This is a genomic window from Tullyiplasma multilocale ATCC 49900, assembly GCF_000483165.1.
GTDB lineage: Bacteria > Bacillota_I > Bacilli_A > Mycoplasmatales > Mycoplasmataceae > Tullyiplasma > Tullyiplasma multilocale.
Genome location: NZ_KI519557.1, coordinates 1 through 57,671 on the forward strand (window position 1 = coordinate 1; position 57,671 = coordinate 57,671).

51 protein-coding genes, 11 tRNA genes, 1 rRNA gene and 1 riboswitch (1 of these 64 running past the window's edge) are annotated in these 57,671 nt (G+C 31.5%); of the genes, 60 read left to right on the plus strand and 3 right to left on the minus strand.

What is annotated here, in order from left to right; genetic code table 4:
• Positions 1 to 85: 85 nt before the first annotated feature.
• The 3 genes from rrf to trxA all read left to right on the plus strand — a co-directional run bounded on the left by rrf (position 86) and on the right by trxA (position 1,461).
• A 5S ribosomal RNA gene (gene rrf / locus G319_RS0102880) occupies positions 86 to 194 on the plus strand.
• Between the two features lie 108 nt (positions 195 to 302).
• Positions 303 to 1,139 (plus strand): Cof-type HAD-IIB family hydrolase, encoded by an 837-nt coding sequence (locus G319_RS09620; RefSeq protein ID WP_026389594.1) that lies wholly within the window; start codon positions 303 to 305, stop codon positions 1,137 to 1,139.
• Positions 1,140 to 1,152: 13 nt separating this feature from the next.
• Complete coding sequence (gene trxA, locus G319_RS0102890) at positions 1,153 to 1,461, plus strand: thioredoxin (RefSeq protein WP_026389595.1); 309 nt, start codon at positions 1,153 to 1,155, stop codon at positions 1,459 to 1,461.
• 1,331 nt (positions 1,462 to 2,792) lie between these two features.
• Here trxA and G319_RS09625 read toward each other — a convergent pair.
• Positions 2,793 to 3,158, minus strand: a complete 366-nt coding sequence (locus G319_RS09625; RefSeq protein ID WP_026389596.1) for a hypothetical protein — start codon at positions 3,156 to 3,158, stop codon at positions 2,793 to 2,795.
• 110 nt (positions 3,159 to 3,268) lie between these two features.
• Here G319_RS09625 and G319_RS09630 point away from each other — a divergent pair, with 110 nt between their 5' ends.
• The 4 genes from G319_RS09630 to G319_RS0102915 all read left to right on the plus strand — a co-directional run bounded on the left by G319_RS09630 (position 3,269) and on the right by G319_RS0102915 (position 6,125).
• Entirely contained in the window at positions 3,269 to 4,093 is an 825-nt protein-coding gene (locus G319_RS09630; RefSeq protein WP_026389597.1) for a Cof-type HAD-IIB family hydrolase, read from the plus strand.
• Positions 4,094 to 4,149: 56 nt separating this feature from the next.
• Positions 4,150 to 4,377, plus strand: a complete 228-nt coding sequence (locus tag G319_RS0102905) for a hypothetical protein (RefSeq protein ID WP_026389598.1) — start codon at positions 4,150 to 4,152, stop codon at positions 4,375 to 4,377.
• 110 nt (positions 4,378 to 4,487) lie between these two features.
• Entirely contained in the window at positions 4,488 to 5,129 is a 642-nt protein-coding gene (locus tag G319_RS0102910; protein WP_026389599.1) for an NAD(P)H-binding protein, read from the plus strand.
• Positions 5,130 to 5,138: 9 nt separating this feature from the next.
• The gene (locus G319_RS0102915) at positions 5,139 to 6,125 is read left to right on the plus strand and encodes an aldo/keto reductase (protein ID WP_026389600.1); all 987 of its coding nucleotides are present in this window, start codon (positions 5,139 to 5,141) and stop codon (positions 6,123 to 6,125) included.
• Between the two features lie 20 nt (positions 6,126 to 6,145).
• Here G319_RS0102915 and G319_RS04720 read toward each other — a convergent pair whose 3' ends face one another.
• On the minus strand, positions 6,146 to 6,520 hold the full coding sequence (locus tag G319_RS04720) for a MerR family transcriptional regulator (protein ID WP_051350874.1): 375 nt from the start codon (positions 6,518 to 6,520) through the stop codon (positions 6,146 to 6,148).
• A gap of 150 nt (positions 6,521 to 6,670) precedes the next feature.
• Between G319_RS04720 and G319_RS09635 the strand changes: the two genes are divergently transcribed.
• From G319_RS09635 to G319_RS09715, 49 genes are all read left to right on the plus strand, one after another.
• Positions 6,671 to 7,504 (plus strand): SDR family oxidoreductase, encoded by an 834-nt coding sequence (locus tag G319_RS09635; protein ID WP_026389601.1) that lies wholly within the window; start codon positions 6,671 to 6,673, stop codon positions 7,502 to 7,504.
• Positions 7,505 to 7,608: 104 nt separating this feature from the next.
• A complete protein-coding gene (locus tag G319_RS09640) occupies positions 7,609 to 7,743 on the plus strand; it encodes a hypothetical protein (protein ID WP_280123370.1) in 135 nt (44 codons plus the stop codon).
• A gap of 90 nt (positions 7,744 to 7,833) precedes the next feature.
• On the plus strand, positions 7,834 to 8,892 hold the full coding sequence (gene potA, locus G319_RS0102935) for a spermidine/putrescine ABC transporter ATP-binding protein (protein WP_026389602.1): 1,059 nt from the start codon (positions 7,834 to 7,836) through the stop codon (positions 8,890 to 8,892).
• A gap of 38 nt (positions 8,893 to 8,930) precedes the next feature.
• Positions 8,931 to 9,932, plus strand: a complete 1,002-nt coding sequence (potB, locus tag G319_RS0102940; protein WP_026389603.1) for a spermidine/putrescine ABC transporter permease — start codon at positions 8,931 to 8,933, stop codon at positions 9,930 to 9,932.
• Complete coding sequence (potCD, locus tag G319_RS0102945) at positions 9,896 to 12,934, plus strand: spermidine/putrescine ABC transporter permease/substrate-binding protein (RefSeq protein ID WP_026389604.1); 3,039 nt, start codon at positions 9,896 to 9,898, stop codon at positions 12,932 to 12,934. The genes potB and potCD overlap by 37 nt, the downstream gene beginning before the upstream one ends.
• 82 nt (positions 12,935 to 13,016) lie before the next feature.
• Positions 13,017 to 13,091: transfer RNA gene (locus tag G319_RS0102950), tRNA-Cys, on the plus strand.
• Between the two features lie 189 nt (positions 13,092 to 13,280).
• Positions 13,281 to 13,357, plus strand: a tRNA-Arg gene (locus G319_RS0102955).
• A gap of 55 nt (positions 13,358 to 13,412) precedes the next feature.
• Positions 13,413 to 13,489: transfer RNA gene (locus tag G319_RS0102960), tRNA-Pro, on the plus strand.
• A gap of 7 nt (positions 13,490 to 13,496) precedes the next feature.
• Positions 13,497 to 13,572: transfer RNA gene (locus G319_RS0102965), tRNA-Ala, on the plus strand.
• Positions 13,573 to 13,589: 17 nt separating this feature from the next.
• A tRNA-Met gene (locus G319_RS0102970) sits at positions 13,590 to 13,666 on the plus strand.
• Positions 13,667 to 13,684: 18 nt separating this feature from the next.
• Positions 13,685 to 13,761: transfer RNA gene (locus tag G319_RS0102975), tRNA-Ile, on the plus strand.
• Positions 13,762 to 13,810: 49 nt separating this feature from the next.
• Positions 13,811 to 13,903: transfer RNA gene (locus G319_RS0102980), tRNA-Ser, on the plus strand.
• A 16-nt stretch (positions 13,904 to 13,919) separates the two neighbouring features.
• Positions 13,920 to 13,995 (plus strand) — tRNA-Met (locus tag G319_RS0102985).
• A gap of 3 nt (positions 13,996 to 13,998) precedes the next feature.
• A tRNA-Asp gene (locus G319_RS0102990) sits at positions 13,999 to 14,075 on the plus strand.
• Between the two features lie 4 nt (positions 14,076 to 14,079).
• Positions 14,080 to 14,155: transfer RNA gene (locus G319_RS0102995), tRNA-Phe, on the plus strand.
• Positions 14,156 to 14,320: 165 nt separating this feature from the next.
• Positions 14,321 to 15,067 (plus strand): triose-phosphate isomerase, encoded by a 747-nt coding sequence (gene tpiA / locus G319_RS0103000; protein WP_026389605.1) that lies wholly within the window; start codon positions 14,321 to 14,323, stop codon positions 15,065 to 15,067.
• Between the two features lie 3 nt (positions 15,068 to 15,070).
• Complete coding sequence (locus G319_RS09645) at positions 15,071 to 15,898, plus strand: Cof-type HAD-IIB family hydrolase (RefSeq protein ID WP_026389606.1); 828 nt, start codon at positions 15,071 to 15,073, stop codon at positions 15,896 to 15,898.
• Positions 15,899 to 15,908: 10 nt separating this feature from the next.
• Complete coding sequence (gpmI, locus tag G319_RS0103010) at positions 15,909 to 17,501, plus strand: 2,3-bisphosphoglycerate-independent phosphoglycerate mutase (RefSeq protein ID WP_026389607.1); 1,593 nt, start codon at positions 15,909 to 15,911, stop codon at positions 17,499 to 17,501.
• A gap of 251 nt (positions 17,502 to 17,752) precedes the next feature.
• Positions 17,753 to 20,545 (plus strand): magnesium-translocating P-type ATPase, encoded by a 2,793-nt coding sequence (gene mgtA / locus G319_RS0103015; RefSeq protein ID WP_026389608.1) that lies wholly within the window; start codon positions 17,753 to 17,755, stop codon positions 20,543 to 20,545.
• Between the two features lie 67 nt (positions 20,546 to 20,612).
• Positions 20,613 to 21,458 (plus strand): class II aldolase/adducin family protein, encoded by an 846-nt coding sequence (locus G319_RS09650; RefSeq protein WP_026389609.1) that lies wholly within the window; start codon positions 20,613 to 20,615, stop codon positions 21,456 to 21,458.
• A gap of 8 nt (positions 21,459 to 21,466) precedes the next feature.
• Positions 21,467 to 21,889, plus strand: coding sequence for a tRNA (adenosine(37)-N6)-threonylcarbamoyltransferase complex ATPase subunit type 1 TsaE (gene tsaE / locus G319_RS0103025; protein WP_026389610.1), 423 nt, complete (start codon positions 21,467 to 21,469; stop codon positions 21,887 to 21,889).
• Between the two features lies 1 nt (position 21,890).
• Positions 21,891 to 22,457 carry a tRNA (adenosine(37)-N6)-threonylcarbamoyltransferase complex dimerization subunit type 1 TsaB gene (gene tsaB / locus G319_RS0103030; RefSeq protein WP_026389611.1) on the plus strand — a complete coding sequence of 189 codons (567 nt, stop codon included), beginning with the start codon at positions 21,891 to 21,893 and terminating at the stop codon, positions 22,455 to 22,457.
• A gap of 8 nt (positions 22,458 to 22,465) precedes the next feature.
• Positions 22,466 to 23,755, plus strand: a complete 1,290-nt coding sequence (locus tag G319_RS09655) for a phosphatase PAP2 family protein (RefSeq protein WP_026389612.1) — start codon at positions 22,466 to 22,468, stop codon at positions 23,753 to 23,755.
• Between the two features lie 14 nt (positions 23,756 to 23,769).
• On the plus strand, positions 23,770 to 25,005 hold the full coding sequence (locus G319_RS09660) for a phosphatase PAP2 family protein (RefSeq protein WP_026389613.1): 1,236 nt from the start codon (positions 23,770 to 23,772) through the stop codon (positions 25,003 to 25,005).
• A complete protein-coding gene (locus G319_RS0103045) occupies positions 24,986 to 25,216 on the plus strand; it encodes a hypothetical protein (RefSeq protein ID WP_026389614.1) in 231 nt (76 codons plus the stop codon). Before G319_RS09660 ends, G319_RS0103045 begins: the two co-directional genes overlap by 20 nt.
• A gap of 47 nt (positions 25,217 to 25,263) precedes the next feature.
• A tRNA-Ser gene (locus G319_RS0103050) sits at positions 25,264 to 25,353 on the plus strand.
• 106 nt (positions 25,354 to 25,459) lie between these two features.
• The gene (locus G319_RS09665) at positions 25,460 to 26,098 is read left to right on the plus strand and encodes a hypothetical protein (RefSeq protein WP_026389615.1); all 639 of its coding nucleotides are present in this window, start codon (positions 25,460 to 25,462) and stop codon (positions 26,096 to 26,098) included.
• Between the two features lie 4 nt (positions 26,099 to 26,102).
• A complete protein-coding gene (gene proS / locus G319_RS0103060) occupies positions 26,103 to 27,524 on the plus strand; it encodes a proline--tRNA ligase (protein WP_026389616.1) in 1,422 nt (473 codons plus the stop codon).
• Between the two features lie 20 nt (positions 27,525 to 27,544).
• The gene (locus G319_RS09670) at positions 27,545 to 28,204 is read left to right on the plus strand and encodes a ribonuclease H1 domain-containing protein (protein WP_026389617.1); all 660 of its coding nucleotides are present in this window, start codon (positions 27,545 to 27,547) and stop codon (positions 28,202 to 28,204) included.
• A 1-nt stretch (position 28,205) separates the two neighbouring features.
• A complete protein-coding gene (locus G319_RS09675) occupies positions 28,206 to 29,144 on the plus strand; it encodes an alpha/beta fold hydrolase (RefSeq protein WP_026389618.1) in 939 nt (312 codons plus the stop codon).
• 23 nt (positions 29,145 to 29,167) lie between these two features.
• Positions 29,168 to 30,970, plus strand: coding sequence for a translation elongation factor 4 (gene lepA / locus G319_RS0103075; RefSeq protein WP_026389619.1), 1,803 nt, complete (start codon positions 29,168 to 29,170; stop codon positions 30,968 to 30,970).
• A 102-nt stretch (positions 30,971 to 31,072) separates the two neighbouring features.
• Positions 31,073 to 31,879 carry a hypothetical protein gene (locus G319_RS0103080; protein WP_026389620.1) on the plus strand — a complete coding sequence of 269 codons (807 nt, stop codon included), beginning with the start codon at positions 31,073 to 31,075 and terminating at the stop codon, positions 31,877 to 31,879.
• Positions 31,880 to 31,888: 9 nt separating this feature from the next.
• Positions 31,889 to 32,848 (plus strand): S66 family peptidase, encoded by a 960-nt coding sequence (locus G319_RS09680; protein WP_035358864.1) that lies wholly within the window; start codon positions 31,889 to 31,891, stop codon positions 32,846 to 32,848.
• 89 nt (positions 32,849 to 32,937) lie between these two features.
• Positions 32,938 to 34,776 carry a translational GTPase TypA gene (gene typA / locus G319_RS0103090; protein ID WP_026389622.1) on the plus strand — a complete coding sequence of 613 codons (1,839 nt, stop codon included), beginning with the start codon at positions 32,938 to 32,940 and terminating at the stop codon, positions 34,774 to 34,776.
• A gap of 118 nt (positions 34,777 to 34,894) precedes the next feature.
• Entirely contained in the window at positions 34,895 to 36,256 is a 1,362-nt protein-coding gene (eno, locus tag G319_RS0103095) for a phosphopyruvate hydratase (protein WP_026389623.1), read from the plus strand.
• Positions 36,257 to 36,336: 80 nt separating this feature from the next.
• A complete protein-coding gene (locus G319_RS09685; RefSeq protein WP_026389624.1) occupies positions 36,337 to 37,242 on the plus strand; it encodes a phosphatase PAP2 family protein in 906 nt (301 codons plus the stop codon).
• Positions 37,235 to 37,660 carry a Holliday junction resolvase RuvX gene (gene ruvX / locus G319_RS0103105; RefSeq protein ID WP_026389625.1) on the plus strand — a complete coding sequence of 142 codons (426 nt, stop codon included), beginning with the start codon at positions 37,235 to 37,237 and terminating at the stop codon, positions 37,658 to 37,660. The genes G319_RS09685 and ruvX overlap by 8 nt, the downstream gene beginning before the upstream one ends.
• Positions 37,661 to 37,729: 69 nt before the next feature.
• The gene (gene hpt / locus G319_RS0103110) at positions 37,730 to 38,299 is read left to right on the plus strand and encodes a hypoxanthine phosphoribosyltransferase (protein ID WP_026389626.1); all 570 of its coding nucleotides are present in this window, start codon (positions 37,730 to 37,732) and stop codon (positions 38,297 to 38,299) included.
• 40 nt (positions 38,300 to 38,339) lie between these two features.
• Complete coding sequence (gene pnuC, locus G319_RS09690) at positions 38,340 to 39,311, plus strand: nicotinamide riboside transporter PnuC (protein ID WP_026389627.1); 972 nt, start codon at positions 38,340 to 38,342, stop codon at positions 39,309 to 39,311.
• A gap of 91 nt (positions 39,312 to 39,402) precedes the next feature.
• A complete protein-coding gene (locus G319_RS09695) occupies positions 39,403 to 40,131 on the plus strand; it encodes a hypothetical protein (protein ID WP_026389628.1) in 729 nt (242 codons plus the stop codon).
• 143 nt (positions 40,132 to 40,274) lie between these two features.
• The gene (gene pfkA, locus G319_RS0103125; protein ID WP_026389629.1) at positions 40,275 to 41,249 is read left to right on the plus strand and encodes a 6-phosphofructokinase; all 975 of its coding nucleotides are present in this window, start codon (positions 40,275 to 40,277) and stop codon (positions 41,247 to 41,249) included.
• A 45-nt stretch (positions 41,250 to 41,294) separates the two neighbouring features.
• Positions 41,295 to 42,731, plus strand: a complete 1,437-nt coding sequence (gene pyk, locus G319_RS0103130) for a pyruvate kinase (protein WP_026389630.1) — start codon at positions 41,295 to 41,297, stop codon at positions 42,729 to 42,731.
• 85 nt (positions 42,732 to 42,816) lie between these two features.
• Positions 42,817 to 44,778, plus strand: coding sequence for a transketolase (gene tkt / locus G319_RS09700; protein ID WP_026389631.1), 1,962 nt, complete (start codon positions 42,817 to 42,819; stop codon positions 44,776 to 44,778).
• 61 nt (positions 44,779 to 44,839) lie between these two features.
• Positions 44,840 to 45,547 carry a B3/B4 domain-containing protein gene (locus tag G319_RS0103140; RefSeq protein ID WP_026389632.1) on the plus strand — a complete coding sequence of 236 codons (708 nt, stop codon included), beginning with the start codon at positions 44,840 to 44,842 and terminating at the stop codon, positions 45,545 to 45,547.
• Positions 45,548 to 45,857: 310 nt separating this feature from the next.
• A complete protein-coding gene (thrS, locus tag G319_RS0103145; RefSeq protein ID WP_026389633.1) occupies positions 45,858 to 47,789 on the plus strand; it encodes a threonine--tRNA ligase in 1,932 nt (643 codons plus the stop codon).
• Between the two features lie 74 nt (positions 47,790 to 47,863).
• Positions 47,864 to 49,216, plus strand: a complete 1,353-nt coding sequence (locus G319_RS09705; RefSeq protein ID WP_026389634.1) for a phosphatase PAP2 family protein — start codon at positions 47,864 to 47,866, stop codon at positions 49,214 to 49,216.
• Between the two features lie 29 nt (positions 49,217 to 49,245).
• Positions 49,246 to 49,734, plus strand: a complete 489-nt coding sequence (locus tag G319_RS09710) for a hypothetical protein (protein WP_026389635.1) — start codon at positions 49,246 to 49,248, stop codon at positions 49,732 to 49,734.
• 38 nt (positions 49,735 to 49,772) lie between these two features.
• Positions 49,773 to 50,480 (plus strand): ABC transporter ATP-binding protein, encoded by a 708-nt coding sequence (locus tag G319_RS04725; protein WP_051350875.1) that lies wholly within the window; start codon positions 49,773 to 49,775, stop codon positions 50,478 to 50,480.
• Positions 50,473 to 51,765, plus strand: coding sequence for an FtsX-like permease family protein (locus G319_RS09715; RefSeq protein ID WP_026389636.1), 1,293 nt, complete (start codon positions 50,473 to 50,475; stop codon positions 51,763 to 51,765). The genes G319_RS04725 and G319_RS09715 overlap by 8 nt, the downstream gene beginning before the upstream one ends.
• Positions 51,766 to 51,773: 8 nt before the next feature.
• Here G319_RS09715 and G319_RS09720 read toward each other — a convergent pair whose 3' ends face one another.
• Positions 51,774 to 52,298, minus strand: coding sequence for an energy-coupled thiamine transporter ThiT (locus G319_RS09720; RefSeq protein ID WP_280123371.1), 525 nt, complete (start codon positions 52,296 to 52,298; stop codon positions 51,774 to 51,776).
• Positions 52,299 to 52,680: 382 nt separating this feature from the next.
• A riboswitch (TPP riboswitch) is annotated at positions 52,681 to 52,769 on the minus strand.
• A gap of 137 nt (positions 52,770 to 52,906) precedes the next feature.
• Here G319_RS09720 and G319_RS0103175 point away from each other — a divergent pair.
• The 4 genes from G319_RS0103175 to G319_RS04735 form a co-directional block, all read left to right on the plus strand.
• Positions 52,907 to 53,605, plus strand: a complete 699-nt coding sequence (locus G319_RS0103175; RefSeq protein ID WP_026389638.1) for a DeoR/GlpR family DNA-binding transcription regulator — start codon at positions 52,907 to 52,909, stop codon at positions 53,603 to 53,605.
• An 8-nt stretch (positions 53,606 to 53,613) separates the two neighbouring features.
• A complete protein-coding gene (gene pfkB / locus G319_RS0103180) occupies positions 53,614 to 54,546 on the plus strand; it encodes a 1-phosphofructokinase (RefSeq protein ID WP_026389639.1) in 933 nt (310 codons plus the stop codon).
• Positions 54,547 to 54,554: 8 nt separating this feature from the next.
• Positions 54,555 to 56,714: a PTS fructose transporter subunit IIABC gene (locus tag G319_RS04730; RefSeq protein WP_084514142.1), complete on the plus strand. Its 2,160-nt coding sequence runs from the start codon at positions 54,555 to 54,557 to the stop codon at positions 56,712 to 56,714.
• An 84-nt stretch (positions 56,715 to 56,798) separates the two neighbouring features.
• Positions 56,799 to 57,671, plus strand: the 5' portion of a protein-coding gene (locus G319_RS04735) for a Gfo/Idh/MocA family protein (protein ID WP_051350876.1). 90 nt of this gene lie beyond the right edge of the window; the window shows 873 of its 963 coding nt (coding positions 1–873); its start codon is at positions 56,799 to 56,801; its stop codon lies beyond the right edge, outside the window.

The window sequence follows — 57,671 nt, forward strand, 5'->3', positions numbered from 1 at the left end:
ATAAAATCTATTACTCAACGCACATTTAAAATATATATTTTTCAATCTAGTATTCAGTTTTCAAAGAATAATCGACAAACCAAGATCTGGTGATAATAGCATAGAGGTCACACCTGTTCCCATTCCGAACACAGAAGTTAAGCTCTATTACGGCGACAATATTGCGTAAGTGAGAAGATAGCGAGTTGCCAGTTCAACTAAAAGAGAATCCGAAAGGGTTCTTTTTTTTATGTTCTTTTGGAATGTTTAGTTTTGATAACTAATGATGTATAATCTATGTAAGTCAGAAAGGGAGACTATTTATGAACTATAAAGGTAAATCAATTATATTCTCAGATTTAGATTCAACTCTATTGAGGGATAACCACTATTTTTCTAAAAGAACTAAACAAGTGGTAAAGGATTTAGCAGCACAAGATATGATGTTAATTCCGATTACAGCGAGAGCAACAAAAGATGTTCTTGATCAAGCTAAACGTTTAGGTTTAGATAAACTTGGTGGAATTATTGCCGGTAATAATGGGTCACAAATTTTTGACTTTAAAAATAATACATGAATACTAAATGAATTCTTATCAGAAGATTTAGTTAATGCTGTATTCAATACTTTTTACGGGACTTATAAAGCGAAAGTTCACTTCTATGGAGATGAAACTACTTACGTTTTTAATGAAGGTAAAATGTCACTATATTGAGCACAAATGATGGGTACTGACTACGTTGTAGCAAGTACTCCTGAAGAAATTGAAGATCCAATTTCACACATGACAATTGTTCTTAAAAAAGGTACAACAAAAGCTGAATCTGAAGCTGCGATTTTAGATATCAAAAACAAATTTGGTAGCGATGCAGATATTCATGTATATACAGAAAGAGTTATCGAAGTATGTCCAAAAAACATTAGTAAGGGTAATGCTGTAAAGGTTATCAAAGAATACTTAGGTATTACTGATGAGGTAACAACTTATGCTTTTGGGGATGGTCCAAATGACTTCCCAATGTTTGAAGCAGTTGACAATGGAGTTGCATTACAAAATGCCATTCCACAATTAATTGATATTGCTCAAGACATTACAAAAGATACTAATGACAATGATGGAGTTGCGAACTACATCTACGACAATATTTTAAAAAAATAAGGAGATAAAAACTATGGCTGAAATGATCAAAGTAACTTCAAAAGCACAATTTGAAGAATTAGTAAAAGAAGGAAATGTTATGGTAGACTTTAACGCTACATGATGTGGTCCATGTAAAATGCTAATGCCGCTAGTTAAAGAATTAGCTGCAAAAACTGAAGATGTGAAATTCTTAGATGTTGATGTTGATTTAAACCAAGACATCGCTGTTGAATTCCAAATCATGTCTATCCCATCATTAATGATGTTTAAAGATGGACAACAAGCTAAAAAACATGTTGGATTTATGGCACCAAACCAATTAGAAGAATTTGTTAAATAGTACCAAAAACTTATAACCCCTTTAGGGGTTATTTTTTTATTTATAAAAAACTTTTAAAAAAAATTTGACAAATTTTTTATTTGGGGTAAGATGAAAGTAAGAAGTAGATAACTTCAAGAGGAGGTAGATAATCATGGTAACATCATCATTATTCATTTCTGAGAAGTGCGTTTATAGGGAAAATAAAAATATCTAAAATACAATATAAATTCAAATAATGAAATGAATAAAACAAAAATAAACTTAATAAAATAATAATTAAAAAAAGAATAGAGGTGGTAACATGAACAAGCTAATATTCATTTATCCAAAGTGAATTGAAACAACCAAATAAGACATTCTAGGGATCTGATAGTAAATAAAAGCCTAGAACAATTGGTGAAGAAGTCATTAGACATCCAAGGATTACAGCAAGGTTTATACAAGGTTAAGTCCAAAAAATATTCTCGTAAAATATTTATAAACACTGAAAACATTGAACTATTTGTCAATCACAAAGGGGTGATAAATATGATTAAAGCAATTTACATCAACTCACCGTGAGTTGAAAAAACCTAACAAAACATTCTAAGGATCCATACCAAGCTTAGAGTAATGATAAAGAAGTCAATGGACATCTAAGGATTACAGCAAGGTTTATACAAGGTAAAGTCCAAAAAATATTCTCGTAAAATATTTATAAACACTGAAAACATTGAACTATTTGTCAATCACAAAGGGGTGATAAATATGATTAAAGCAATTTACATCAACTCACCGTGAGTTGAGATTACCAAATAAAACAATCTAGGGTTCACAAACAAAAGCCTAGAGAAATGATGGTAAGAGTATCTGATTACTAATAAATGTTTAGGATTCATGGTAAAGTCCAAAAAATAACTTAGTAAATTATTAATTCAAGCATTTTCCAGATATGAAAATCATCGAGGAAGAGGTGGTAAATATGAAAACAAATAAATTAATTTTCTTACTACCAAGATGAGCGGTAGTAACCTGATAAAACATCTTAGTAAATAATTTTAAAGGCTAAGAAAAACAGATAAAGAAGTCAATGGACATCTAAGGATTACAGCAAGGTTTATACAAGGTAAAGTCCAAAAAATATTCTCGTAAAATATTTATAAACACTGAAAACATTGAACTATTTATCAACAGAAAGTTGGTGATAATATGATGAAAATATTCTTATTACCAAGATGAGTAACAGATACCTGTGACTCTTAATATAAATAAAACAAAACTTAATATTTAAATTAAAACTTAATTCTATCGTCATAGAATTGGCAATGCGCTATAAAAAAAGAAAGAGGGACGCCTCTTTCTTTTTTTTGTTATTCAACTTCGTTTGTCAAATCTGTAAATTCATCAAAGAATCCAGCATAGAATTCTAAAACTTGGAATCTAAATGTTTTGATATCTTCAACAGTTTCAGCTTCTGCATCTTCACCTAATTCATAAACTGTTTCATTATCGATGTAGTCATAAGTCAACTTTGAAGCTTTAAATCATAAAGATTCAATTGGATCTCCGGCTTTTTCCATTTCTAATAAAAATGTTCTGAAAAGAGTAGAAATGTGTTGAATATCTTCGATTGCTAATTCTTTGAATTCAGCATCACTTTCAGCATCTTCGTTAATGATTTCAATAATATTAACTTCACAACTTTGAGCAGCTGCGATTAATTCTTTAATATCCATATAATATGTCTCCTAATTCATCTTATTAATGATACTAAATATTAAATGCTTTGTGTCTAAAATTAAGATTTTTATTTTGTTATAATAAACATAAGAAAATGAGGTACCTTATGTATAAATTAATCGCAGTTGATGTTGATGGAACTTTATTCCCTCATGGTAAAAATGTCCACCCTAAAACAAAAGAAGCTATTCTAAAAGCGCAAGAATTAAATATCCCGGTTGTGATCGCGACTGGACGAAATATATCAACAATTACAAATGTAGCAGCAGAACTTAATATGATGAATACTGGTATTCCATTTGTATCTCAAAATGGTGCTCAAGTTTTCACTTTCGAAAAAGATGGTAAGGTAAATATTGAATATACAATTACGTATGAAGATAAAGAGTCTAATTGAATCTTTGCATTAGCAAAACGTTTTAAAGTAACTGTCTATGCATATACACAAGATGAAAAAATTGCATATACAAATAAACGTTTTAGTTTTATGTCGTGTTTTATGAAATATCGCTCAAGTCGTAAATCAATTTTTTATAAAGAAACAGAAAGTCTTGTGGCACCGATTACTAAATTTTTACTTTTCGGAAAGAAAACTAAAATGATAGAGTTACGAAAAATAGTTGAAGAAAAGGGTTATAACGCTTTTGCATTTAGTTATGTTAGTGATTCACGCCAAAATATTGAAGTCTTACCCAAAGGTGTCGATAAGGCCAAAGGTTTAGAATGTATAATTGCTAAATTGGGTATCAACCAAGAAGATGTAATCTACTTCGGTGATGGTGAAAATGATATTGAAGCAATTAAATGAGCTGGACATGGAGTTGCCATGGGTAATGCTAAAGATTACGTAAAAACACATGCAGATGCAATAACTACAACTTGTGAACAAGGTGGAGTTGGAGAATACTTATTTGAAAAAGTTTTCAAATAAGTTTTATAATAAAAATATAAACTAATACTTAGGTATTAAGATAGGGGTTCAAAACCATGGAACAAAATAAAAACTTAGTGGATGAAATTCAAGAATGTTTATCAGAATATAAATATTTACCTCAAGATGTGACAAATATAAATTCAATCAATATTTTGGGTGATCAAGAAGCTGAATTAGTTCATTTCACAGCCAACATTAGTTTAGAAACAAAAACTACTAATGTATTAGCAGTTTATTCAAAAGTATTTCATAAAATGATTTTCATTGAATGAGTAGATTAATAAAAGTAAAATAGATTTTCTAATCTATTTTTTATTTACTAAAATATCGCTTGCATTAAAGTAACTTTAACCTTTTACAATATAAGTAGATAAAGAAATGAGGGATTAATATGAAAATATTAATATTGGGAGCAGCCGGGCAGATTTCAAAAGTCTTGACTAAACGTTTAGTTAAAAATTCAGAAAATGAAATTGTGCTATATGCGAGAAACGCCAACAAGCGTTTAAGTAATCACGAAAATAACATAACAATTATTGATGGTGATTTTAATGAAACTGAAAAATTACACAACATCATTAAAGATGACGTTGATGTTATTTACATCAATGAAATGAGAAGTTATTCAAATATTAACTCAATAATTGAAGCTTCTAAAAATACCCAAGTTAAAAAAATGATTGGTGCTAATGTATTGGGTATTTATGACGAAGTGCCAGGCGAGTTTGGAAAATGAAATAAAAGTATGCTTGGGGACTATAATCCCGAAAGTTCATATTTAAAAACTGCTGAACTTCTGGAAAATAGTGGCATTGATTACACAGTATTAAGAATTACTTGATTATACAACCAAGAAGGTAATGAAGATTATGTCTTAACCCAAAAGGGAGAACCATTCTATGGTGCTCAAGTAACAAGACAAGCAGTTGCAAAACTAATTGAAGATATCATTGAAAACAAAGAAAGGTTTAAAAATACAAATATCGGAGTTGGAGAACCTGATACTGATTTTGCAAAACCAAGTTTCTATTAGGAGGAAATTATGAAAACAAGAATTTTAGGAAAAGGATTAGAAGTATCAGAAATAGGACTTGGATGTATGGGATTAAGTATGTCATTCCCACCATTCCCAACAAGAGAAGAAGCTGTTAAATTTTTAAGAGATGCTCACAAACAAGGTGTAACTTTTTTCGATACAGCTGAAGTTTATGGACCATTTGAGAATGAAGAATTATTAGGAGAAGCTTTCAAAGACATTAGATCAGAAGTTGTTATCGCTACTAAATTTGGTTTTAAATTTGTTGATGGTAAAAATGTTGGTGTTGATAGCACCAAAGAAAATATTTTAAGAGCAGTTGAAGGAAGTCTAAAAAGATTACAAACTTCTTATATAGATTTATTCTACCAACATAGAGTTGATCCAAATGTTCCAATTGAAGAAGTGGCAATTGTCATGAAAGAACTTATTGAAACTGGGAAAATTAAACATTGAGGATTAAGTGAAGCATCAGCTAGCACAATTCGTCGTGCCCATGCCATATGTCCCATGACTGCAGTACAAAGTGAATACTCAATGTTTTGAAGAGAACCGGAAACTAAAATCTTTGATACATTAAAAGAACTAGGGATAGGACTTGTTCCATTTAGTCCATTAGGGAAAGGGTTCTTAACAGGTACTGTGAAACCAGGTGAAATGTTTGGTGAAGGTGATTTCAGAAACACAATTCCAAGATTTAATAATCCTGATTATCTGGCAGCAAACATGAAGTTAGTGGAATTTGTTAAAGAGTTAGCAGTTGCTAAAGATACAACACCAGCGGCAATCGCAATTGGGTGAGTATTAGCGCAAGGAGAATGAATAGTTCCAATTCCAGGTACTAAAAAAATTGAAAGAGTTATTGAAAATAATAGTGCAGCAAATATTACTTTTACAAAACAAGAATTAAATGATATTAAAGAACGTTTAGATCATATTGAAATTCTAGGTCACAGATATTCTGAAGCCAATGAAAAACATATCGATAAATAAAGAAAAATAGATCCTAAGATCTATTTTTTATCATTTAATAGTCTTTCATAAAAGCCTTTTTTGTATGTGATGAAATCTAACTGATCTTGTAGATCTTTTTGTTTTTCCAAAACAACTTTTTCTTGTTTTAGAATCATTTCCTGTCTTTGTTTTAAAGTGGATTCACCTTGATCAACTAATTCAATATATGTGATGATTTCCTTTAATGGCATACTGGTTTTTTTAAGACACAGAACAGTATTTACGAAACCTAAATCAGCTTCTAACATATAACGGTATCCATTATCATCTCGTCTAAATTTATTTATAACACCTTTTTCGTCATAATATCTCAATAGATATTCTGGGACATTGAATTTTTCAGCAATGTCTTTTAAGTAATATTTATTTTCCATAATAACCTCATTTGTATTTCTAACTATATTCTATAAGATTAAACCTACTTTAAGGCAAGGGTTTTTAAACTTTTTGAATTTTGTACTTGCCTTAAAGTAGGTTTAATCTTTTATTATCATTTTAAGATATAAAAAAAGGAGAAATAAACTATGGAACAAAAAGTTTGATTTATAACAGGAGCCAGTAAAGGTTTCGGAAATATCTTAGTTAAAAAATTATTAGAACAAGGACAATTAGTGGCTGCAACCTCAAGAAACTTATCAGCATTTGATGATATCAAAAATGATGGATTTTTAGGCTTGGAAGTTAAAGACCTTGCAGATGAAAAACAAGTTATCAATGCATTACATGAAACAAAAAGAAGATTCAATAGAATTGATGTTTTGGTTAACAATGCTGGATATGGAGTTATCGGTGCTTTTGAAGAAGTTAGTGATAAAGATATGAGAGCCGTATTTGATGTCAATGTATTCGGGACATTCAATACAATTAGAAATGTATTGCCAATCATGAGAGAACAAAATGCGGGAAGAATAATTAACATCTCTTCAATAGCTGGTTTTGTTGGAGTACCTTATTGAAGTGCATATAATGCAACAAAATTTGCAGTAGATGGATTTACAGATGCTTTAGCACCTGAATTATCACAATTCAATATTAAGGTAACTTCAATATTGCCTGGCCCATTTAACACAGATTTCTTGGAACGTGATTCCAAAGCTGTTATTACAACGGGTAATCCAGCTTATGCTGAAGGTTTCAACAAGGAAAATGATACTTGAGATGAAAATAATCACAAGCAAACAGGAGACCCTTATAAAGCAATGGATGCATTAATCAAAATTGTTGAAGATGATTTAAATGTAGAGTACATTTTCTTCGGGGAATGAGCTTATTCTGGTGCCAACAATAGAATCGAAAAATGACAAAAAGAAATGAAGGATTTTGAATATCTTGGAAGACCCTTAGATTATGAAAAATAATCAAAAAAGATGTTAGTTTTGCTAACATCTTTTTTTATGTTTAAAAATACATTTTTGTTTCAAAATGTTATAAAATTAATTCAATGGGAAAAGGGGTGAAAACTATGTCAAATTTAATGAATTTTAAAAATCTTTCAAATAGAGATCAATATCTAATTTTAGAATGACTTGATGTAGCGATCACTCGTACTGAAAGACATGAAATTGTCTTAGAAACTGAATCACTCTCCCTGAAGTAGAAGTCTTAAAATTAAATAAGACTTCTATTTTGTCATGCTTAAACATTAAAAGCTTTATAAGCTAATCTAATTTTTAAAGGAGAGAATAAAATGGAAAATAATAACATTATAGAAATTAGAAATATTACAAAAGATTACGACGGGAAAGTTGTTTTAAAAGGTATTAACTTTAACATCCACGAAGGAGAGTTTATTACTTTATTAGGACCTTCTGGTTGCGGTAAAACAACAACACTTAGAATTATTGGTGGTTTTGAAAAACCAAACAGTGGTCAAGTATTTTTCGAGGGTAAAGATTTATTACCTATCTCAATCAACAAACGTCAAATTAACACTATTTTCCAATCATATGCCTTATTCCCACATCTTAATGTGTTTGATAACATAGCATTCGGATTACGTGCTAAAAAGACTAAAAAAGACATGATTGAACGTGAAGTAATGAAACAAATTAGACAAGTTGGTCTAGAAGGTTTCGAAGATAAAAAAGTAACTGATTTATCAGGGGGACAAAAACAACGTGTAGCTATCGCTAGAGCACTTGTTATGAAACCAAGAGTTCTTTTATTAGATGAACCAATGGCAGCATTAGATGTTCAATTAAGAAAAACTATGCAAGATGAATTAAAACGTCTGCAAAGAGAAATTGGAATTACATTTATCATGGTTTCTCACGATCAAGAGGAAGCTTTATCAATGAGTGACAGAATTGTTGTTATGAACAATGGTTCAATTCAACAAATTGGAACTCCAGAAGAAATTTATAATGAACCAGAAAACTACTGAGTAGCAAATTTCGTAGGTTCATCAAATATTATTTCTGATGGTATTTTCTTAGAAGATAATAAAGTTGCTTTTGATGGAAAAACTCTAAACTGTATGGATACAAACTTTGGTACCGATGAAACAAGTATTGATATTGTTATTCGTCCAGAAGATATTGATATTAGAAAACCAAACATTGGTTTCTTTAATGGTGAAGTTGTTGAATCAATTTTTAAGGGTGTTCACTTCGATGTAACTATTAAAACTACAAAAGGTCGTCAATGATTAGTTCATACAACTGACCAATATGAAATTGGACAAAAAGTTTCAATTAAATGAAATGTAGAAGATATTCACGTAATGTGAAAAGAGATTGATAATTAATCTTAACTAAAATAGAAATAGAATAGGAGGATGTATTAATGAAAAAGAAACAAGAAATTGTTGAAACAAATTTAGAGTTTAACCAAGAAGAACTTGAAGAAGCTATTGATGAACAAAACTCTCAACAAAATCGTCGTAAAGTTAGAATGAAAATTTCTGATATCAACAAGCGATTGAGCAAAACAAGATTATTCAACTTTTCAAAAGGAAAAGTTTGACCAATCTTGTTACCGTTTTTCATAGTTATGATTTTTTTAATTATCTTACCGTTGGTAGCGATTATATTTTACGCAATTATTCAACCAACAGGTAACTCAATTATGATTGAAGCTACACTTAAAAACTTCATAAAGATGTTCACGAGTTCGAATATTATGATAGCTCTGCTATTATCTGTAGCTTATGCTCTAATTGCTTCATTAATATGTGTTGTAATTGGTTATCCAATTGCACTAATGATGGCGCAAATGCGATCAAAAATACTTGCACAAAATATGTGAGTGTTAGTAACAATGCCAATTTGAATTTCTATGCTTTTAAAAGTATTGGGATTGCAAACAGTATTTTACTTATTAAGTCCGACAATGATTGGTATGCCAATCACTATTATTATTGGAATGGTATATATGTTCTTACCATTTGCAATTACACCGATTTATGATTCACTAGAATCACGTCAAATCGATTTAGAAGAAGCATCACAAGATTTAGGTGCATCAAAATTTAAAACATTCTGAACAATTACATTCAGATCATCAATGCCAGGAGTTCTAACTGGATTCTCATTAGTTATAGTGCAAGCTGCAACATCACTTATTGTTGTTCACTATCTAGGGGATGGAAAAGTTAACCTGATATCATCAGTTATCGAATCTTATTTCTTCAAAGGGAATGATTTCGGATTCGGAGCTGCAATATCAGTAGTTCTTGCAATTATGATTTTTGCGTTAATGTTTATCATCAGAATGTTTAGTAATAAATTTGAAATGAAAGGGAAGAAAAAATGAAAAGATTCTTCAAAGGTAGTTACTTCGCAATAATAATGGCCTTTATTTACATTCCAATCGTTGTAATGGTAATTTTTTCATTCAACGCTGGAAGTACAACAACTTCATGATCAGGATTTGATTTCAAATGATACGATGAGTTTATTCATAACTCACCATTCATCAAATCAATCATCACTTCATTATTTGTTGCCGTAATTTCAACTGCGGTGTCAGTTGTGATCGGAACAATGGCTGCTATTGGGTTAAGTAGAACTAAAAGAGTAACACAATCATCATGATTTGGAGTGGCAAACATCCCATTAATCAATGCTGATGTAGTTACAGCTGTATCATTAATGATTATTTTCTTATTATCAGGATTTAAATTTGGTCTAGGAACATTAATCATGGCCCACGTATCATTCAACGTGCCTTACGTTTTAATAACAGTAATGCCACGTTTAAGAAAAATTGATAAATCACTGGTTGAAGCATCTATGGATTTAGGTGCCAAACCATTACATGTATTATTTAAAGTTATATTACCAATTTTAAAACCAGCAATTATTACAGCAACAGCGATTGCTTTTGCTATGAGTTTTGACGATTTTATTATTTCTTACTTCACTGGGGGAAATCAAACTAACGTCTCAACATTTATTTATACTGCTAAAAAAATCAAACCATTTATTTTTGCCTTCGGAACAATTCTAGTTGGAGTTATTGTTTTATCTATTATCGCTTGAAATGCAATTACAGTAGTTAAACAAAAACGTTTACAAACTGAAGACCAAATTAAAAAAGGTTTCTACAAAGCTAAAAAAATTCAAAGACTTAATAAAGAGTTGGATGAATTATATTTAGCAGCATCTACTAAAACAGAAATCAGAAGATCTCGCAGAATTTCACTGTGAGCAAAATATTACTGGCTAAAACTACGTATTAAAATAGCTACAATGAAAAACTATGATGCTAAGATTGCTAAACTTGAATGAAGACAATATAAATTGAAATCAGAAATTTCTAAAGAGAAACGTTATGAATCAAGATTGAAAAAAGCAAACAAAAAAATGCGTCAATTAATTAAACAATTAGAAAAAGAAAAACTTGATGTTAAAAAAGCTGCCAAGATTTCCATTCAAATTGAAAAATTACAAGACAAAGTAGAATTCCTAGAAGAGGAAATCGAATGAATGAAAGATCGTGATGCTAAGGCAGCGATTAAAGTTAAAAAAATTCAAAAACAAATTAAAGATCTGCAAAAAGAACTTAAAAACGAAGATCAACCAAGCAAGAAAACTATTGCTTGATATAATAGAAAAATTAAAGATCTTGAAGATTGAAAAATTGAAGTTGAAGAAGGTAAAAACCATTACAAATTAAGAATGTTAACTGAAAAATTAAAAGAAGTTCGTGATTTACATTACAACTACGTTTCAGAGTTAACTTTAAAATCAGATGAGTTGGAAAAATCTTTATATACACGTCGCTCAATCACACGTAGATTTGATAGTAAAATTTCAAAATCAAATGATATTTTACTTACACAAGAATTAATTAATGAAAAAAATGATTTCTTAAAATCTGAACATGCAATTTATATGAAAAAAATTGCTAACAAGGAAAGTACTATTGCTAAAGTAAAAAACAAAGTAGATATAGTTAGAGAAAAACTATTCCCATCAAATCCTGATGAAGTATCACATACAAAAGGATTCATCGCTAGAAGTTGAAGAGTGATGTTGGCAACATTATTAGGAGTTGCTGCTTTCACTGGATTAACTGTAGCTTATGTTATGAATAACATTTATGACTTAGTTGTTGCCAACTGAGGAGAATACATTGATCCACGTATGATTTCTGAATTCGAGAAAAGATACGATGTAAAAATTAATTACCAAGAATATGATTCTAATGAAACTTTATATAATAAATTATTTACATTTACATTTGATGTTATGGTTCCAAGTGATTACATGGTACAAAAACTTGCAAATGAGAATAGATTATTAAAATTAGATTATTCAAAACTAAATATTCACGGAACTGTTAACGGACAAGAATTAAATCCCTACTTATCAGAAGAAGACCGTGACGAAGCGATGGAAATTGATTCATCATTATTAGATTTAATGAATACTTCTAAAGTTCACCCAATTGATGAACAAGAACAAGAAAATCATTCAGGAGCTAGTGGTTCTATTTTAGACTACGCTTCACCTTATTTCTGAGGGGATCTTTCAATAATTGTTTTACCAACTGAATCAAATATCAAATTCCTTGAAGATAGAGGAGTTGAATTTGTAGAAAACGAAGATGGAGCTAAAATTGAAATTAAATCTGATTCACTATCATGATCAATTCTTTGAGATGCTGCTGAAGCCGGTAAACGTGTTGCGTTAAACAATGACCCTAAAAACATTTTCATGTTAGGTGCTCAAAAAGTATTGCAACAAGTTAACCTTGAAGAAAAACAAGAAGTTGATCAAGTTAAAAAAGAAGTGGCTAAGTTAGTTCAAAATAAAAACGTTGCCCTTAATGGAGATGATTTAATTACTAAAGCTGCAGAAGGTAACTTCGACTTTGCTGTTATGTATAATGGTGATGCTGCATACGCAAATACAGTGTACAATGGTGAAGATATTGAAGACCAAGATGAATATGGAACAACAAGATTTATTTACGGACGTCCCAATAAACTTAACGAAGAAACAGGAAGAAGAGAAACAACTAATGTTTTCTCTGAAAATGCTGTTATTTCAAGTGAAAGTTCAAATCAGGACTTAGCATATAAATTCTTAAACTTCTTATCTGAAAAAGCTTATGATTTAACTGAATACGTAGGAATTGCTTCTCCATTTGGACAAGTAATGGAAGAAATGATTGGAGAAGATGGAACATACGAAGACTATGGAAATCTTTATAAACCAATTACTACTAAAACAGATGGTTCATTTATCACTGGTGATAAACCATTAGCATATGGATTGAATCCAGCTGATGATTACCTAGTAAATGAATTCAATAACATTATTTCTGGAAAATTCGGATAATAAAAAACCCTTTAAAAGGGTTTTTTTCTTTATCTACTTTTAATTTAGGTTAATTACATTTATACTTATATAGTAATTTAATGGTACCATGGCCAAGTGGCTAAGGCATTGGTCTGCAACACCATGATCGTCGGTTCGAATCCGACTGGTACCTCCAATTAAAAATATAAAGTGCTTTGGCACTTTTTTTATTTAGTTTTTAAAGTATTTTAGGTCGTATAAAAAAGATATTTAAAAATTTATATTTTTTTGATTAAAAATGTTGTAATTTCTTAAAATAGTTTGCTATAATATAAAAGTCGCCAGTAGTGGAACTGGTGGCCAATAATAACAAAGGCAAATATATGCGCCCGTAGATCAATTGGATAGATCGTTTGACTACGGATCAAAAGGTTAGGGGTTCGAGTCCCTTCGGGCGCACCATTTATTAGAAACGCCAAAAAATGTTATTATTGAAACATATAAATAACATTTATATCGGGAAGTGGCTCAGCTTGGTAGAGCATTCGGTTTGGGACCGAAGGGTCGCAGGTTCGAATCCTGTCTTCCCGACCATTTATATGGGCCCTTAGCTCAGCTGGGAGAGCACCTGCCTTGCACGCAGGGGGTCGACGGTTCGATCCCGTTAGGGTCCACCATTTTTATTTTTATTTTTGGCGGGGTAGCTCAGTTGGTTAGAGCGTTCGGCTCATACCCGAAAGGTCCCGAGTTCAAGTCTCGGCCCCGCTACCATTATTATTAATTATTATTGGACCTTTAGCTCAGTTGGTTAGAGCATCCGGCTCATAACCGGACGGTCATTGGTTCAAGTCCAATAAGGTCCACCACTATTGACAACAACAAGTTGGTGGATGAAATAGCCAGATATACAGACACGGAAGATTACCCAAGTCTGGCTGAAGGGACCGGTCTTGAAAACCGGGAGTCGGGGAAACCCGAGCGGGGGTTCGAATCCCTCATCTTCCGCCATTTAAAAACAAAGGTACGCGGGGTGGAGCAGTTGGTAGCTCGTCGGGCTCATAACCCGAAGGTCGCAGGTTCAAGTCCTGTCCCCGCAACCATTTGGCCCCATAGCGAAGTTGGTTATCGCGCCTCCCTGTCACGGAGGAGATCACGAGTTCGAGTCTCGTTGGGGTCGCCATTACGGTCGTGTAGCTCAGTTGGTAGAGCAGCAGATTGAAGCTCTGCGTGTCGGCGGTTCAACTCCGTCCACGACCACCATTCGAAAATTAAAACTTATTGTAGCTTATGCTACTTTTTTTTCGCCAAATACAAATATTTAAGCAAGTCCAAAGACTTGCTTTTTTTACGTCTAAACCCTTATAAAACCTAGATATTAGTTATATAATTATATGGAAATCACATATGATGAGAGGAATTAAAATTATGAGAAAAAAAGTTATTTTTGGAAACTGAAAAATGAACGGTACAAACGCTGCTGTTGAAGAATTTTTATCAGTAGTAGATGCACAAGCTAACAACACTGAAGTTGTTGCTGGATTAGGATTACCTTTTACAGCTTTAGCTACAGGGATTAAAAACGCTAAAAACGTTAAAATTGCTGCACAAAACGTTCACTTTGAAGCAAATGGAGCATTCACAGGTGAAGTTTCAATCGAAATGTTAAAAGAAATCGGAGTTGAATACGTAATTATCGGTCACTCAGAAAGAAGAGAAATGTTTGGAGAAACTGACGCAACTGTTAACGCTAAATCAAAAGCTATCTTAGCTGCTGGTATGACACCATTAGTATGTTGTGGAGAAACTTTAGAAACTAAAGAAGCAGGAAACACAATTTCATTCGTAAACAATCAAATTGAAAAAGCATACGAAGGAATTTCAAAAGAAGATGCTGTTAAAACAATCATCGCTTATGAACCAATTTGAGCTATTGGAACAGGTAAAACTGCAACTAGTGAAGATGCTGAAGTAGTATGTAAAGCAATTAGAGAAAACTTAGCTGCAATTTACGATCAAGCAACAGCTGATGAAATTTCAATTCAATATGGTGGATCAGTTAAACCTGGAAACATTAAAGAATTAATGGAAATGCCAAACATTGATGGAGCTTTAGTTGGTGGAGCATCATTATTATCAGACGATTACTTAGCTTTAGTAAACTACAACAAATAATTAATGAACGATATTAAACTTTTAGTATTAGATATGGACGGAACTAGTTACTATAAAATGGGAACTATTGTTGAAGAAAATATCGAACCTTTAAAACAAGTAATGGAGCAAGGTGTACATCTTGCTTTTGTTACAGGTAGACCAGCCCTTGCAAAATTTAATAATATTGAAGGACACGGACTAGTTAAAGATCATTCAATTATGGGTGCATGCAATGGAGCATGCATTTATGATTTAAAAAATAAAAAGGTTTTAGCATCAAATCCAATTGATTCTGAAACAGCTAAACAAGTATTCGAATTAGCCAAAAAACCTGAATTTGCAGGAACAGTTATTTGAGGTTATGTTGATAACTTGAATGATGTTGTTGTAAATGCAACAGATGAAATTGGTGATGGAGAAATCTATAACCAAGAAAACCAATTCTTCCATGGAGATTACATTCAATATGAAGAAGTGAAAGAAAATTTTGAATTCAAATTCTTTAAGTTATTAACTTTAAATGCTAAACCTGGATTTATTCAAGAATTGAGAGAAACAACTAACCTAAATATTGCTTCAAATGATGAAATCATTGGAGAAATTAATGCACCTGGAATTAACAAAAAATTTGCTATCAATTGATTTAGTAAATATCTGAATGTTCCAGTGGAAAACATTATGGCAGTTGGAGACGGTATGAATGATTTAGATATGATCAAACATGCCGGGGTTGGAGTTGCTATGAAAAATTCAGTGCAACCAATCAAAGATGCAGCTGATGTATACATCGATATTAATTCTGATGATGCAGCAGTAAAAGCAATCGTAGAAAAATATATTTTAAAATAGGAGAATTAATATGAACGTAAAAAAACCAGTTATCTTAACTATTTTAGATGGATGAGGAATTGAAGAAGCAGGAGCTGGAAATGCTGTTGCTAACGCAAACATGGAATTTGTAAAAGAAATGACTTCTACATACCCATGAGTTAAAGCTCACGCATCTGGAGAATGAGTTGGATTACCTGATGGTCAAATGGGAAACTCAGAAGTTGGACACATCCACTTAGGAGCAGGAAGAATTAACTTTGAATCATTAGCTAAATTAAACAAAGAAGTAAAAACAAATGATATTGCTAAAAATGAAGAATTTGTAGCAGCATTTGAAAACTCAATCAAAAACAATAGTGCAGTTCACTTAATGGGATTATTCTCAGATGGTGGAGTTCACGCTCACATGGACCACATGATCGCTATCTATAAAGCAGCTGTGGCTTATGGAGTTACAAACATTAAATTTGACTTAATTACAGATGGTAGAGATACAGCTCCAACTGTTGTTAAAGGATACATTGAAACTTTATTAAAAGTTATTGCTGAAAATGGAAATGTTGGAGTTATTTCTTCAATTAATGGACGTTACTTCGCAATGGACCGTGATAAAAGAATGGAAAGAAGTGCTGAAGCCTACAAAGCTATCATTACTCGTGAAAACATCGGATCATTCACAGACCCAATCGCATACGTTGAATCACAATATGCTTTAGGAAAAGATGATGAAATGATTGAACCTGCCTTCAATGCAAATGATATTGATGGAAACTTAAAAGCTGGAGATTCAATGATCTTTACAAACTTCCGTCCTGATAGAGCTATCCAAATGGCATCAGTTATGACAAATCATGATTATGCAGCATGAAGTGATGAAGCATTTGCTGGAATTCCTTTCATTGGAGATTCAATTAGATTTATCTCAACAATGAAATATGCAGATTCAGTTACTTCACCATTTATCGCTTATCCACCACACCCATTAGAAAATACATTAGGACAATATGTTTCTTCATTAGGATTACGTCAATTACGTATTGCTGAAACTGAAAAAATTGCTCACGTTACTTTCTTCTTTGATGGTGGAAATGATTACTTTAAAAATGGATTAGCTACTCAAGAAGAAGTTACTTTACCAGGAGCTTCAATTGATTTAATTAACTCACCAAAAGTTGCTACTTATGATTTAAAACCAGAAATGTCAGCTGTTGAAATTACAGATAAATTATTAGAAGAAGTTGCTAAAGACGAATTCGACTTAATTGTTCTTAACTTCGCTAACTGTGACATGGTTGGACATACAGGAAACAATGATGCTACTGTTGAAGCTGTTAAAGTATTAGATGGTCAATTAAAACGTATCCATGATGAATTTGTATTAAAACATAACGGAGTTATGGTTATTACAGCTGATCACGGAAACGCAGAAATTATGTTAGATGAAAATGGTGGACCAAACAAAAAACACACTACATCTTACGTACCAATCATCGTTACTGATAAATCAGTTGAATTAATCGAAGAAGATGCAGCAATTGCTAAAGTTGCTCCAACTATCTTAGATATCATGGGAATTGAAATTCCTGCTGAAATGACTCAAGCATCAATGATTAAAAAATAATATCAAACCGAGGAAACTCGGTTTTTTATTTTTTAAATAACCTTTAAGGGTTGTTTTATAGACTTCAAAAAGGTTATAATTTTTATAATGAAGAAAGAAAGTGGTGATAATTTATGGCAACGAGTCCCTTACCTTTAGAAGATAGTCCCGAGTCCGGATACAAAAATACAAGATTAAACTATGCTATGAATTATGTCACTTTTTTAAGTAACTAATTTTTAACATAGTTCAATCCACAAAAGGAGAGAAATATGAGAATAACAAAATTCAAAAAAACTCCATCTAAACAAAAGAAAAGTAACTTTAGTAATGAAGCAATGTATAAAGAAGTTTCAACACTAAAACAAGAACAAGTATTACATGAATTAGATATCAAACAATTTGGTCTTACAAATGATGAGTATGAAGAAAGACTGAAAAAATTTGGTAAAAATGAATTAAAGAAAAATAAATTCAACTGATTAAGAGAAATTGGGAGTGCCTATTTTGGTCCATTCAACTTAATCTTAATTGCAATTTGTGCGTATTACTTTGTAAGTTACTTTACAAGTTCTTTTGGTGCGGGAGATGCTGATTCTTTCGATTTAGTAGGAGCTATTATCGTATTAGCAATGGTAGTTATTAGTGGTACTGTTTCATTTGCTCAATCACTTAGAAGTTTTATGGTTTCTAAAAAAATTGGATCAATTGTTAAAAGTACTACAAACATCATTCGTCATAAAAATGATGATGATTTAATAGATTACCTAAGAATTAATAAAAATAACCAATTAGGTTTAATGAAATTGGGAGAAGAAATTGATGTTTCTTTATTAGTGCCTGGTGATTTAATATATCTATCATCTGGGGATATGGTTCCAGCAGATGTTAGAATTATTCAATCAAATGATTTATTTATTAACCAATCATCATTAACTGGTGAATCTTTACCAGTTGAAAAACATGCTAGAAACATGAGAAAAACAGACAATATTTTAGATTTAGAAAATATTTGTTATACAGGAACTTCTGTAGTTTCTGGAAGTGCATTAGCTGTTGTTATCACAACAGCAAATAGTACTTACTTCTCAACAATTAGTAAAGCAATCATGGAAAAACGTCCAGAGGGGAGTTTTTCAACAGGGGTTAAAAAAGTTACTCGTGTATTATTATTATTTATGTTAGTAATGGTACCGATTGTTTACTTAATTAATGCTGGAGTTGGAGCTGCTCATGGAACAGATTTTACTAACTGAAGAGAAAGTCCTTGATTCCAAGCGATTTTCTTTGCAATTGCAGTAGCTGTTGGTTTAACACCAGAAATGTTGCCAATGATTGTTACAACAAACTTAGCAAATGGAGCTGCTAGAATGTCAAAACAAAAAGTTGTTGTTAAACAACTTGATGCAATTCAATCACTTGGAGCAATTGATGTTTTATGTACTGATAAAACAGGAACATTAACAAACGACAAAATTGAGCTAATTGATTTTACAACTGTAGATAAAAAAGCTGATGAACGTCTATTGAAATTCTTATACATGAATAGTTACTTCCAAACAGGATTAAAAAATCCAATGGATAAAGCGATTATTGATTATGTACAAACTAAAAACATTAACTATCAAACTCACGATGAATTCAAAAAGATTGATGAAATTCCTTTTGACTTTAACCGTCGTAAATTAACTATTGTTTTCGATTCAGAAGATGATGGAAGAATGATGGTTACTAAAGGGTCTGTAGAAGAGATTTTAAAAGCATGTACAAAGGTTTACCACCAAGGTAAAGTTGTGAACATGTCAGAATCAATTAAACGTCAGATAATTGCTCATTTTGAGTCAGTTAACGAACAAGGTAAAAGAGTATTGGGTGTTGCTTACAAGAAAATTGAAAACAATCAAACTAGATTTAAAGTTAAAGATGAAGATGAATTAACTTTCTTTGGGTTCGCTTCATTCTTAGATACTCCAAAACCTTCAACAACAAAGATGATTAAACTACTTAAAAAATATGGAGTGGATTTAAAAATCTTAACAGGGGATAATGAACAAGTTACTCGTGATGTATGTAAAATGGTTAACTTAGATATTAAAGGTTTAGTATCAGGTGAACAAATTGAAAACGCAAGCGAACATGAACTTAAAAAAATGGTTGAACAAAACAATATCTTTGTTAAGTTGAACCCATTACAAAAAGTTAAAATTATTCAAGTATTAAAACAAAACGATCATGTTGTTGGATACATGGGAGATGGAATTAATGATGCTCCAGTATTAAGACAATCTGATGTCGCAATATCAGTTAATAACGCAACTGATATTGCAAAAGATGCTTCAGATATTATTCTTTTAGAAAAATCATTATTAGTTTTAGAAAAAGGAATCATTCAAGGACGTACAATCTTTGGAAATATTCTAAAATATATTAAAATTACAACATCATCAAACTTCGGTAATACATTGTCAATGATTGCAGCAAGTGCATTCTTACCATTCTTACCAATGTTGCCGGTTCAAATTTTATTCCAAAACTTAATTTATGATTTCTCACAATTTGCAATCGCAATTGATACAGTTGATGAGAGTTTCTTAGCTAAACCACAGCGTTGGAATGCTAAAGATCTGGTCCCATTCACATTATTTAACGGTCCAGTTTCATCAATATTTGATATCTTAACATTCGTAATCGCTGGTTATGCATTTGGTCTAATTGGGGATTACAATGCAGCAATGGATGCTGGTAACAAAGTCCTAGCTGATGGATTCATGGCTCAATTCCATGCGTCATGATTCATCATTGGATTAGCTTCACAAGCATTGGTTGTGCACGTACTGAGAACTGAAAAAATACCATTCATTCAATCAAGATCACCATGACCTGTTTATGTGATTTCAGTAGCTATTTTAGCAATTGCATTCATAATTCCATATTCAGGAATATTGGCAATGAAACAACCGGCATGAACATTCATACCAGTTGCCTTAGCAATCTTAGTTGGATATCTATTTGTGGCTCAAGGAGTCAAAGTGTTATACAAAAAAGTTTTCCACAGATGACTTTAATAAAAAAGGGAGTAAGGTTTATACCTTACTCTTTTTTGATTTATAATTATAAAAATAGGGGGTTCATATGAGACTTAATAGCAACATTAAAAATTCGACACCTTTCTACTACTTTTTTGATGCTGTAGACCACATTGCAAAAAAAGGTTGATTGGAAGGAAATAGTGGGAGCATTACAGCTCTTTTAGATAAAGAAGATATTTATCCATACTTTGAAGATTACTTCAACCCAACTGAATATAAGTTAGATATTGCTGTACCGAATTTAAGTGAACAATATATCCTAGTAACTGGGAAAAACATCCCTTTACGTAACATCAATAAGTTTAAATTTAAATGCCACAGAATGATGGGTGTTATTAAAATGAACTTCAAAGGTGACGGTTACAAAATTTTATGAGGTTTCCAAGATGGAGCAACTCCAACTAACTATTTAAACATGCACTTATTATCTCACAACAATATCATTGAAAGGGATAAAAAACACAGAATTTTAGTTCACTGCCATCCAACTTATTTAACAATGAAAACTATGACAGATCACACTGAAGATGAATTTAAATTTTCATATGAACTATGAGATGCAATGCCTCATATTTCTAATTGAATCCCACAAGGTATTAGAATGGTTGAAAATACAGCAACTGTTGAAGACCGTACTATCATTTCTGAAAAATTTAAAGAAACAGATGTTGTTGTTTGAAGAAAACACGGAATAATGGTAGCTACAAAATCTTTTGATGATTCTATAAGTTACATTGAAATTATGGATAAAGCCGGAAACATGGCTATGAAAGTTCAAAAAGAACCTTGATCTAATAAACCTGAATTTTTTGAAATGCAAGAAGAAGTTGTAGGAATCAAATATAACGAAGAAGTTTTAAATGCTGGTAGAAAACCTAAACACGACTAGGAGAAAATATGAAAGAAATTATTATTAATAACCTAGAAGATACAAAAAACTTTGCTCGAGAATTAGCACAAGAACTTTCAAGTATTGATGAGGCTTTTTATCTATTACTAAATGGTGATTTGGGTGCTGGTAAGACAACATTCACAAAACAATTACTTTTAGAACTTGGAGTTACAGACCGTGTTTCTTCTCCCACTTTTGTGATAATGAACCAATATCAAACAGATGAAAAAAATATTAATCATGTTGATGCTTATAGATTAAGTAATGATTCGGAAATTGATATGTATTTAGATGAATTTGAAGATTCACTAAATATTGTTGAGTGATATGAAAATATGGATCTACCATTAGATGATTATGAGTGAATAAAAATTGACATCAAAATAATTGACGAGGACAAAAGGAAATTTGTCATAGAAAGAAAGTAATATGAATTTATTTATTGACACAACAAATTGGAATCTTATTTACCTTCTTGAACAAGATGGCAAAATTATCGATTCTTTCATTAGACCTGATACTAAAAAAATATCTGAAATAGCAATTGATGACTTAAGAGAATTTTTAAACAAAAATAGTTTAACAATAAAAGAAATTTTAAATATTTACGTAACAACTGGTCCTGGAAGCTATACTGGGGTTAGAATAGGTTTAGGGATTGCTAAAACACTTAAAACTTTAAATAGCAATTATGATGTTTTTATAATGAATTCTTTAAAGTTCCAAGCTGGAATGGGGAAAACTATTTCTATGTTCGATGCTCGTGGTAATAAGAATTACATCGGAATTTATAAAGATGGAATTTCACAAGTTGAAGAGTATGTTATTCCACTTGACGAAATTGAAGATTTAAAAAATGAATATTCTAACTACAAAATTGTTAAGGATTATGAAGAAATCGATTTTGAAGATAATTTCTTAATCACAAAGGATATGTTTGAAAAAATAGAGGATGTTAATGATTTACTTCCTTTATATGTAAAAAGTTTTATATAGGAGGCACAATGGATTTTAAAAGAGAAAAGAAAAATTGAATATTAATCTCAATGATTTCTTTTTTCGTTGTAGCTTTTGCAGCATTTATTGCTGCAACTTTTTATGATTTTGAAATTCAAGAATGATTCACACAGGGCATGGATTATCCAATTGTTAGATGATGAGTGGCTTTATGAGATGAGATGGGTAAATCACAAATGATCATAGTTATTGTGATTATCCTTTTTGTGATGTTTGAGTCGTTTGTCTTTTACCATAAAACCAAAAAAACTAAATGAGCACAAGGCAAAAGGTGAGCTGTTTACACAGTTTATGGTATTTGATTAACTATTTGATTAGCGATTAATATTTACTGAATTTTAGCTATGAGATTCATGGATGACGGATGAGGACAAGGATTTGATTCTAAGTTAGTTGATACATATGTCCCTAGAATGACAGCCAGAATATTTTTATTTATTGTTGAATCAATTATTATGATGAGCGTTTTCTACTTTTTGAGATTTAAATTTTCAAAAAGAAAAGATGTTTTAACTGGCGAATATTGAGTAGATAGTTTAAAGGTTTTAATATTTATCGGTTTTGGATATATTATGATCTTCATTTTCAAACAATCATTTGGAAGACCTTATTTTTATAGTGTTGTTTTTGATGATGTTATAAGAGATAAAGCTATGGAACTTGGAGTTGATCCATCATTGATTGACCAAGGTCCGTTTAATCAAGCTGATTACAAGGAATGATATGAAATAAATGGTAACTGATTGGAAAATCTTAAATACTGATTACCATGAAGAATTTTCAATGGGTCAGATATCAATAATGCTCCAGCAGGTTGAACTGATGGTGATTTCCCATCAGGACATACTATTTCAACTTTTGCAATTTTAGCATTGATGTTTTTCTTTGTGGGAAAACATAAAACTACAAACAATCATAAGGGTGTTAAAATTTTTGCTGCCATTTGATTCATTCATTTACTATCAATGAATTTCTCACTAATAGTGTTTAGATTTCATTGATTAACAGATACAACGTTTGCAATGATGTTTTCAATTGTGTTCTTACCAATTGCTTCGGTGTTCACTGAAAGAATGACACGAAAAATCATTGTTAAATTTAATGCTAAAAGAAATATAGAAAATAAGACTTTTATCTTAAAAGAAGGCAAAAGTATTAAAGTTTATGTTGTTCACTATAAAAAAGAGTGAATATTAAAAACTTACGCTAACCAAAAAACTTTCGATCGTAAATTTGATAAATATCAAACAAAGAGAAAGCTTAATATCAACATATAGAAGAGGTGTTATCGATGCTGTATAGTAAAGATAAAAATTTCAAAATTTTAAAAATAATTTGAATAACATTAATTTCGGTTTTAGGGATCGGATTTATAGTGACGACTTTCTTTGATATGGAAATCAGTGATTTCTTGACTCAAGGAATGGAAACAACGGGTGGTAAATATTTCGCACTATTTTTCAGTGTTGGAGGTAATGCTGCATGAATATTCATGGTATTGATTTTCCTATCAATCATGTGTGAAACGTTATTTGCTGTTATGAAAAGTAAAGAAAAAATGTTCTTTGAACGAAACCAGTGAGTTAAGTGAGTGCCATATGTAATTATGGTGCTAATGATTGCGGGAGGGTTCATTGCAGCATTTCTAGCTCGTTTTAAAGTTGATCCTTTATGAGGCGATGCTAACTGAAAAACACTTGAATCATATTATTCTCGTCGATTAATAATTCTAGTTCACACCGGTATATTTACAACCGTGGGGATAATATCAATGTTTTACTTTAGATTAAACTTTAGTAAGAAAAATGACATTATCCAATCTGAATATTGGATTGCGGCTCTTAAGATGTTATTGGTTGGTTTCCTAGCTTATATTATTGAGTTTATTGGAAAACACAGCTTTGGAAGACCTTATTACTACAGTGTTAAATTTAATGACCTATTTGGTTACCTAGATGAAAATGGGAATATAGTATATGGTCAGTATACACAACAATTAATCGGACTTGGAGTAGATGTTAAACAAGTTATTTTAGAAGGGCCAATGGGTCAAGCTGATATGGATAACTGACATCAATGAAAATATTGATTTATACCAAACAACTTTTTAGAAAACCTTAAACGTTGACCGTTATGAGCTGATCAAAAACCAACTGGAGTTGGGGTTATTAAAGATCAATGATGAAATAGAGATTTCCCATCAGGACATATTATCTCTGCTATGTGATTCTTTGGTGCTGTATTCTTATTTATTGGTCGTGATCACAAACTAAGGGGAAGTTGAAAATTCTGAACAATATTAGCTGGTGCTATCGTTTATATGATTGGAATGATTTTTGGAATGGTGGTTTATCGTTTCCACTGAATGACAGATATGTTATTTAGTGCAACTTTAATCTTATTAATGTTCCCATTGGCAAATGCAATTATTAATCGTTACGTTCGAGCAATTATTGCATGACATGATAAAAGGGCTAAGAATAATAAAAGTAAAGCTAAATATATCTTTGAAAAAAAACAAAGTTAAATTTGTAATCTATCGCCATGGTAATAAAGCAAAGGTTAGATCATTTAGAATTGGTAAAAAAACACCAGAACAATTACGTAGAAGATTGATTAGAAACAATCAGTTTTACAATATTGACGAGGATAAAATTCAATTAGAATATCTGAATGAAACCTTTAAAGATTGAAAACAAAAAGAATGAATAAATGATTTTAAAAAAATGATTAATTAAAAACTCTTTAATATTTGCCTAATTTTTAGGTATAATATTAAAGTTATGGGTTAATACTCAAGTTGGTGAAGAGGTCACCCTGCTAAGGTGATAGGTCGGTTTCCGGCGCAAGAGTTCGAGTCTCTTTTAACCCGCCAGTAAAAAAACAAGAAAGGCTGCTTAAATAAGCGGCCTTTTTATATTTATTGGTGGGAAATAATTATATAATTATATATACTAGAACCAATAAGAAGGAGGTTGTTTATGAATGATGAAAAATTAACGTTTGTTGAGAAGTTTAAAAAGTTTTGTCGAAAACTAGCGTTTTGAAAACCACAGCAAAACTCATTACAAACAGGTTACTTTGACAACATCTTAAATACCTTGTTTTTAACAAATAGGTCTGAAAAGAAAAAAGTCTTAGACATCATTAAAAATAACCAAATAGAAAGCTTATTGTTTTACACAGATGTCAGAAATGTCCCGAGTATCTTGAACTCAGGAATTCAAGTCTTAAATGACATCAAGTTATTAGAAAATGAAGATTACTATGTGTGATCATATTTACAACATGATGAATCAATCGATTTAGAGTTTGATATCTCAAGTCGTGGTTACTTTTGAAAATGAGCAAGTGATATCAACTTTAAAGAAGATAAATTTGCAGTGATTGGGATTAATCCAAAAGTGCTAAGTCGCTTAACTGAAAAGGACTGAATTTTCGATCAATCACTTAACTTAGTGAACATTACAGAAAATATTCAACCAGAAGCGATAAGTTGAATCATGGTTAGAGACCAAACATCTTATAAAAACATTAAAAATATTATAAAATTAAATAATATGGAAACTGATCTTTATTTAGGTGAAAGCGGTTTTGTAAAGAAAGAATTAGGAGAATAAAAGAATGGCTAAACAATTAGACAAAATTACCCCAAGAGAACAAGATTTCTCACAATGATATACAGATACTGTTATCAATGCTAAATTAGTAGAATATGGACCAGTTAAAGGGACTACTATTTTTAGACCATATGGGTTTGCAATTTGAGAATTAATGCAAAAACAATTAGATGCTGAATTTAAAAAAATCGGAGTAGAAAATGTTTACTTCCCATTATTAATTCCAGAATCATTATTCAACAAAGAAAAAGAACACATCGATGGATTTGCTCCAGAAGTGTTAACTGTGACAAGAGTTGGTGATAAGAAATTAGAAGAACCTCTGTTCATTAGACCAACTTCTGAAGTATTGTTAGCAAACTTCTTCCAAAAAGAAGTTACTTCATACCGTGATTTACCATTAGTTTACAACCAATGAGTAAACGTTATGCGTTGAGAAAAAACTACACGTCCATTCTTAAGAACATCAGAATTCTTATGACAAGAGGGACATACAGTTCACAATTCACCTGAAGAAGCTAAAGAATTAACTTTAAAAATCTTAAACATCTATGAAAAATTTGCTCGTGAAGTTTTATTATTACCTGTTGTTATGGGTCAAAAAACTCAAAAAGAAAAATTCGCTGGTGCTCAAGAAACTTATACAATTGAATCTCTAATGCATGATGGACAAGCTCTACAATGTGGGACATCTCATTACTTTGGGAATAACTTCTCAAAAGTATATGATATTAAATTCCAAAATAGAGAAGGTAAATTAGAACATGCATACTCAACATCATGAGGAGTATCAACAAGATTAATTGGAGGAATCATCATGACTCACTCAGATGATTCAGGATTGGTGTTACCATCAGCAATTTCTCCAGTTCAAGTTAGATTGATTCAAATTAAGGAAACTGATGAAGTTGTATCTGCAGCAAATTCAATCAAAGAACAATTAAGTGATTTGAGAGTTGATATCGATAAGACTGATAAATCATTTGGATTTAAAATTTCAGAAGCTGAAATCAAAGGTATTCCAGTTCGTATTGAGGTTGGACCAAGAGATCTTGAAAATGGCCAAGTAACAATTTCAAGAAGAGATACACGTGAAAAAATCCAAGTAGCTTTAGCTGATGTTGAAAGCACTGTAAGAGCAATGTTAGTTGATTATGATAAATCATTATATGAACATGCATTAGCAAACCGTGAAGCTAGAACTTCAACAGCTTCAACAATGGAAGAGTACAAAGCTAAATTAGCTGAAAACCAAGGATTTGTGTTAGTTCCTTTCTGTGGTCGCATTGAATGTGAAGAAGATGTTAAAAAACAAACTTCAACAAATTCGCGTTGTGTTCCATTTGTTGTGGAACAAACAAAAGGTAAATGTTTCAACTGTGGACAAGACACAGAACAACAAGTTTACTTTGCAAGAGCCTATTAATTAGAATAGAGGTGATTTAGATGGCTAAGAAATTTTATGCTGTGAAGCGTGGATATAAGACAGGTGTTTATGACACTTGAGATGCTTGTTTAAAACAAGTTGATGGATTTAAAGGTGCCGTCTATAAATCATTTCCAAATCCCAAGGATGCTTGAGATTTTGTTAGAGGAATAAGTGGAACAAGTTCTTCTAAAACTCCTGTGGCAAAACCATCCCCAAGTCCTAGGCCTGTTGGTTTAGAAGATTTGGTATCAGCTACTGCCTATACAGATGGAAGTTATAACAATAGCGAACAAACATATTCTTATGGAGCTATTGTCATCTGACAAAACAAGGAATATACATTTTCTCAAAGATTTAAAAATCCTGCACTAGCTGCAATGAGAAATGTTGCTGGCGAATTAGAGGGTGCTAAAAAAGCAATGAAATTTGCTTTTGACAATAAGATTCAATATCTAACTCTCTATCATGACTACCAAGGTATTGCTGCATGAGCGCTTGGAACATGAAAAGCTAACCTTGAAGCTACAAAGGCTTATCAAGAGTTCTATAAACAAATTTCTACAAAGGTCAATGTTCATTTTGAATGAGTAAAAGGTCATAGTGGAGATTATTATAATGATGTTGCTGACAGGTTAGCTGCGAGTGCAACATTTGATTTATTCGAAGGAGAAAAATAATATGAGACAATTTCAATTACAAATGATAGACGGACAAGAACTTACAACATTTGAATGAACAGATGTGAAAGAACCGATTGCAGTAATTCAACTAGTTCACGGGTCAGCTGAAAAAACTGAACGTTATATAGAATTTGCTCAAAGGATGAACAAAAAAGGAATAATTGTTGTTTCTGATGAACACCGTGGTCACGGAAGAACTGCAGACCTTGATGAAAATGGGCATGCTATTGCTTTCTTTGCTGAACACGATGGATGAAATACAATCGTTGATGATTTAAAAGTTGTAAATAATTACATTAAAAAAACATGACCTGATTTACCTGTGTTTATGTTGGGACATTCAATGGGTAGCTTTATGGCAAGAACATATGCTATCAAGTATTCAGAATCAATTACTGGTTTAATTTTATCTGGAACAGCAGAACAGCCAAAAGCTTTAATGATGCTTTCAATTTTTATTGCAAGAATGGCACAAATGTTCAAAGGTGCTAAAACACCAAGTAAATTTATCTGAAATTTAAGTTACAAACGTTTGAATAAGAAATATGATTCACCAACAGCAAATGGTAGTGAATGACAATCAAGAGACGAAGATGTACAAGGTTGATTCATTGAAGACCCATTATGTGGGCAAGTTTTCACAACAAGTGCTTTTAAAGACATGTTCAAAGGATTATTATTCAATTCTAAAAAGAAAAACATGAAACTGATGCGTGAAGATTTACCTATTCTTATCGCATCTGGTGATGGGGACCCTGTTGGTAACTATGGTAAAATGCCAGAAAAAGTTCACAACAAATTTACAAGTCTAGGATATGATTCTGAATTAACAATTTATCCAAATTTAAGACACGAAATTTTATTTGAACCAGAAAAACATGAAGTAGAAAAAGATATTCTTAAATTCGTGAAGGAAAATAAAGAAAATCATTTTTAATAGAAATATAAAAGGAGTAAAAAATGGACAAATCAAAAATTAGAAATTTTAGTATTATCGCCCATATTGATCATGGTAAATCAACTTTAGCTGATCGTATTTTAGAGATGACTAACACTGTTCAAAAGCGTGAAATGCAAGAACAACTATTAGACTCAATGGATATTGAAAGAGAACGTGGGATTACAATTAAGTTAAACTCAGTTCAACTTGAATACACAGCAAAAGATGGGGAAAAATATGTTTTCCACCTAATCGATACTCCTGGACACGTAGACTTCACATATGAAGTTTCAAGAAGTTTAGCAGCTTGTGAAGGAGCTATTCTGGTAGTTGATGCAACTCAAGGAATTGAAGCTCAAACTTTAGCAAATGTTTACTTAGCGATTGATAACGATTTAGAAATCATTCCAGTAATTAATAAAATTGATTTACCAAGTGCTGATGTTGATCGCGTAAAAGAAGAAATTGAAAACGTTATTGGACTTGATTGTAGTGAGGCTCCTTTGATTTCAGCCAAGACAGGATTAAATGTTGAAGATGTTTTAGAGGCAATCGTAGCTAAAATCCCAGCACCAAAAGATGCTGTTGATGATGCTCCTTTAAGAGCTTTAATTTTCGATAGTTACTATGACAAGTACCTTGGAGTAGTTATGTCAGTTAGAGTTCGTGAAGGAAGTCTAAAAGTGGGGGATAAAATCCGTTTAATGGCTACTGGTGCTGAATATGACATCACTGAAGTTGGGGTTAAAACACCAAAGATTATTAAAACTGGTCATCTTGAGGCTGGAGAAGTAGGTTGAATTGCTGCTTCGATTAAAACTATTAAAGATATCAACGTTGGGGATACTGTAACTAAAGTAGCAGATCCTGCAACAGTGGCTCTTGATGGTTATAAAAAAATGAAACCGATGGTTTATTGTGGAATTTACCCAATTGATACTAATCGTTACCAAGACTTCAAAGAAGCTCTTGAAAAAATTGAATTGTCAGATTCATCACTAGTTTATGAACCTGAGACTTCTCAAGCTTTAGGGTTTGGTTTCCGTTGTGGATTCTTAGGATTATTACACATGGAAGTTATTCAAGAGCGTTTAGAGAGGGAATATAATCTTGAACTGATTGCTACAGCACCATCAGTTATTTACAAAGTGTTCTTAACAAATGGGGAAGTTATTGAAATTGACAACCCTGCTAAATTACCAGATCCTCAAAAAATTGAGAGAATGGAAGAACCATTTGTAAATGTAAGAATTGCAACTCCGAAAGAATCTGTTGGAGATTTGATGAACTTATGTCAAACTAAAATGGGAATTTATAAAGATTTAGAATATGTTGATGATCAACGTATGATATTAGTTTACGATATGCCACTTGCAGAAATTATTTTTGACTTCTTCAATAAACTGAAATCTATTTCTCGTGGTTATGCTTCATTTGAATATGATCTAATTGGTTACAAAGAATCTAAACTTGTAAAAATGGATATCTTATTAAATGGAGATATGGTTGATGCCTTTTCAATGATTGTAAATTCACAATTTGCATACCACCGTGGATCAGCATTAACTAAAAAACTTAAAGAGTTAATTCCTCGTCAAAACTTTGAGGTACCAATCCAAGCTGCGATTGGTAATAAAATTTTGGCTCGTGAAACAATTAAAGCGTACCGTAAAGACGTTATTTGAAAACTTCATGCTGCAGATATTTCTCGTAAGAAAAAATTATTCGCTAAGCAAAAAGAAGGTAAAAAAAGAATGAAAGAAATTGGTTCTGTTGAAGTTCCACAAGAAGCATTCATCGCTGTTCTGAAATTAGATGATTAAAAAAGGGACAGTTTTTAAATTTTTTATCTAATAATTAAATGAGGGAGGTGTATCTTCTCTCGTTTTTTTGTTTAAAATAAATATAAAGAATAGGGGAAATTTATGAGTAACAAATTTAACTATGACAAACCTTTTTGAGAACTTATTGATGACGAAGTTTTTTTAATAGAGTATTATCCGGATTTTAAATATGATCCAATGTCAAAAGCAGTTGGGGAAGTTTGAAGAGATAAAAAAACTATTGAACCATTCCGTGAATGATTAAGTGAGATGTTTACAACAATTAAACCAATCTTTATTGGTCCAGATGATGTTGAACTTTCTGATGGTATTGGTGAGATGATTATTATCCGTTTAAATGCTTTCACAACAGTTCTAGCAGACTTTAAAGAGTTGTACCTAGAATTATTAAACGAATGTGAAGGAAACATCCCAATGAACGAATTTGGGATGGATAGCTTAGTTCAAAAAACATTCATTGAATTAGCAAAAGAATATATGCGTGATTACAAGTCTAACTTAGAGAAAATAGAACTTGTAGAACCATTTATGCCTTTTGCGAATGAAGTTATTAGAGATGTTAATAAAGCATTGAAACTTGAATCACGTGAAGATATTATTGAGGCTGTGTATATGATGCAAGAAACTCTTGCAGAATACATTGAATCTTTAGATGATCAAGACTTGGATGTTTGTCCTCAAGAAATTGGTATGGCAAACGTTTTCTTAAAATTCATAACTTATATTGAAACAATTACATACTATCTGATGCTAACTTATGAAACATTACTTTTAGCAGAAGAAAGACATGTTGGTATTGATGACTACGATAATAAATTGGTTGTAATTGAACGTGAAGACCGCATTCAAATGGTTGAAGTTATGAACAAAGAACAACTTAAAAACTAAGGAGTAATTATGAAAATTGGGATTTTTACTAGTTCGGTTCCAGTGGGATCTAGAGCGCCTGAAAGAGGTAGAAGAGCTATTAAGTTCTTAGAATCAAAAGGACATGAAGTTATTAAAGGTAATCTTTTTGATAAGGCGGATTTTTATCGAAGTGGAACTATTGCTCAAAGAGCTCAAGAAATTAATGATTTATTAGAACAAGATATCGATGTGCTAATGGCATCAGTTGGTGGTTATGTAACCAACTCAATCTTGCCCTATATAAATTTTGAGAAAATGAATCGTGAAGGATTTATAATTTGTGGTTTTAGTGATATTACCGCAATTTTGAATGCAACACTTTTAGAAGCTCCAAAAGCAAGAGCTTTATATGGGCCTGGTCTTTTTAAAGGATTTGGTAACTTCGAAGAATATTTGAATGAATTTACTTATGATTCATTTATGAAACAAGTAAATAAAGAAAATCAAATCGAAATAGATCAACCAGAGTTTTGAAATGAAGAGTTTATAAATTGAGAAGAATTTGAAAGACCTAGAAAAATGATTCTTAACGAATGAAAATCGATCAATCACAACCAACAAACAATTAGTGGTATCTTAAGAGGTGGTAATCTTTCTACACTTCAAGGTATTTGAGGAAGTAAATATCAACCTCAATGAAATAAGGGTGATATTCTTTTTGTAGAAGACGCTTGTTATAATCCTGAAACTATTGAAAGGTTTTTCAGTATGTTAAAACTTAATGGTATTTATGACAAAGTGGCAGCCATTGTTCTTGGTAAACACGAGCTCTTTGATGACCAAGGCACTGGACGTAAACCAATTGATGTTTTATTAGAAGTGCTTGGACCTAATTGTGAAACTCCGATTATCTATGATGTTGATTTTTGTCACACTCAACCAATGGCAATCATTGAATTAAACCAAAAAACAATAATTGATTTTAAGGAAATGAGAATTTATCAATAAGTGAAAAAAGGGAGGCAATCCCTTTTTTTATTGCCTAAAAATGTGGTATTATTTATAAGTTATATAAAATCAAATAAAAGGAGTTAAATATGTCAAATCAAAAAATTATTAACATTGCTGTTATTGCCCACGTTGATGCTGGGAAATCAACATTAGTTGACGCATTGTTATCACAAGGTGGAGCTTTTAGAGATAATCAAGAAGTTACTGCTCAAATCATGGATTCAAATGATCAAGAAAGAGAACGTGGAATTACAATCTACTCAAAAAACTGTTCTATTGAATATAAAGGAATTAAAATCAACATCGTTGATACTCCTGGCCATGCCGACTTCTCATCAGAAGTTGAACGTATTATGAAAACTGTAGATACAGTTATCTTATTAGTAGATTCAAGTGAAGGACCAATGCCTCAAACTAGATTCGTATTACACAAAGCTTTAGAATTAGGATTAAAACCAATCTTAATGATCAACAAGATTGATAAAAAAGATCAAAGAGCCGAAGAAGTTCTTGATGAAGTATTAGAGTTATTCATGGAATTAGATGCAAATGATGACCAAATGAACTTCCCAACAGTTTACGGAATTGCTAAAAATGGTATTGCACAATTCACAATGGATAACCCAAGTGAAGATTTAACTCCATTATTTGAAACAATCGTTACTCAAGTTGGGTCATACCCAATTGAATTAGCTGCTAATCCAACACAAATGCAAGTTTCTACACTAGCATATGATTCATTCATCGGACGTTTAGGAATTGGACGTATTTTCGAAGGTTCAATTAAAGAAGGTCAAACTGTTTCTGTTTCAAGAAATGATGGATCAATTAAACAAGGTAAAATTACAAAATTAATGGTTTACCGTGGAATGAACAGAGTTGCTGTTCCCGAAGCTTTTGCTGGAGAAATCGTAACAATCGCTGGTATTGAAGATATTTCAATCGGGGATACAATTTGTGAATTAAACAATGTAAGACCAATGCCTGCAATTACAATTGAAGAACCAACAATGTCAATGAACTTCTTAGTTAATACATCTCCATTTGCTGGTAAAACAGGGAAATTTGTTACATCACGTAACATTAGAGAAAGATTAGAAAAAGAATTAGAAGTTAACGTTGGATTAAAAGTTGAACCTTTAGAAAATTCATCAGTTGAAGGATTTAAAGTATTAGGAAGAGGAGAACTTCACTTATCAGTTCTTATTGAATCAATGAGACGTGAAGGTTTCGAATTAGCAATCTCAAAACCAGAAGTAATCTTACATAAAGATGAAAATGGTGTTGTTGTTGAACCAATGGAAAAAGTTACAATTAACGTACCAACAGAATACGCTGGAACTGTAATTAACAAACTTAACCAAAGAAAAGGTATGATGTTAGACATGGATTCAGATGGAAGCCGTGATAAAGTAACATACAACATTCCTTTAAGAGCATTAATTGGATTCAGAAGTGAATTTACAAATGATACTCACGGTGAAGGAATCATGGTTAGATCTGCAAATGGATTTGAACCATACAAAGGTGAAATTGAATCACGTAAAAACGGGGTTATGATTTCTATGGCAAATGGTAAAACATTAGCTTACGCATTAGGGAACTTAGAAGATCGTGGAATTTTATTCGTACCTCCTCAAACAGAAGTATACGAAGGAATGATTATTGGACAACATGCTAAAGAAAATGATTTAGATGTTAACCCAACAACAGGTAAAAAATTAACAAATACACGTTCATCAGGAACTGATGAATCAACAAAATTAACACCATTCCGTAACATGACACTTGAAGAAGCTTTAGAATACATCGAATGAGATGAATTAGTAGAAGTAACTCCAATTGACTTAAGATTACGTAAAAAATGATTAACAATTGTTGAACGTAAACAACACAGAAACGATCAAAAGAAAGCTTTCGATTAATAATCTGTAAATAATTAAAAAACACCTTCGGGTGTTTTTTCTATTTTGTTGGAAAATGTAGCAAAAAGACTAAATAAATAATATAATAATCCTATACATAAGAGAGGGAATAAACATTATGTCAAAAATTATTAAAATTTTAGGACGTGAAATCTTAGATTCACGTGGATTACCAACTGTTGAAGTTGAAATCTGAACAGATTTCGGTGGATACGGAGTTGCTAAAGTACCTTCAGGAGCATCAACAGGTGTAAACGAAGCTTTAGAATTAAGAGATGGAGATAAAAACCGTTTTGGTGGAAAAGGAACTTTAAAAGCAGTTGCTAACGTAAACGAAAAAATCGCTCCAGTATTAGTAGGAATGGAAGTTCAAGATCAATTAAGCTTAGACCAAGCTATGATCGATTTAGATGGAACAGAATTCAAAAAAAACTTAGGGGCTAACGCAATGTTAGGTGTTTCTTTAGCAGCAGCTAGAGCAGCAGCAAACGAATTAAACATGCCTTTATACAAATACATCGGGGGAGTTCAAGGAAACAGATTACCAGTACCTATGTTAAACGTTATTAACGGTGGGGAACACGCTGATTCAGCAATCGATTTCCAAGAATTCATGATTATGCCAGTTGGAGCACCAACATTCTCTGAAGCATTAAGATGATCTTCAGAAACATTCCAAGCTTTAAAATCATTATTACACGCTAAAGGTGATATTACAGCTGTTGGGGATGAAGGTGGATTCGCACCAAACTTCGCATGAGCATACGAAAACCAAACTTTAGAAGCTTTCCAAGCTAAAACTCCTGCAGAAATCGCTTTAGATTTATTAGTAGAAGCTATTGAAAAAGCTGGATACAAAACAGGTAGAGATGGAATCATGATCGCAATGGATTGTGCTTCATCAGAATTATTCTTAGATGACAAAAAATACCACTTCAAAAAAATTGAAAAAGTTACAGGTCAAACATGAGCTATGACTTCAGAAGAAATGGTTGCTTACTTAGAAAAATTAGTAAACAACTACCCAATCGTTTCAATCGAAGATGGATTAGATGAAAAAGACTGAGAAGGATTCCAAGTTCTTACTCAACAAATTGGTGGAAAAGTTCAAATCGTTGGAGATGACTTATTCACAACTAACCCTAAATTCATTAAAGAAGGAATCAGCAAAAAAGCTGCAAACTCAACTTTAATTAAATTAAACCAAATTGGTACTTTATCAGAAACAATCGAAGCAATTACTATGTCACAAAAAGCTGGTTGAACAGCTGTAGTTTCACACCGTTCAGGAGAAACTGAAGATTCAACAATCGCTGATTTAGTAGTAGCATTCAATGCTGGACAAATCAAAACAGGATCAATGTCAAGATCAGACAGAATTGCTAAATACAACAGATTATTACAAATTGAATCTGAATTAGGTAAAAACGCAATTTATGAAGGATTTGCAACTTTCTACAACTTAGAAGCAAACAAATAATTCTATAAAATAATAAACTAAGAACCTTCGGGTTCTTTTTTTATTTATTTGGTAAAATATATAAATCAAGCGAGGTTCATATGAGACTAAAAATAGATCGACAAAGATTAATTGAATACAGTGTTTTTTCAATCATTGGTATTTTATTATTTGTAATTTTTATGGTTGGAACTTTCAAAGATCTTCAAATTGCTGAGGCAGTAGCTAATACTTCGAGTTGATATGGTAAGTTTTTTGACATTTTTGGACAAATGACCGTTTCTATTCCCGTAATTTCTTTAATAGTGCTATTTTTTATAGCTTTAAATAAGAAAGGGATTATTATTAATAAATATTTGGAATATTCGATATATTCAATAGCAATAATAATTTTTGTGATTACAGGCTGAATGGATATAATTTCTGAAAAGAATTCAGACAAAACTAAGATTATTTCAGCGGTTATAAACACAATATTATTTTTAAGTTTATACTCAGGGATAATTTATTATTTAAAATTTAAGAAACCTGAATTTATCTATAATGACTCAAAATTATTAGAAAAAGTTGTTACAGCATTACTGTTTGTGATTGCGACTTTCGTAATGATGCAATTACTTAAATTTGTATTTTCAAGACCAAGACCAAGAACGGTTATGGCAGACATTGATGAATATCGTGAATGATGAAATATTCATTACACTGAACATTGAAAAATAAATAAATCTTTCCCTTCAGGACACTCAACTAGCGCAATTTCTATATTGGCCTTAGCACTTGTATGAGATCGCAGAACAACTAGATACTACTCAACAATTGCGATTGCAATTGCCACAACAGTAATTGTTGCAACATCACGTATGGTTATTACAGCTCACTTCTTAACTGACGTAACCGGAGCTACAATATTTAGTTTCATTTGATTTGGAATCTTTAACTGATTACGTAATGATAAGATGACATGAGTAGATAAAATCATTAAGAAAAAGGAGGCACGAAATGGCTAAAGTATTAGGTATGGATGTTGGTTCTAAAACAGTGGGATTATCAACGTCAACAGGAACAATTGCCCAACCGGGACCAACAATAAGATTCACAGAATGAGAATTTGAAGAGGGTGTTGAGAAACTTACAGAGTTCATAAATGAATTCCAACCAGAGATACTGGTTTTTGGATACCCTAAAAACATGGATGGTACAATTGGCGAACGTGCTGAAATGGTTGATTACTTCATTGAAGGAGTTTTGGCATACAATCCCCAATTTAAAAATGAACAAATTTTTAGAGTTGATGAACGCCGTACTACAAAGATGGCTAAATCAATTATGATTGAAGCTGGAGTCAGAAGAGATAAGCAAAAACAGTCTAAAGACTCACTTGCAGCTCAGTTAATACTAGAACAATACTTAAATACTAATAAATAGTTTGATTTTGTTGAATTATTATTTAGTTAGGTTTAATATTATTTTTAATATATATTTCAAGGAGAGAAAATGAAAAAGCACCCATTAGTTAAAGATATTCTTTTTACAAGAGAACAAATTCAAATAAGAACAAAAGAAGTGGTTGGCGATATAGAAGAATTTTATGCCAAAGAAACAGTAGCAGAAAATTCATTGCTACTAGTAGGATTACTTAAAGGGTGTGTACCATTCTTTGCTGAAGTTATGGCTAATTTAGAAATGAATTGTGAAACTGATTTCATGGTTGTTTCATCTTATAGAGGTGGAACTAAAACAACAGGAGAGCCTAAAATTTTATTAGATGTTAATACAACATTGAGTGGAAGAGATATTCTAATCGTTGAAGATATAGTGGATTCTGGATACACATTAGAATATGTTAAAAAATACTTCTATGGTAGAGGTGCTAAAAGTGTTAGAATTTTAACTCTTTTAGACAAGCCATCAGGTAGAAAAGCTGACCTTAAGTCAGATTGAAATTGCTTTACAATCGAAAATGAATTCGTAATTGGATATGGTTTAGATTATCAAGAAAAATTACGTAATTTACCTTACGTAGCAACTTGTGATACATCTAAATTAGATGATTGAAAGTGATAGACAACTTAGTTGTCTTTTTTTATACAAAATAGGAGGAAAAATGCAAATTGAACAAACACAAAAAACTAAAAAGCATTTAATTAAAGATATGAATTATCTTGGTTTAGGAAGTGCATGACAAGATCTTAAAAGATTGCCAAATTGATTTAAAACCTTATTACTGGTTGGTGCAATAATTGTGATATTTTTTAATTTCTTCAGTATCGAAACTTTGGTGTTAGATGTTGATGCGCCAAAGGAAATATTAAAATATTCAGGAACTCACTTTGCTCCATTTATCCAATATGCTAAAGCTTATATGAATGGATCAGTTATAGGTCCCGCAAATTCACATGGTTTAGCTTTGGCTACCGCAATATTATATTCATTAAACGGAGTTGCTGCATTTACTGGTTTACTTTCAGTTGCTATGATTGTTAATGGGAAAATGTCACAATTCTTATGAGGGTTAATCAACGGAGTCTTTTACGCAATGTTTGCTCTTGTTGCTGGGTTCATTGGTGATTTTATTATGAACGTAACGTTTGTTTTAGGAGCTTCTTTAGGTTGATATTTATTTAACTATCGCCATAAAGGGCAATTCACAATAAGAGGGAGAGACTGATATTGAAAAACAACTTTCTTCCTGGTCGTTGGTTTATTAATCGTGGCTTTCACATTCGTTTGGTATTATTTAATTCCAGAAATATATAATGCCACTTTATCTGGAAGTTCGGGAACCGAATATGTGACTGGTACAAGCACCCATATTTTTGACTCAGTCGGAAATGGTGTTAATGTTGTTGGTTATGGAATGCAGTTAATGAATGTCTCAGAACAATTCTGATTGTGAACATTCTTAAACGTGTGAAAAATATTACAATATACTCCGATTGGTCTTGGTGAAGGGCAATGGGTTGTTACTTTACTTATTCAATTTGGAGTTTGAACAATATTAGGTTTAGTGGGGTTATGACAAAATCAACTTAAATATATTTATCAATGAGCTAGACCATTTATATCGAAAAAATAGCAATTTCCATTGCTATTTTTTTATTGTTAAATAGTTTATAATTTAACAATGCTATCCAAACATTGTTTTAGGTGCATTAAAAAGAGGGAATATGGAAAAACAAGTAGTATTTAAAAAATATAAACGAGAAAGTATTGTTGATAGAATTTATGAATTGATGTTGCATATTGGTTTACCAATTGCAGTAGAAATATTAATTAATGAATTATGATTACATAATGCAGGATTTTCAAGTTGAACCAACTTAGTAATTATCTTAAGTTCAGTTTTAATAACTCTATTATTTTCTGTTTGTATTTTAACTCCAATCATTGCCTACATTAAAAATTGAGAAGTTATCAAGTTAAAAAAATGATTAAAGGCTAACAAACTTGGGTGATTAAGAAGTGATTGAGTTGAAAGCGAAGAATTGAAAAAAGAAATGAAAATCATTTCAAAAGATAAATATGATGAAATTGTCAAACTTGCAAAAGCGGAAGGTGATAAGCGTTTTTATACTGGCATCTTTAATTTAGAACAAAATTTTTACACAAGAGAAATTGAAGGTATTCATAATGAGCATGACTTAGCAGTTGGTAAAATGATAAGTCACAATTTAGAAATTGATAAGAAAAATAAATTATTAAAACTAGATTTAACTCACACGCAAGAAATAACAATTGAAGCAAGAATGGAAAATCCTAACCTTAAAGATTTCAGTGGAAGAATGCAGATTGTTTTTAATTATCAGAAGAATGATCTACATTATTTCTACTTTATAAATGAAACAACTGATGAATGACCCGAAGGTTTATTTGGTGTTACTTACAAAGTTGATTAACAGATTCATCTAAAAATATCTAACCACTATCAAGGGGTTTTTCTTTCTTTGAATTAGTTAATTAAAATAAGAAAAAACGTTTTTAATGTTATATAATTAATTAGTATTATTTTTTTAAATTTAAAGAAAGAAGGATTATAATTATGATCAAAAAAATCGGAGTATTAACTTCAGGTGGAGATGCACCTGGGATGAATTCTGCTGTTGCTGGTGTAATTAGAGCTGCACACGCAAAAGGGATCGAAGTATACGCTGTTAAAGACGGATACAGAGGACTACACAATGGTTGATTTGAAAAAGTTAACGTTGATTATGCTCAAGATATCATGGCTCGTGGTGGAACTGCATTAGGTTCAGCAAGATTTGTTGAATTTAAACAACCAGAAGTGAGACAAGAAGCTGCTGATAAAATGAGAGCTGAGGGAATTGAAGCTCTTGTAGTTATTGGTGGTGACGGAAGTTACATGGGTGCTCAATTATTAACTGAAATTGGAATCAACGCTGTTGGTTTACCAGGGACAATTGACAACGACATCGTATCTTCAGATTACACAATTGGTTTTGATACTGCATTAAACACAATTGTTGAAGCAATCGATAAAATTAGAGAAACAATGCAATCACACAACAGATGTGCTGTTGTTGAAGTTATGGGAAATGGTTGTGGAGATTTAGCATTATATGCTGGAACTGCAACTGGATGTGAAGTTATTTCAAACTCAGAATCAACATTAACAGAAGAAGAAATCTGTGAACAAGTTAAAGTATTAGCTGAAGCTGGAAAAAGAAGTGTTATTGTATTAGTTTCTGAAAAACTATATGACGCAAACAAATTAGCTGAAAAAATTGAAGCTGCATCAGGATATGTTACAAGAGCTACAATCTTAGGACACATTCAACGTGGTGGAACACCAACTGCTATGGATCGTTATTTAGCTACAACAGCTGCAATCTTTGCTGTTGAAGAACTTGCAAAAGGGAATGGTGGAGTTTATGTTGGACTTGATGGTCAAACATTAGTTGCTAGAGATATCAACTCAACTTTAAACATGCCAAGAAAAGATAAATCAGAAGAAATTAAAACAATTAGATTAATTAATTCACAATTTAAGAAATAAAAGATAAAATATTTACATATACATAAGTATGGGGAGAAAACTAAAATGAACAAAAAAGAATTAGCTACAAAAGTTAAACGTACTAAAATTGTTACTACAATTGGTCCAGCTACACATGAACCAGAAAACATTAAAGAATTATTCGATAATGGAATGACAACAATCCGTTTAAACTTCTCACACGGTGATCACGAAGAACAAGGATACCGTATTGAGGGAGCAAAAAAAGTTAGAACTGAAATGAACAAACCAATTTCAATCTTATTAGATACTAAAGGACCTGAAATCCGTGTTGGTAAATTTAAAGATGGGAAACAAGAAGTTTCAGCTAACCAAAAAATTACAATCTTAACAGATGCTAAATCATTTGCTGAAAAAGAATGTGGTCAAGGAGAAATGACAGTTGCTTACGATATGTCAGTTGACTTAAAAGCTGGAGATCAAATTTTAATTGATGATGGTAAATTAGAATTAACAGTTGACTCAGTTAAACCAGGAGTTGTTGAAGCTACAGCTTTCAACAACCACACAGTTAAAACAAACAAACGTGTTAACTTACCAGGAATTGATTTCTCAATGCCTTTCTTAGCTGAAAAAGATAAAACAGATATCTTATATGGTTGTGCACAAGGTGTTGATTACATCGCTGCATCATTCGTAAACACAGCAGAAAACATCCAAGAAATTAGAGAAATTTTAGTTGAAGGAAATCAAACAGATATCCAAATCATTGCTAAAATTGAATCACAATTAGGATTAGACAACATCGATGAAATTATTGAAGCATCAGATGGAATCATGGTTGCTCGTGGGGATTTAGGATTAGAAATTCCTTACTACGACGTACCATTCTGAGAAAAAGTTATTATCCGTAAATGTAGAGAAGCTGGAAAAATCGTTATTGTTGCTACACAAATGTTAGAAACAATGACAGACAACCCAGCTCCAACACGTGCTGAAGTTACTGACGTTTACTTTGCTACTGAATTAGGAGCAGATGCTACAATGTTATCAGGAGAATCAGCAGCCGGAGATTACCCATTCATTACAACAAACACAATGGCTACAATCAACAAACGTGCTGAAGTAGAATTCTACAACAAAGGTTACTACCAAATTCAATTAGAAAATGCTAGAAAATCAACATCAGGACCACGTGCTGATATTGCTGCTGACTTAGCTGAAAGAACAAGAGATGCTAACTACAAATTTGCTATCGTTCTTTCAAGAACAGGTGCTTTATTAAAAACAATTTCAAAATTCCGTCCAAACGTTGCAATTTTAGGAGTTTCAGAATCAGACAGATTATGAACTGCATTTGGTGCATGACATTCAATCTTCATGAACAAAACTACTGACTTAACAGCTTTAGAATCAAACGATGCTGAATTATCAGCAATCGCTAAATTATGAGGTGCAACAACTGGAGAAAAAGTTTTAGTTGTTAGAAACCAAGACATCAGAGAAATTACTGTTGCTTAATTAAAATATTAAACACTCGCAAGGGTGTTTTTTTTAATATCAATCTAATTGTTTGATAGAATAAAGATAGAAATAGGAGACAAGAATGAAAAACGTAAAAAACAAATCTTTAACAAACCTTAGACTATTGGGTATTCAACAAATAGTCAAAGCTCAAACTGGGCACCCTGGAATGGTTATGAGTGCAGCACCATTAATGCATGAAGTGTATTTAAACCACATTAATTCAGATGTAACAAATCCAAATTGAATCAATAGAGACCGTTTCGTGCTATCTGCTGGACACGGAAGTGCTTTGATGTACTCTCAACTACATATTGCTGGTTTTGATCTACCGATGAGTGCTTTAGAAGACTTTAGACAGCTGAACTCAATCACACCAGGACACCCAGAATTAGGGGTGACACCTGGAGTTGATGTTTCAACAGGACCATTAGGACAAGGTTTTGCTATGGGAGTTGGATTGGCTTTAGCTGAAAAACACTTAGCTGGTAAATACAACAAACCTGGATTAGAATTATTCAACCACAAAACTTATGTATTGTGTGGAGATGCTGATCTAGAAGAGGGGGTTACTCAAGAAGCTATGCAATTGGCTGGTCTATGAAAACTAGATAAATTAGTGGTTTTATATGACTCAAATGATATCCAATTAGATACAAGAGTTGATCTTGTTCAAAATCCTAAATTTGGACCATGATTTGATTCATTCCACTGAAACTACATTAAGGTAGAAAATGGTTTTGATTTAGATGCTGTTAATGCCGCAATTGAAGAAGCTAACAAGTCTGACAAACCAACTATTATTGAATGTAAAACTATCATTGGTTATGGTCATGACAAACAAGGGACACCTGCAATGCATGGGGCTCCGTTCTCAAAAGAGGATTTAGTTAAATTAAATGATAAATTTGGTTGAGATGAACCAGAATTTACTGTTAATAAAGAAGTTAAAGAAATGTGAAATGATATTTTTGTAAAACGTGGACAAGAAGCGTTTGCAAATTGATCAAATATTGAAAAACAATATAAATCAGAATATCCAGAATTATGAAAAGAAATTTTTGAAGTAAAAGAAGTTCAAACTGAAGACTTCAGAGATTTATTACATGATAAAAAAGAAGCAACTAGAATTAGTTCTTCAAACGTTTTAAAGAGATTACAAACACTTACAAATAATATGTTTGGTGGAAGTGCTGATTTAGCATCTGCTACTAAAGTTCAAGGATTCCAAGGGACATTTAGCCCTGAAACTCCTGATGGAAATAATGTATTATTTGGTGTAAGAGAATTTGCAATGGGAGCAATCTCAAACGGAACTCAAATCCATGGTGGATTAAGAGGTTTCAACTCTACATTCTTAGTCTTTTCAGATTACATGAAAAATGCTGTGAGATTAGCAGCCTTACAAGAAATTCCTACAATGTTTATTTACACACACGATTCAATCGCGGTAGGATTTGATGGACCAACTCATGAACCAATTGAGCAATTAGTTGGATTTAGAGCTACACCAAACTTATACAATTGAAGACCAGCCGATATTAAAGAAACAATCGGAGCTTATGTAAAAGCTTACAACTCGCATGAAACTCCATCAACTTTCTCATTCTGTAGACAAGATGTTCCAGTTCAAGAAGAAACATGTTGAACAAAAACACAAATGGGTGGATATACAGTTGTTGAAGCTGAAGGGAACATGGATGCAATTATTATTGCTACTGGTTCAGAATTAGAACTAGCTGTTGATTCAGCTAAAGCATTAAAAGAACAAGGAATCAATGTTCGTGTTGTTTCAATGCCATGTACTGAGTTATTTGATGAACAATCAAAAGAATATCAAGAATCAGTTCTACCTTCAAGCTTTGACAAGATTGCTGTTATTGAAGCAGGATCTGGTTTAGGATGATACAAATACACAGGACGTAATGGTTTAATGTTCACAGTTGAAAAATTCGGTAAATCAGGAGATGGAGCAGAAGTGTTATCTGACTTCGGATTCAATCTTGAAAATGTTGTTTCAAAAATGATTGAATTTGTAAAATAATAAAACAAAAAAAGAGCATTGCTCTTTTTTAATCTATAATCTTAAAAAATAGGAGATTTATATGAAAAAATTTATAGTTAAAGAAGACTTTTGAGAAGTATTTCCAAAAGCAAAGATTGCTGTTATTACAATTAAAAATGTTGATAATAGAGTTCTAACAGAAACTGATTATTATAAAAACATTTTAGATGAGGCATTTGTTGAATCAAAACAATTTGTACAAAATGAAAACTTTTCAGAAAATGAAGTAATTCAAAAATGAAGAAAAGCTTACCAACAATTTAAAACTAAAAAGGGTGTTAGATCTTCAATTGAATCTTTACTTAAAAGAATTAGTGGTAACAATCCTGTAGGAACTATCAATCCAATGGTTGACCTATATAACTCAATCTCTTTAAGATTTGGAGTTCCTTGTGGGGGAGAAGATATTGATAATATCGTTGGTGATATGTTGCTTACTAAAGCTAATGGGGATGAAGAGTTCATTACTTTAGGATCAGAAAAAAGTGAACCACCATATGAATCTGAAATTGTTTATAAAGATGAAGCTGGAGCAATTTGCCGCTGTTTAAATTGACGTGAATCAGTTAGAACAATGTTAACTGATGATACTAAGAATGCTGTCTTTGTAATAGAAGAAGTTGAGGCAGAAGGTTCAAGCATTGAACTTGCAGCAAATGAACTTGTAAGATTATTTAAAGAAACATTTAAAGTTGAACCAACTTTAGAGTTCTTAGATGTAAATAATCAAGAAACAGTTATTGGATAGAGATTTAAAGTATAAATTAACTTTTTAGCACTACCATTTTACTAAAAATGTTTTATAATATTTTTAGAATTTAATATTTCTAAATAACATTGTTAGACACGATGCTATTGATGCTTTTTCAGAGAGGTGACGGTTGGTGTGAGTCATTGAAGCTAAATAGTTATTACTACTAACTTTAAGTGTTACGTGGGTGCGCGTTAAGCCATAATTAAGATGTAGTCACAAAGTGATTATGAATTAGGATGGTACCGCGATCAATCGCTCCTATATTTATAGGGCGATTTTTTATTTTTTTTAGGAGGATATAGAAATGAAAATTAAATTATTAGATGGGTCAATTAAAGAATTTGACCAAGCAATGAGCGTTAAAGAAATAGCTACAAGTTTGGCTGTATCTTTAGGTAAAGCGACAGTTGGAGCTAAAGTTAACGGAATGTTTGTTTCAGCTGATTTTGTTATCGATAAAGATGTTAACTTAGAATTAATAACAAACAAAAGTGAATACTTTGAAAGTTTCATTAATAACACAGCGGCTTTTGTAACTGGTGTGGCTATCCAAAAACTTTATGGTGTTGAATTAGCAAAAATCTATGAAAATGCTGATGAGTATGAATACTCTGTAACTTTTGCGGCTGAACCAAGAATTAAATTAGAAGCGTTAGTTGAAATTCAAAATAAAGTAAATGAATTAGTAAAAGGAAACCACATTAAATCAGATAAATTATCTTTAGATGAAGCTAAAGAATTATTCAAAGATAATGAATACCAAATCCATGTAGCTGAAAGTGCTAATGAGTCATTTGGATTTGTTATGGTTTATACATTAGATGATGTTTCTATGGTTATTAAAAAAGGATTAATCAACGATTTAAAAGTTCTTAAAGCTGTAGAAATCCAACAATTAACAGGTTCATACTGATTGAATGATTCTGACAACATTATGTTACAAAGAGTTCACGGTATGGCTGCTGCTAATTTAGATAAATTAAATGAAAATAAAGCTATTATGGAAGAACGTCGTAATGCTGACCACCGTATCATTAACCAAACTTTAAATGTCTTTGGATTTGATAGCTTGGTTGGTCCTGGGCTACCATTATGAATGCCAAATGGAACAATCATTAAAGATGAAATTAAAGCGTATTTGAAAAGAAAAGAATGAGAATATGATTATATTCAAGTTGAAACTCCAGTAATTGGAACTGTTGATTTATACAAAACATCAGGACACTGAGAACACTACGGAGAAGATATGTTCCAACCATTTAATGGGGGAAGCGGAAGTGAAGAACAATTTGTTCTACGTCCAATGAACTGTCCACACCACATTGCTGTTTATAAACAAGAACAAAGATCATATCGTGATTTACCTGTTCGTATTTGTGAACATGCTATTCAACACCGTTATGAATCATCTGGTTCATTAACTGGTTTAGAAAGAGTTCGTGGAATGGAATTAACAGATTCACACATCTTTGTTCGTCCTGATCAGGTAGCTGCTGAATTCAAATCAATCTATCAACTAATCTCAGAAGTATTAGAAACATTTAATATTCAAATTGATTACTTAAGTCTTTCATTAAGAGATCCTCAGGACAAAGTTAAATATTTCCAAGATGACAAAATGTGAAATGAAGCTGAAGAAGCTTTAGAAAATGTTTTAAAAGAATTAAACTTAGATTACAAAAAATGTATTGGAGAAGCAGCATTCTATGGACCTAAACTAGATATTCAAATTAAAACTGCCCAAAACCATGAAATTACAGTTTCAACAATTCAATTAGACTTCTTATTACCAAGAAAATTTGATGTTACTTATATTGATGCAAACCAACAACAACAAACACCAATTATGATCCACCGTGGTTTAATCGGAACTTATGAACGTTTTATAGCAACTCTATTAGAACAAACTAAAGGTGTGTTACCATTATGATTATCACCAAACCAAATTGAAATCATTCCAATTGGAGATGAAGCCAACTTTGGTTATGCTGATGAATTAAGAACTATGTTCAAAAAGAACTTAATTAGATCTCACACAGATTTACGTGATGAAAGATTAAGTTACAAAATTCGTGATGCTCAAACTCACAAAATTCCTTATCAATTAGTTATTGGTAATGCTGAACGCGAGAACCAAACAGTTACTTACCGTCAATACGGAAGCGAAGAACAAATCACAGTTTCTCAACAGGAATTTATTAAATTAATAAAAGACAGAATTGAAGCTAAAAATTAATATTTAAAAGTTGGCAAGTCCAACTTTTTTATTTGTTTTTTAAATAGGTTATAATTTCTTCTAAAGGGAAATATATGTATAGAACTAATTATAAAAATTTAAAGTTATGACTTTGGATTCCTGGTGGAATATTTTTTGTTTTGGCTATGATAGCTTTTATAATTTCGAGTTTTATGGATATGGAAATATCTGAGTTTTTTGCTCAAGGAATGAAATACCCTGTAGTTAGATGATGAGTAGTTATTTGAGATGAAGCTGGATTAAGTCAGTTGATTGGAATGTTTGCCGCTTGTGCATTTATCTTGATCGAGACTTTTGTTTATTATCATAAGCAAAAGAAGAACTCTTGAATGAGAAGAAATGAAAACTTGGTTAATATTTTATATATAGGATGATTTGTAATTTGAATAACTATTAATGTTTTTTGAATAATTGAAAAGAGAAATATGACATCTGTTTTTGGTGATGGAACTGATGCAAAATTAATTGATACTTATGTCCCTAGAATGAGTGCTAGAATAATTCTTTTTGTAATTGAAAGTAGTTTTCAAGTAATTGGTTTATACTACTTGAGATTCAAGTTTTCTAAACGTGATGATATTTTAATAAAGGCATATTGAATTGATGTTATTAAGATTCTTGTTTATGCTATCTGATGTTATATTTTTGTAATTACAATTAAACAATCTATGGGAAGACCATACTTTTACTACACATCTGGTATTTTGGATGTCGAAGTATGAAATGAAGCTTTAAATAACCTGCCGAATAATCATCAAGAGATTAATGACTACTTTGAAAATTATGGAGAAGTTGTAAGATATTTCCCTTGATGAGAAAGAAATGGAAATTGAATTGATCAATTAGCACATTGACAACCGTGAAATCAGTTTATTCCTGATTCATGAAAAGTTGCTCAACCTTTATCTTGAAATAACGTGGCATTCCCATCAGGGCACACAGTTGGAACATTTTCTCTATTATCACTTTTATATTTATTTGTAGGTAAAAGCGAAGACAGAAAAGTTAGAGTAGGTTTACGTATTTTTGGAGGAATTTGATTCTTACATATGATGTCAATGAACTTTAGTTTAGTTGTATATCGTTTCCACTGATTAACTGATACAACATTTTCAATGATGCTATCACTTCTTTCATTACCAATTGTTGGATGAATAGTTGATCGATGAGTTAGACATTTAATTTCTAAGTTCAACAAAAGATTTAAAGGGATTGATAATAAAGTTATCTATGAATATCATGATAAGTGAATTGTAGTCAAGGTTAAACACTATGATTATGAAGCTGAAATAGGTCATATATCAACTCATTGAAGTAACAAAATAATTGATTCTAAAATGAAGAGAATTGAAAAAAGACATCGCTCTGTTAATAACAAAGAGATTAGATTAAACAATAATAAATAATATAAAATATTACAAAGAATAGGGGAATTATGTACAAAAAAATTACACTGATATTTTTAACTGCAATTATTAGTAACTTATTTCCTATCTTAGGAATATTTTTTATATGTGCTATCGCTATTATTACATTTAATTTAATTTTTAGTTCATTGAGAGTGTTGATTAGTCGAAATGGTTTACAAGCATTCAAAAAAGCTGTGATATTATTTGCAGCTCTTATGATGATATGGACTTTGACTTTATTTTTTATAGTAATTGTATTATCTTCGATAGCATTCGTAAATTCAAATTTAATTTGAAATAATATAGATTCGATTAAGTTCTTAATTATTCTTCAAATAGTTTTTATGGTGATGATGATTCAAGTATATTTAGATGAACAAGATCATATAGATATAGTGGATGCACCTATTAACAAACAACAAGCAGGTACTGATTATTATGATACCCATAATGACAATAAGTATTTGAGTAGATTAAAGGTAATTTCGTATATTCATAACACAAATTCAATCTAATCTTTATTAGTTAAATCAATAATAAGGAGGAAAAGAAAATGAAAGAAATTATTAAAATTGAAAATATAACAAAGAAAAATGTCTTAGAACCAATTAATGCGGTTATAAGCGAGGGTCAGTGTATTGGTATCATGGGAAATAGTGGTGCTGGTAAATCAACACTATTAAATATCATTTCAGGATTAGAAACACCAACAACTGGAGCGGTTCATATTAATGGAACTGACATTACGAAATTGAAAGAACCTAATTTAACAAAATTTAGATCAAGAAATATCTCATACATATTCCAAGACTATAAATTGGTTGAATATCTTAATGTAGAAGAAAATATAAAATTAATTGAAAAAAATAATGGTAATAAAATAGACGAAAATAAATATGAACAAACTGTTAAGGCCTTGGGACTTGAAGACAAACTAAAAGTTAATGTTAGAAAACTTTCTGGTGGTCAAAAACAACGTGTAGCAATCGCTAGATCAATTATTGGGGAATCAAAGATAATTTTTGCTGATGAACCAACTGGTGCTTTAGATATAGTCAACAAAAAGATTGTATTAAAAGAGTTGGTTGAAAATAGTAAAAGAAATAACAAAACTTTAGTTATTGTTACTCACGATCCTGAAGTGGCCTTATCAACAGATAAAATTTTATTCATCAATAACGGTAAACTTGATGAAATTATTGAAGCAAAAAATGTTGATATAAAAGCTATTGAAGAAAGATTGTTTAAAAATAATGCTTAATAACTCTATTTTTAAACAGATGCGATTCTATGCCAAATATAATTTAGCAACGGCATTTGCATTTCTGATAAGTTCAACATTCATTGTTTCAACCTTTTTTCTATTATTATCAAGCTCATCAATCAAAAACTATGAAGAATCAAATATGGGATTAATATTTATTATTTTGTCAGGGTTAACATTCATTGTTTGTAGTTTACTATCTTTATCAATCATGAAGGTGAATCTAGAGGTTCGTCGTTCAGAATTGAATAACAAACGTTTGCTAGGCTTTTCTCACAAGAAAATATTTAGCGATTTATTGAGGGAACAATTATTAATTTTGATACCAATTTTCATATTGGGTTTTATCTTGGCAATTCCTTTAAATAACTTTTTAATCGCTAAATTACAAGATAAAGAAATTTTAGATCAAACCTTTAAATTAAATATGGGTGTTGTGAATTCAATAATCACAATCCTTGCTGGATTTGTATTCTTAATCGGAGTTGTCTTCATTAGTACTAGGGGTTATAAGAGTTTGTTTGTATCAAATATAAACTCAGCTAATATCAGAACAAAAACTTTAGTTTTTAAATTAATAGTTGGGATTGGTTTCTTAGCTGGATATTTAGCTCTGACAATTTTCACAGATTCTGAAGTTGTCTATTTATTTGGAGGATTGTTTTTAGCAATTGCTGTATTTATCATGGGTGACATTTTGATAATGTGATTGATGGATTTATTAACTTTGATCTTTTTCAAAAGTTATTTAATGAAAATAATCTTTGCAAATATTAAAAACAATATCAAAAAGATTGTACCGATAATATTTATTGTAGTATTGTCATTTGTATTGCTTAATTTTAATGTCAATGTAATTGGTGCTATGTCCGGAGTTTCTGCATATGAAAGTTCCAATAACAAGTATGCTGAAGGCTTTAACTTCCTTGGAGTATATTTAAACCTAATTATAATCTCTTATGGATTACTAATGGTTATCAATGGATTATCAATGTATCTACACTCTATGAAGAGATCGAATAATGATTTAAGAATTCTAGGATATACAAATACTAAAATTTTCATGAGAAATATTACTGAGAATGTTGTTATCTTAGTTATTGCTTTAATTTTGGGATTTTCAGGAAGTACAGCGATAGCATTAGCTTTCGATGACCAGGAAAATTTAAAAAACTGACTAGTATGGGTATATGCATATAGTTCTTTGGTATTGATATTCTTATCAATACCAACAATTACATATTTCTCTTCAGCTATTAGAACAAATAAAAAACCGAGTTAATCGGTTTTTTATTTTAGTCTAGTAGAAATATATCTTAGGGTTGTACAAATTGGTGGGACAATGATGATGAATAGTAAATAATCAAAAGTTGTATTAATAGCGTTTAATACCATTGAATAAACTAAAATTCCGTATCCATCTCAAGCCTCGGCTCCATAAAAGAAATATCCGGCCAGCACTCTAGAAAAGTAAATTATGATAGTGGGAATTGTTAAAAAGATAAATCAATTGATTCAGTTAAAAAGTTTATCATCGCTTTTAAGGGGTTTTATAAAGGTTGCAATTGAAATTGCCAATACTGGAACCATATAGTCTAGTATATAAGCTACAGGCATCCCTATGTCTCAATTACTAGGCATTCATCAAGAAAGAATTCCTCCCAATAAGGCCACAATGAAAGTTCTGATGAAATCTGTTGAATAAGCTAGGAAAAATAAGGGTAAGAATTTTAAAGACAAAGATGTAAATGCTGGTAATTGAATAAATCCTGTTACAAAATCAAACAATAAGTATAGTCCCAAACTAAACCCCATAAAAGAAATATCCAGTATTGTCAGTTTACGTATTTTTATTTGACTAAATTTAAAATCTCTATTGATAAAAAAATATATGCTTGCCACAATATTGAGGGAAATTAAACTCAATAAAAACATTTGATTGATATACTTATGATATTTAATTAAGATCATTGCAATCATAACCTGACAGATCATCAAGATTATTAATAAAATGCTCAACGCAATTGTGAGGATTATTGCAGATTGGGTATCTGTATTGTTAAACCGATTAATAATAATTCTAGTAACAAAATAAAAGGTTGTTATCAATAAACCCAATGAATAGAAAATATCAAATCCTATGATTCAAAATTTATAGTGTTGTTTTTTCATGAAACCTCCATGAAAAAGACTGTATATGTAATATGAAAGAACTTCCTACGCTGGTATTAGCCAGATCAGGTTCTAAGAGTATTTCTCAAGCGATTGCTACCTCTGTCTTTTTCATAATGATTATAACCCTTAAGAGATATAATATTTATATAAAGGTGTATTAAGGACATAACTAATAGAACAAGTTACAAAGTGGTTTATTTTGGTTTTATTTGGTTTTATTTGGTGTATGATATACATGAGGAGGAAGTATGATTAAAGAACAAAGATATGAAGTTATTAGAAACTATCTAGACAAAAGAGAGATAGTTCTAATTGAAGACCTAGCAAATGAACTTAATATTCCATTAACTACTCTGCGTAGAGATATCAACGAACTAGTTAAAAAGAACTTGGTTTTAAAACATCATGGTGGTGTCGAATCTATTAAAGAGAAAAACATCGTTACTGAAGATTTCTTGGAAAGTAAAGTTTTAAAGAATGTTGCTGAAAAAGAAGAAGTTGCTCGTAAGGCGATTTCAAAAATCAAAATGCATGAATCAATTTTTATTGATGCTGGTTCGAACGGATATTTCGTAGCAAAAATGTTGGATCCTAAATTAGATCTCATGATAGTTACTAATTCAATCTCAAATGTTTACAAGTTAGCTGAAAATGGCCACAAGAACATCTATTTACTTGGTGGAAAATTTAAAGCTGTAACTGGAGCCATTACTGGTTTTGAAGCAATTGAAGCTCTAAAAAATTACAATTTCGATAAATCATTTATTGGTGTAAATGTGATTGATGAAGATTTTAATATTTATACAACTAGTTCGGATCATGCCCAAATCAAAATTGAGATAATTAAGCACTCACAAAAAGCTTATGGATTAGCCGATTCAAGCAAGTACAATTCCAAATCATTTTATAGATTTGGTGATAATAGTGACCTTGAATTGATTAGTTAGGAGAGAAAATGATATATACAATTACTTTAAATCCTGCTCTAGACCATATTATTGAAACTGACGGTTTTAACATCGGTGAAACTAACTACTACAACAATGATTACATTGTTGTTGGGGGTAAAGGTATCAATGTAGCTGTGGTTCTTAATAATTTAAAGGCTCATGTTCTTGGAACAGGATTAATGGGAGAGGGTAATAAAGATTCATTCATTACTAAATTTAATGAATTGAATGTTAAAAACAACTTCTTCTTCTTTGATGGGAAAACTCGTACAAACTTTAAGATTAAAAACTTAAAGGCTAAACAGGAAACTGAACTTAATGGATTGGGTAAAGAAGTTAATGCTGATTTACTAGTTAAGTTAAAAGATTACTTAAAAACAAACCTGGATAAAGGTGACATTGTTGTAGCTGCTGGAAGTATTCCAGCTGGAGTTCCGACAACTATCTATCAAGAAATTGGTGATATTTGTAACCAACAACAAGCATTATTTATTCTTGACACATCTAAAAAACAAATGTTGGAAGGATTGAAGGCTAAACCTTTCTTAATCAAACCAAACATTGAAGAAATATGCGAAATTTTAGGAAAACCATTCAGAGAATATTCTTATGAAGAAACTGTTGAAATGGTAAATGAACTAAAAGAACTTGGGGCACAAAACGTTTTATTAAGTATGGGATCAAAAGGGAGTTTGTACTTCCAAAATGATGGTTCTGTTTATAAAACAGGAATTGCTACAGGTAAACTTGTAAACTCAGTAGGTTCTGGAGACAGCATGATTGCCGGATTTGCTTACGGGTTATACAAAAACCTTGATATTGTAAGAACTTTACAATATGGGGCTGCTTGTGGAGGGGCTACTGCCTTTACACAGTGATTAGCAGAAAAACAAGATATTGAAAATTTAGTAGACACAATTAAAGTCGAAAAATTATAAGGAGAAATATGGAATTAAAAGATTTTTTCAAATCAGACGTCTCATTCTTCAAAACAGATTTAAAAACTAAAGATGAAGTTATTGATTTTTTAGCAAACAAATTAGTTGAAACAAATAAAGTTGCTGACTTAGAAGAGTTCAAAAAAGCTATTATGGCTCGTGAAGCTCAAGACTCAACTGGAATTGGGGATGGTGTAGCTATTCCTCATGCAATTAATGAAATTGTTAAAGAACCAACAATTGCTTTCTTAAGTTTAGAAACTCCAATTGAATGAAACAGTCTAGATGGAAAACCAGTAGACTTAGTATTCATGATTGCTACAAATGATGAAGGTGGAGGAGCTCACTTAAGTGCTCTTTCAAACTTATCTGTAGTATTGATGAACTCTACAAAACAACAATCAATTAGAAATGCGAAAGACTTTGCTGAACTTTCAGTTAACTTCTTACCAGAAGTTAAAGAAGAAAATAAAGCAAGTGATAACGGATACTTTGATGTTGTTGGGATTACAGCTTGTCCTACAGGTATTGCACATACTTATATGGCACAAGAAAAAATGATCGAAGCAGCTAAAGAATTGGGGATGACAGTAAAATGTGAAACTCAAGGACGTAGAGGAACTGAAGATCGTTTAACTCAAGAAGAAGTTGATAATGCTAAAGTAATTATTTTAGCTCATGATAAAGCTTTGGTTGGTATGGAAAGATTTAATGGGAAAACTGTTATTGATACATCAACAAAAGATATGATTTTCAATGGAACAAAGGTTATCGAAAGATACCAAAACAATGAAGACACAGTGGTTATTAAAAACCAAAAATCTGAGGGAAATGATAGTGGAGAAGAATTCTCACTTAAAAAATTCAAAGATTTCAAAGGTAATGTATTAGCTGGTGTTTCAAGAATGTTACCATTCGTAGTTGCTGGTGGAATTATTTTAGGAATCGGATTCCTAATTGATTTCGTTGCTGGTAATGGTGAGGCTGGTGGTTTACTAGGTACAGTGAACCCTGCTGCTGGGTGATTCTCAGCTATTGGTAAAACTGCTATGATGATGATGGTGCCAATTATGGCTGGATACATCGCATACACAATCGTTGGTCCTCAAGGACTAATGCCTGGTATAGTTGCTGGTTTACTAGCAGATGGTACTGGTGGATTCGTTTATGGATCACCTGATGATAAAGGTTTATTTGGTGAATGAACAGCTCTGTGATCTAAATTATTCCCTGAAGACATTCCTATGACATCAGGATTCATTGGTGCAATTGCTGGAGCTTTCTTAGCTGCAATTATCGTATTTGGATTAACAAAAGGATTCTCAAAATTCAATAAAGGATTCCACGGGGTTAGAGATATCGTTTTAATTCCATTGTTATCATTATTAGGAACAGCATTTGCAATGTTTGTAATCAATATTCCTTTAGGATATACAATGTGAGGTATTCAAGAAGGTTTAGTATGAATGGCAAATCACAACTTATTAATTCTATTAGGAGCTATTATTGGTCTTATGATGTGTATTGATATGGGTGGACCAATTAATAAAATTGCTTACGTATTAGGAACAATGTCAGTTGCTGGTAAATTAGGTTCTATTGATGCAAACCCTCTGATCACTAACATCATGGCTGCATCAATGGCTGCTGGTATGATTCCACCTTTAGGTATCGCTTTATCTACAGTTACATTTAGAAAAGTTTGAACTGCAAAAGAAAGAGATGTTGCTAAAGCTAACTGATTAATGGGGGCATTCTTCATTACTGAAGGAGCAATTCCATTCATGGTTTCAGATATGAAAAGAGTTTCAGTATCTGCTATGATCGGTGGAACAATAACTGGTTTATTAGTTGGAGCATTCCAAATTACTTTAGGAGCTCCTCATGGAGGGGTTGCTGTATTCCCATTACTGGATTCACGTTTATTTACAGATCCAGGAATGATGAAAGGTATGGGTATTGCACTATATGTTTTAGCTATTATTATCGGTGTTGTTATTATGGCTCTAGTTTTAGGGTTCTGAAAACAAACAGATATTAAAAGAGGTAAACTAGTAGTTGACGCTGGTATTACTGTAAGAGAAGTTAAAAACTCAAACAAAGAAAATAAATTTAAAAAAATGTTATCTTTCAAAAAATCTGAAAAAGAAGAAAAAGTAACAGCTTAATTTACTAAAAGATAATGGGTGACCATTATCTTTTTTTTATTTAGTTTTAAAAAGAGTAAAATATATATTAAGTGAGGTATTTATATGATTAAAATCGGAACAATTGGAACAAGTGCTATTAGTGAAGAGTTTGTTGAATCTTCAAAACAACAAGAGTTAGGGCAAGTAGTTGCTTGTTATTCTAGAGAACTTGAAAAGGCTAATGAATTCATTAAAAAAATGGAATTAAATGCAAAAGGATATGATTCATTGGAAGAAATAGCTCAAGATATTGATGCTGTTTATATAGCGTCTCCAAATGGATTACACTATCAACAAGCAAAATTTTTCCTAGAAAGAAAAGTTAATGTCTTTGTGGAAAAACCAATTACGTTCACTTTGCCAGAATTAGAAGATTTAATTAATATAGCTGAAGTAAATGAAGTCGTTCTATTAGAGGCTTACAAAGGATATCATTTACCACAATTTAGACCATTACAACACACTGTTGAAATGGGACAACCTAAAGTTGCCACTTTAATAATGAATCAATATTCTTCTAGAATGGGTGATATAAAAAACGGCATCTATAATTCTGTCTTTGATGATAAATTGGGTAAAGGATCAACTTATGACATGCTAGTATATCCAGTTGGTTTAGCTGTTGGTTTATTTGGAAAAGTTAAAGAATCTAAATCATTTACATCAAGACTTTCTAATGAATCAGGTATTACTAACATAGTTATTTTAGAACATGAAAACGGAATGCTTACGAACATTACTTGTTCTAAACAATCTCATCAAACTGTTGATTCAGAAATTTGTTTTGATGATATGAATATTACAATTGGACAAATTACAAAATTAGAAAACGTGGTTATCAGAAACTTTGTAAAAAGAATTGCTCCAGTTAGAATTGACAACGTAGAACAAAAAGACCCGTTCTACTATGAAACAAAAGCATTCCTTGAAATGGTT